The organism is Capnocytophaga sp. oral taxon 863 str. F0517, from assembly GCF_000466425.1.
In the GTDB taxonomy this organism is placed as follows: Bacteria; Bacteroidota; Bacteroidia; order Flavobacteriales; family Flavobacteriaceae; genus Capnocytophaga.
This window is the reverse complement of the sequence record NZ_KE992092.1, coordinates 1-57,671: the sequence shown is the minus strand read 5'-3', so window position 1 is coordinate 57,671 and position 57,671 is coordinate 1. Positions and strand designations below refer to the sequence as shown.

General features: G+C 41.0%; 51 protein-coding genes and 1 pseudogene (1 of these 52 running past the window's edge). 21 read left to right on the top strand and 31 right to left on the bottom strand.

Annotated elements, in window-relative coordinates:
* From HMPREF1551_RS02340 to HMPREF1551_RS02320, 5 genes are all read right to left on the bottom strand, one after another.
* Nucleotides 1–65: the start of a toxin-antitoxin system, antitoxin component gene (locus tag HMPREF1551_RS02340; RefSeq protein ID WP_231374947.1), read on the bottom strand. 127 nt of this gene lie to the left of the window's left edge; only the first 65 of its 192 coding nucleotides appear in the window; it begins with the start codon at nucleotides 63–65; its stop codon lies beyond the left edge, outside the window.
* A gap of 140 nt (nucleotides 66–205) precedes the next feature.
* Nucleotides 206–415 (bottom strand): hypothetical protein, encoded by a 210-nt coding sequence (locus HMPREF1551_RS13300; RefSeq protein WP_081695732.1) that lies wholly within the window; start codon nucleotides 413–415, stop codon nucleotides 206–208.
* 21 nt (nucleotides 416–436) lie between these two features.
* The gene (locus tag HMPREF1551_RS02330; RefSeq protein WP_021627415.1) at nucleotides 437–868 is read right to left on the bottom strand and encodes a type II toxin-antitoxin system VapC family toxin; all 432 of its coding nucleotides are present in this window, start codon (nucleotides 866–868) and stop codon (nucleotides 437–439) included.
* Nucleotides 865–1,107: a hypothetical protein gene (locus HMPREF1551_RS02325; RefSeq protein WP_021627414.1), complete on the bottom strand. Its 243-nt coding sequence runs from the start codon at nucleotides 1,105–1,107 to the stop codon at nucleotides 865–867. The genes HMPREF1551_RS02330 and HMPREF1551_RS02325 overlap by 4 nt, the downstream gene beginning before the upstream one ends.
* Nucleotides 1,108–1,182: 75 nt before the next feature.
* Nucleotides 1,183–1,365 carry a hypothetical protein gene (locus HMPREF1551_RS02320; RefSeq protein WP_034544162.1) on the bottom strand — a complete coding sequence of 61 codons (183 nt, stop codon included), beginning with the start codon at nucleotides 1,363–1,365 and terminating at the stop codon, nucleotides 1,183–1,185.
* Nucleotides 1,366–1,614: 249 nt separating this feature from the next.
* Here HMPREF1551_RS02320 and HMPREF1551_RS02315 point away from each other — a divergent pair, with 249 nt between their 5' ends.
* From HMPREF1551_RS02315 to HMPREF1551_RS02300, 4 genes are all read left to right on the top strand, one after another.
* Complete coding sequence (locus tag HMPREF1551_RS02315; protein ID WP_021627412.1) at nucleotides 1,615–2,682, top strand: hypothetical protein; 1,068 nt, start codon at nucleotides 1,615–1,617, stop codon at nucleotides 2,680–2,682.
* Between the two features lie 73 nt (nucleotides 2,683–2,755).
* Entirely contained in the window at nucleotides 2,756–3,577 is an 822-nt protein-coding gene (locus tag HMPREF1551_RS02310) for a carboxypeptidase-like regulatory domain-containing protein (RefSeq protein WP_021627411.1), read from the top strand.
* Nucleotides 3,578–3,816: 239 nt separating this feature from the next.
* Nucleotides 3,817–6,234, top strand: coding sequence for a bifunctional aspartate kinase/homoserine dehydrogenase I (gene thrA, locus HMPREF1551_RS02305; protein ID WP_021627410.1), 2,418 nt, complete (start codon nucleotides 3,817–3,819; stop codon nucleotides 6,232–6,234).
* Between the two features lie 19 nt (nucleotides 6,235–6,253).
* Complete coding sequence (locus HMPREF1551_RS02300; RefSeq protein WP_021627409.1) at nucleotides 6,254–6,592, top strand: hypothetical protein; 339 nt, start codon at nucleotides 6,254–6,256, stop codon at nucleotides 6,590–6,592.
* Between the two features lie 29 nt (nucleotides 6,593–6,621).
* Here the strand turns inward: HMPREF1551_RS02300 and hemN are convergent, their stop codons facing one another.
* Nucleotides 6,622–7,983, bottom strand: a complete 1,362-nt coding sequence (gene hemN / locus HMPREF1551_RS02295; protein WP_034544149.1) for an oxygen-independent coproporphyrinogen III oxidase — start codon at nucleotides 7,981–7,983, stop codon at nucleotides 6,622–6,624.
* Nucleotides 7,984–8,166: 183 nt separating this feature from the next.
* Here hemN and trxA point away from each other — a divergent pair, with 183 nt between their 5' ends.
* Both trxA and deoC read left to right on the top strand, forming a co-directional pair.
* Entirely contained in the window at nucleotides 8,167–8,484 is a 318-nt protein-coding gene (gene trxA, locus HMPREF1551_RS02290; RefSeq protein WP_021627406.1) for a thioredoxin, read from the top strand.
* A 68-nt stretch (nucleotides 8,485–8,552) separates the two neighbouring features.
* Complete coding sequence (deoC, locus tag HMPREF1551_RS02285; protein WP_021627405.1) at nucleotides 8,553–9,182, top strand: deoxyribose-phosphate aldolase; 630 nt, start codon at nucleotides 8,553–8,555, stop codon at nucleotides 9,180–9,182.
* A gap of 191 nt (nucleotides 9,183–9,373) precedes the next feature.
* On the opposite strand, the gene HMPREF1551_RS02280 is transcribed toward deoC, so the two are convergent.
* On the bottom strand, nucleotides 9,374–10,309 hold the full coding sequence (locus HMPREF1551_RS02280) for an ABC transporter ATP-binding protein (RefSeq protein WP_021627404.1): 936 nt from the start codon (nucleotides 10,307–10,309) through the stop codon (nucleotides 9,374–9,376).
* The gene (locus tag HMPREF1551_RS02275) at nucleotides 10,309–11,208 is read right to left on the bottom strand and encodes an ATP-binding cassette domain-containing protein (RefSeq protein ID WP_021627403.1); all 900 of its coding nucleotides are present in this window, start codon (nucleotides 11,206–11,208) and stop codon (nucleotides 10,309–10,311) included. The genes HMPREF1551_RS02280 and HMPREF1551_RS02275 overlap by 1 nt, the downstream gene beginning before the upstream one ends.
* A gap of 279 nt (nucleotides 11,209–11,487) precedes the next feature.
* Between HMPREF1551_RS02275 and HMPREF1551_RS02270 the strand changes: the two genes are divergently transcribed.
* The 5 genes from HMPREF1551_RS02270 to HMPREF1551_RS02250 all read left to right on the top strand — a co-directional run bounded on the left by HMPREF1551_RS02270 (nucleotide 11,488) and on the right by HMPREF1551_RS02250 (nucleotide 17,480).
* The gene (locus HMPREF1551_RS02270; protein ID WP_021627402.1) at nucleotides 11,488–12,174 is read left to right on the top strand and encodes a TIGR00730 family Rossman fold protein; all 687 of its coding nucleotides are present in this window, start codon (nucleotides 11,488–11,490) and stop codon (nucleotides 12,172–12,174) included.
* A 645-nt stretch (nucleotides 12,175–12,819) separates the two neighbouring features.
* Nucleotides 12,820–13,041: a DUF6140 family protein gene (locus HMPREF1551_RS02265; protein ID WP_021627401.1), complete on the top strand. Its 222-nt coding sequence runs from the start codon at nucleotides 12,820–12,822 to the stop codon at nucleotides 13,039–13,041.
* A gap of 17 nt (nucleotides 13,042–13,058) precedes the next feature.
* Nucleotides 13,059–13,271 carry a hypothetical protein gene (locus tag HMPREF1551_RS02260; RefSeq protein ID WP_021627400.1) on the top strand — a complete coding sequence of 71 codons (213 nt, stop codon included), beginning with the start codon at nucleotides 13,059–13,061 and terminating at the stop codon, nucleotides 13,269–13,271.
* Nucleotides 13,272–13,363: 92 nt separating this feature from the next.
* Nucleotides 13,364–15,811: a hypothetical protein gene (locus HMPREF1551_RS02255; protein ID WP_196800701.1), complete on the top strand. Its 2,448-nt coding sequence runs from the start codon at nucleotides 13,364–13,366 to the stop codon at nucleotides 15,809–15,811.
* Entirely contained in the window at nucleotides 15,789–17,480 is a 1,692-nt protein-coding gene (locus HMPREF1551_RS02250) for a LeoA/HP0731 family dynamin-like GTPase (protein ID WP_021627398.1), read from the top strand. The genes HMPREF1551_RS02255 and HMPREF1551_RS02250 overlap by 23 nt, the downstream gene beginning before the upstream one ends.
* A 95-nt stretch (nucleotides 17,481–17,575) precedes the next feature.
* Here HMPREF1551_RS02250 and HMPREF1551_RS02245 read toward each other — a convergent pair whose 3' ends face one another.
* A complete protein-coding gene (locus HMPREF1551_RS02245) occupies nucleotides 17,576–18,706 on the bottom strand; it encodes a hypothetical protein (RefSeq protein ID WP_021627397.1) in 1,131 nt (376 codons plus the stop codon).
* Nucleotides 18,707–19,199: 493 nt separating this feature from the next.
* Between HMPREF1551_RS02245 and HMPREF1551_RS02235 the strand changes: the two genes are divergently transcribed.
* The 3 genes from HMPREF1551_RS02235 to HMPREF1551_RS02225 are packed head-to-tail and all read left to right on the top strand — an operon-like array spanning nucleotide 19,200 to nucleotide 20,964.
* Complete coding sequence (locus tag HMPREF1551_RS02235) at nucleotides 19,200–20,072, top strand: ATP-binding protein (RefSeq protein ID WP_021627395.1); 873 nt, start codon at nucleotides 19,200–19,202, stop codon at nucleotides 20,070–20,072.
* 2 nt (nucleotides 20,073–20,074) lie between these two features.
* Nucleotides 20,075–20,422 carry an STAS-like domain-containing protein gene (locus HMPREF1551_RS02230; RefSeq protein ID WP_021627394.1) on the top strand — a complete coding sequence of 116 codons (348 nt, stop codon included), beginning with the start codon at nucleotides 20,075–20,077 and terminating at the stop codon, nucleotides 20,420–20,422.
* A gap of 2 nt (nucleotides 20,423–20,424) precedes the next feature.
* Nucleotides 20,425–20,964: a PIN domain-containing protein gene (locus tag HMPREF1551_RS02225; RefSeq protein WP_021627393.1), complete on the top strand. Its 540-nt coding sequence runs from the start codon at nucleotides 20,425–20,427 to the stop codon at nucleotides 20,962–20,964.
* Between the two features lie 28 nt (nucleotides 20,965–20,992).
* On the opposite strand, the gene HMPREF1551_RS02220 is transcribed toward HMPREF1551_RS02225, so the two are convergent.
* From HMPREF1551_RS02220 to HMPREF1551_RS02205, 4 genes are all read right to left on the bottom strand, one after another.
* The gene (locus HMPREF1551_RS02220) at nucleotides 20,993–23,239 is read right to left on the bottom strand and encodes an FUSC family protein (RefSeq protein ID WP_021627392.1); all 2,247 of its coding nucleotides are present in this window, start codon (nucleotides 23,237–23,239) and stop codon (nucleotides 20,993–20,995) included.
* A gap of 441 nt (nucleotides 23,240–23,680) precedes the next feature.
* Complete coding sequence (locus HMPREF1551_RS02215; RefSeq protein WP_021627391.1) at nucleotides 23,681–24,553, bottom strand: nucleoside phosphorylase; 873 nt, start codon at nucleotides 24,551–24,553, stop codon at nucleotides 23,681–23,683.
* Between the two features lie 39 nt (nucleotides 24,554–24,592).
* A complete protein-coding gene (locus HMPREF1551_RS02210) occupies nucleotides 24,593–25,222 on the bottom strand; it encodes a hypothetical protein (RefSeq protein ID WP_021627390.1) in 630 nt (209 codons plus the stop codon).
* A gap of 50 nt (nucleotides 25,223–25,272) precedes the next feature.
* Nucleotides 25,273–26,298, bottom strand: a complete 1,026-nt coding sequence (locus tag HMPREF1551_RS02205; RefSeq protein ID WP_021627389.1) for an N-acetylmuramoyl-L-alanine amidase — start codon at nucleotides 26,296–26,298, stop codon at nucleotides 25,273–25,275.
* A 217-nt stretch (nucleotides 26,299–26,515) separates the two neighbouring features.
* On the opposite strand from HMPREF1551_RS02205, the gene HMPREF1551_RS02200 reads away from it, so the two are divergent.
* Nucleotides 26,516–29,164: a putative LPS assembly protein LptD gene (locus HMPREF1551_RS02200; RefSeq protein ID WP_021627388.1), complete on the top strand. Its 2,649-nt coding sequence runs from the start codon at nucleotides 26,516–26,518 to the stop codon at nucleotides 29,162–29,164.
* Nucleotides 29,165–30,299: 1,135 nt separating this feature from the next.
* Here HMPREF1551_RS02200 and HMPREF1551_RS02190 read toward each other — a convergent pair.
* Nucleotides 30,300–30,503: pseudogene (locus HMPREF1551_RS02190) on the bottom strand (DNA ligase LigA-related protein); the annotation flags it as partial.
* A 189-nt stretch (nucleotides 30,504–30,692) separates the two neighbouring features.
* Between HMPREF1551_RS02190 and HMPREF1551_RS02185 the strand changes: the two are divergent.
* The 3 genes from HMPREF1551_RS02185 to HMPREF1551_RS02175 all read left to right on the top strand — a co-directional run bounded on the left by HMPREF1551_RS02185 (nucleotide 30,693) and on the right by HMPREF1551_RS02175 (nucleotide 33,560).
* Nucleotides 30,693–30,899, top strand: coding sequence for a hypothetical protein (locus HMPREF1551_RS02185; RefSeq protein ID WP_021627385.1), 207 nt, complete (start codon nucleotides 30,693–30,695; stop codon nucleotides 30,897–30,899).
* Nucleotides 30,900–30,976: 77 nt separating this feature from the next.
* Nucleotides 30,977–31,297 carry a DUF6660 family protein gene (locus HMPREF1551_RS02180; RefSeq protein ID WP_144267029.1) on the top strand — a complete coding sequence of 107 codons (321 nt, stop codon included), beginning with the start codon at nucleotides 30,977–30,979 and terminating at the stop codon, nucleotides 31,295–31,297.
* 103 nt (nucleotides 31,298–31,400) lie between these two features.
* Nucleotides 31,401–33,560, top strand: a complete 2,160-nt coding sequence (locus HMPREF1551_RS02175; protein WP_021627383.1) for a TonB-dependent receptor — start codon at nucleotides 31,401–31,403, stop codon at nucleotides 33,558–33,560.
* 59 nt (nucleotides 33,561–33,619) lie between these two features.
* Here HMPREF1551_RS02175 and gdhA read toward each other — a convergent pair whose 3' ends face one another.
* The 3 genes from gdhA to HMPREF1551_RS02160 all read right to left on the bottom strand — a co-directional run bounded on the left by gdhA (nucleotide 33,620) and on the right by HMPREF1551_RS02160 (nucleotide 36,654).
* Nucleotides 33,620–34,960 (bottom strand): NADP-specific glutamate dehydrogenase, encoded by a 1,341-nt coding sequence (gene gdhA, locus HMPREF1551_RS02170; RefSeq protein ID WP_021627382.1) that lies wholly within the window; start codon nucleotides 34,958–34,960, stop codon nucleotides 33,620–33,622.
* Between the two features lie 195 nt (nucleotides 34,961–35,155).
* Nucleotides 35,156–36,046: a phosphatidate cytidylyltransferase gene (locus tag HMPREF1551_RS02165; protein ID WP_021627380.1), complete on the bottom strand. Its 891-nt coding sequence runs from the start codon at nucleotides 36,044–36,046 to the stop codon at nucleotides 35,156–35,158.
* Complete coding sequence (locus tag HMPREF1551_RS02160; RefSeq protein ID WP_021627379.1) at nucleotides 36,043–36,654, bottom strand: LUD domain-containing protein; 612 nt, start codon at nucleotides 36,652–36,654, stop codon at nucleotides 36,043–36,045. The genes HMPREF1551_RS02165 and HMPREF1551_RS02160 overlap by 4 nt, the downstream gene beginning before the upstream one ends.
* A gap of 287 nt (nucleotides 36,655–36,941) precedes the next feature.
* Between HMPREF1551_RS02160 and HMPREF1551_RS02155 the strand changes: the two genes are divergently transcribed.
* The gene (locus HMPREF1551_RS02155; RefSeq protein ID WP_021627377.1) at nucleotides 36,942–38,162 is read left to right on the top strand and encodes a 3-phosphoshikimate 1-carboxyvinyltransferase; all 1,221 of its coding nucleotides are present in this window, start codon (nucleotides 36,942–36,944) and stop codon (nucleotides 38,160–38,162) included.
* 13 nt (nucleotides 38,163–38,175) lie between these two features.
* On the opposite strand, the gene HMPREF1551_RS02150 is transcribed toward HMPREF1551_RS02155, so the two are convergent.
* Nucleotides 38,176–39,219, bottom strand: a complete 1,044-nt coding sequence (locus tag HMPREF1551_RS02150) for a hypothetical protein (RefSeq protein WP_021627376.1) — start codon at nucleotides 39,217–39,219, stop codon at nucleotides 38,176–38,178.
* A 221-nt stretch (nucleotides 39,220–39,440) separates the two neighbouring features.
* Here HMPREF1551_RS02150 and HMPREF1551_RS02145 point away from each other — a divergent pair, with 221 nt between their 5' ends.
* Entirely contained in the window at nucleotides 39,441–39,914 is a 474-nt protein-coding gene (locus HMPREF1551_RS02145) for a restriction endonuclease subunit S (RefSeq protein ID WP_021627375.1), read from the top strand.
* 47 nt (nucleotides 39,915–39,961) lie between these two features.
* Here the strand turns inward: HMPREF1551_RS02145 and HMPREF1551_RS02140 are convergent, their stop codons facing one another.
* From HMPREF1551_RS02140 to HMPREF1551_RS02095, 10 genes are all read right to left on the bottom strand, one after another.
* Nucleotides 39,962–40,765 carry a tyrosine-type recombinase/integrase gene (locus tag HMPREF1551_RS02140; protein ID WP_021627374.1) on the bottom strand — a complete coding sequence of 268 codons (804 nt, stop codon included), beginning with the start codon at nucleotides 40,763–40,765 and terminating at the stop codon, nucleotides 39,962–39,964.
* A 36-nt stretch (nucleotides 40,766–40,801) separates the two neighbouring features.
* On the bottom strand, nucleotides 40,802–42,121 hold the full coding sequence (locus HMPREF1551_RS02135) for a restriction endonuclease subunit S (RefSeq protein WP_021627373.1): 1,320 nt from the start codon (nucleotides 42,119–42,121) through the stop codon (nucleotides 40,802–40,804).
* Complete coding sequence (locus HMPREF1551_RS02130; protein ID WP_021627372.1) at nucleotides 42,118–43,131, bottom strand: virulence RhuM family protein; 1,014 nt, start codon at nucleotides 43,129–43,131, stop codon at nucleotides 42,118–42,120. The genes HMPREF1551_RS02135 and HMPREF1551_RS02130 overlap by 4 nt, the downstream gene beginning before the upstream one ends.
* Nucleotides 43,124–44,542 carry an N-6 DNA methylase gene (locus tag HMPREF1551_RS02125; protein ID WP_021627371.1) on the bottom strand — a complete coding sequence of 473 codons (1,419 nt, stop codon included), beginning with the start codon at nucleotides 44,540–44,542 and terminating at the stop codon, nucleotides 43,124–43,126. Before HMPREF1551_RS02125 ends, HMPREF1551_RS02130 begins: the two co-directional genes overlap by 8 nt.
* Nucleotides 44,539–46,506, bottom strand: a complete 1,968-nt coding sequence (locus tag HMPREF1551_RS02120) for a hypothetical protein (protein WP_021627370.1) — start codon at nucleotides 46,504–46,506, stop codon at nucleotides 44,539–44,541. The genes HMPREF1551_RS02125 and HMPREF1551_RS02120 overlap by 4 nt, the downstream gene beginning before the upstream one ends.
* Before the next feature lie 12 nt (nucleotides 46,507–46,518).
* Nucleotides 46,519–49,785, bottom strand: coding sequence for a type I restriction-modification system endonuclease (gene hsdR / locus HMPREF1551_RS02115; protein WP_021627369.1), 3,267 nt, complete (start codon nucleotides 49,783–49,785; stop codon nucleotides 46,519–46,521).
* Nucleotides 49,786–49,893: 108 nt separating this feature from the next.
* A complete protein-coding gene (locus HMPREF1551_RS02110; RefSeq protein WP_021627368.1) occupies nucleotides 49,894–51,012 on the bottom strand; it encodes an ABC transporter permease in 1,119 nt (372 codons plus the stop codon).
* An 81-nt stretch (nucleotides 51,013–51,093) separates the two neighbouring features.
* Nucleotides 51,094–52,200, bottom strand: a complete 1,107-nt coding sequence (locus HMPREF1551_RS02105) for an ABC transporter permease (RefSeq protein ID WP_021627367.1) — start codon at nucleotides 52,198–52,200, stop codon at nucleotides 51,094–51,096.
* A gap of 61 nt (nucleotides 52,201–52,261) precedes the next feature.
* Nucleotides 52,262–52,996: an ABC transporter ATP-binding protein gene (locus HMPREF1551_RS02100; RefSeq protein ID WP_021627366.1), complete on the bottom strand. Its 735-nt coding sequence runs from the start codon at nucleotides 52,994–52,996 to the stop codon at nucleotides 52,262–52,264.
* A gap of 106 nt (nucleotides 52,997–53,102) precedes the next feature.
* Nucleotides 53,103–54,005, bottom strand: coding sequence for an ABC transporter ATP-binding protein (locus HMPREF1551_RS02095; protein ID WP_021627365.1), 903 nt, complete (start codon nucleotides 54,003–54,005; stop codon nucleotides 53,103–53,105).
* A 139-nt stretch (nucleotides 54,006–54,144) separates the two neighbouring features.
* Between HMPREF1551_RS02095 and HMPREF1551_RS02090 the strand changes: the two genes are divergently transcribed.
* The gene (locus tag HMPREF1551_RS02090; protein ID WP_034544136.1) at nucleotides 54,145–54,474 is read left to right on the top strand and encodes a DMT family transporter; all 330 of its coding nucleotides are present in this window, start codon (nucleotides 54,145–54,147) and stop codon (nucleotides 54,472–54,474) included.
* A 54-nt stretch (nucleotides 54,475–54,528) separates the two neighbouring features.
* Here the strand turns inward: HMPREF1551_RS02090 and HMPREF1551_RS02085 are convergent, their stop codons facing one another.
* The 3 genes from HMPREF1551_RS02085 to HMPREF1551_RS02075 all read right to left on the bottom strand — a co-directional run bounded on the left by HMPREF1551_RS02085 (nucleotide 54,529) and on the right by HMPREF1551_RS02075 (nucleotide 57,513).
* Entirely contained in the window at nucleotides 54,529–55,455 is a 927-nt protein-coding gene (locus tag HMPREF1551_RS02085; protein WP_021627363.1) for an HlyD family secretion protein, read from the bottom strand.
* A gap of 77 nt (nucleotides 55,456–55,532) precedes the next feature.
* Complete coding sequence (locus tag HMPREF1551_RS02080; RefSeq protein WP_021627362.1) at nucleotides 55,533–56,795, bottom strand: TolC family protein; 1,263 nt, start codon at nucleotides 56,793–56,795, stop codon at nucleotides 55,533–55,535.
* Between the two features lie 91 nt (nucleotides 56,796–56,886).
* The gene (locus tag HMPREF1551_RS02075; protein ID WP_021627361.1) at nucleotides 56,887–57,513 is read right to left on the bottom strand and encodes a TetR/AcrR family transcriptional regulator; all 627 of its coding nucleotides are present in this window, start codon (nucleotides 57,511–57,513) and stop codon (nucleotides 56,887–56,889) included.
* Nucleotides 57,514–57,671: the final 158 nt, after the last annotated feature.

The window sequence follows — 57,671 nt, the reverse complement described above, 5'->3', positions numbered from 1 at the left end:
TCATAATAGAAATCATATCCTTGAGGTTCTGCTACCTCAATCTTCATATGTGTCAGAAATTTCATAAGCATTTGATACTGATGAAAGTCCAAATTGTTTTTAAATGTCAGTGTATTCATATTTATTATCCTTATATTTAATGTTTAGTATGATGCAAATATACAAAAAAATCAATATCCAACGGATAATGAGTAATGACCATTCGTTAGTCTCTATTTCGTTCTTTCTTTCTCACATCGTAGAGAGAGTAGAAGGCCGAGCTGAGATTGAGCAGGGCTACAGAGATCAGCAGAATACTGTTAAGCACAGAAGGTCTCTCGTCGCTAATGAGGCGATAGATGACAATAGCGCCGAGGAAGAGCACGCAGAATAGAAAGTAAAAACTCCTACCATCTTTTCTTAAAAAAGGTTTCATCGTTTTTGAGATTAGAGTGTATTATCTAGGGTTATGTATTACAATGGCCCCTTGTTCCTGATAAGCAGGGAACTTATCATCACAAGAAATAATAGGCATATTTTCAGCAATGGCATGAGCTATAATAGCTAAGTCATTAGGATCATTATGATTAGGAACGAACCCTAAACGACCTACTATAAATGTATGCTTTTGTTCAAATGAGAGAATTTTTACCAATGATACGACATCAAGGATGTGTGCAATTAGCTTGTCTCCCCTATCAAAAAGATTATAATCAATGTTTTTGAAACGCTTTTTTCTATATAATTGTGCTATTTCTAATAAAGAAATAGTACTTGCATAAAAAGAATTTTCCTCATTCATTAAAATTTCTCTCACATTATTCCGAATTTCATCTTTTCTTCCTTCAAATAGAATGATGATGATATTAGTATCTAAGAAGTAGTTCATAGTTCTTCCTCTTGTAATAATTTTGTCATCATATTAGAACCATATATAAGGTCTCTATCCTTTTCATCAATAGTGAAAAGGGGGTTTTTAGCTAACTCCTCCGCTATATCCCAAAGTGTCTTTTTCTTTGCAGGATCCTTTTGGGTAGGTTCTTGTGCTTTTGTTTCCTTAGAAGATATAACAAGGGATGTAGTTTTCTTTGTAGTTTTTTTCTTTGGTTTCTCTAATAAAATGGACATAATGAAAGGTTTTTAATAAAGTGAAAAATAACTTTGCAAAGATACGATTTCTAAAAGCAAAAGTCAAATAAAATTCTAAGAGTTTTTTATGTTTTCTTCTTTATGCTTTACTCTTTTATAGATTTCTGTGATACAAGAAAGGGCAAAAAGGGCAAAGAAAATAGGAGCTAATACACGAGCTGACACTTCCTCATTAGGGAGCTTGAGGAAGATAAAGGGAAATAGGGCTACCAAGGAAAGAGGTAATACTTTTTTCATAGATTTAGGGTTATTCATTGTTACCTTTAAACAGTGTATAGTCCCAGACTTAAAATTTTCCATGTTTTTTTGTTTGCAAAAATACAAAAAAAAAGAAAATAAACAATACTCTTATTTTCCTTTTTGAGCTACAAAGAAAACAATCTTCATGTTGCGATCAACAAAAAATCCTTCAAAAAAATAGGAAAATTAATAAAAAAATCGTAGCTTTGTGTCTTATTAATCATTGACAATTAACCATTGACAATTATGAAAAGGATTTTTATAGGATATTTCCTCTTAGTGGGGGGTACCCTTTGGGCGCAGCAGCCTTTGGAGAAGCAAATTAAAGAGAGCAAATACGCCATCGATTCCATTGTAGCGGCGCGGAAATCGATGTTGCTCAAGCAGTTGGCCTCGGTGGAAGACCTCTTGGAACAAGGGAAAATCACCCAAGAGGAAGCCGAGCAACTGAAAAAAGGGTTTAAGACACGCTCCGAGCGACAAACCAAGCAGCTGATATATCAGCAAGCGCAGTGTCTCCAAGGCCAGCTGGACGAGGCGCTAAAAGCGATTCCTGCCGATAGCCTTTTCGCTACAAAAGATACCTTAGCCCCAGCACAGGCTTATGAAAAGGTGGTGGCACAGGTCGATTCCCTATCACGCCGGAAGGAATCCGATACCTATCTGCGCCGTTATGTCAATAGATGGGATATTTACTACCCTTATTTGGCATTGGGAGTACTGAACCTTAGCTCGGCCGAACACTTTGGAGACAAGCGCCTCAGCCCGCTTGGCTCTAAGTCCTTCGAACTGGGGCTCTATACCAATTTCCGACTAAAGAAAAATGATAACCTCCTACATCTGAACTTTGGGGTTTCTTGGCTCTACCAGAATTTTAAGATAAGGAATAATCTTTTCTATGATCGAGAGGGAGACCATACGCGTTTGGTAGCTTATCACAACGAATTGACCAAATCCAAACTCCGCCTGCACTACCTGATGATTCCGGTGGATTTGGAATGGGACTTCTCCAAAGATAAGGTCTATAGAAACGCCTCCTATTTCCAAAACCATGAAGGACTCTACCTTGGCGTGGGTGCCTTTGTTGGAGTTCTCCTTGATGCCAATCAGAAAATTAATTACCAACAGCAGGGTGATACCTATAAGACAATTATCCGCAAGGATCTCACCACCAACCTATGGACTTATGGTCTCTCTGCTCATATTGGAGTCAAGGGCTGGAGCCTCTATGCGCGCTATAGCTTGGCGCCCCTTTTTACGGGCAATAGCAAAGGGGAATATCCCTTTATGATAGGTATACGAGCAGGACGATAATAATGATTAATGCCAATAATGATTAATCATTGCTGGCATTAATCATTAATCATTAACCTTTAACCATTAGTTTATGCGTTTTCTCTTTTTCCTCTTAGCGTTGCCTTGCTTGGCACAGCAGCAGGTGGTCTCTCCCAAGGGTACCCCTGTAGAATATGTAAATATAGGGGTGGTAGGCACCTCCAAGGGACTGATTACCGACGAATATGGACAGTTTTCCCTGGAGCGGCTCTCGGCTGCCCCCACCGATAGTATCTATTTCTCACACTTGAGCTATAAGCGTAAGGTGCTACTCTCCAGGGAGATACAAAATAAAATTGTACTACAGGAGGCAGACATACAGCTTCCCGAGGCTTCTTTCACACTTCAAAAACCAAAATACTATACCATCAGGGGCAAGGGGATTCCTGCGGTCATGAGGCTCTATGGTGAGATGAAGGACGGTTTTGAGCCAACAAGCGAAAGAAAGTATCTCAATGCCGAGATTGGGGATTTCCTTTCCTTCAAGCATGATGCCCGCCTTACCGAACTAACCATAGATGTGCACCGAAGTGATTTCTATATGGCAGTGCTGCGGGTGGTGGTCTATCAGACCGATAAGCAGCATAAGACTTTTACCCCTCTGCTCAAAGAACCGATTTACATAGAAGTCTTCCCCAGTAGAGAGCCTCAAACCTTCTCCCGCAAGCTCTCTGTCTTCGTCCCCAAGGGGGAGGCCTGGGTAGGGATACAATTTGTAGAGATGCGAGGCAAGGACTATGATAAGTTTGTCTTCCCCTCTACCATCAATACCTGCTATATCCGCTTTGCTGACGGAAGTATACGCCCACTGAACAAGCGCTTAGGAATTCCATTTTCGGTTAAAGGATACGACTATATAATGACCAATGAATAATGACTAGTGACTAGTGACTAATGAATAGTGAAAAGCGGCTAACTAAAAACTCAAAATTTCCTTGACAAGGCGCTGTTAAATGTTGTATCTTTGCACTCCTATTCAGTTCTGACTTAATTGGCTTATAAGTAAATTAGAAAATTGGAAAATCAGCTTATTGATAAAAAAATTTTCTCTATTTACAACTGAATAAAAGAAAATTTGTATATTTGCACTTTATTTGTCATTAATCATTGATTATGAAGGTTCTCAAATTCGGAGGGAAGTCCCTCGCCAACGGAAAGGGCTTAGAAACAGTACTTTCCATTATTACAAACAAGGTCGCTCAAGGACAAGAGATTGCCGTGGTGGTTTCGGCTCGTGATAAGGCTACCGATCAGTTGGAGTCTATGCTGGAGCGGGCTGCCCATGGAGCGGATATCTCGGCAGACTTCCAGGCCTTTAAGCAATACCAAATGGCAGGGGAGGATATTGACTTTTCCGAAGAATTTTCGGTGCTCCAGCGTATTTTTGATGGAGTTTCCCTCTTAGGGGACTATAATGATAAGATCAAGGATAACGCCATGGCACAGGGGGAGGTGCTCTCGGCCAAATATATTACCCATCTACTGGGCAAGCGCGGTATCCGAGCTACCTTTGCCGATAGCCGTCGCTTCTATGTTACCGATAGCCATTTTGGGAATGCCCAATTGGTAGAGGAGGCCTCACAAGAGAAAACCCGAGCTTATTTCGCTCAAATCCCTAAAGGGGTGACCCCCATTGTGACCGGCTTTATCGCTGCCAATGCCCAGGGGCAAACCACTACTCTGGGGCGTAACGGAAGCAATTACTCGGCCTCTATCTTAGCCTCTATCTTAGAAGCAGAAGAACTTCAGAACTACACCCATGTGGATGGGATCTTTACTGCCAATCCCGAATTGGTTTCCGATGCTCGAATTATCCGCCAGCTCTCCTTTGAGGAGGCTAACGAGCTGGCCAATTTCGGTACCTCTATCCTTCATGCCAAAACCATTATCCCACTGCTGGAGAAGCAAATCCCTTTGCGTATCCTCAATACCTTCAAGCCGGATGAATCCGGCACGCTGATTTGTCAGGCGGAAAGCAACAAGGGGGGAATTCGTGCCATCTCCGTTTTGGAGAACTATGCCTTGGTAATCCTCGAAGGGCGTGGTCTTTTGGGGAAAGTCGGGGTGGATGCGCGTATCTTCCGTGCCTTGGCGCAGGCGGAGATCAGTGTGAGTATCATCTCCCAAGGTTCTTCTGAGCGTGGTATCGGCTTTTTGGTGGCCAACAAGGATGCCCAAAAGGCCAAACAGGCCTTGGAGCGAGAGTTTGAATTGGATGTGTATAGTCATGATGTGAGTGGGGTGAGCTTAGTGGAGCAGGTAGGGGTGGTTTCCATCGTTGGACAGAACTTGGCAGACTTTGACAAACCCTATAATGCGCTGATTCGCAACCAAGTAATTCCACTACTAATCAATAACTCCGCTACTGGGCGCAACGTCAGTGTGGTAGTGCATAAGAAAAACCTTCCCAAGGCGGTCAATGTGATTCATGGGGAAATATTCGAAATCTCCAAGCGCATCAATTTGGCGATCTTTGGACGTGGCACCGTAGGAGGAACCCTTATAGAACAAATCTTCGAGGCACGTGCCGATATCCTCAAGCGTAGAAATATCAACTTGCAGCTCATCGCTATCGCCAATTCTAAAGAGTTGCTTTTCAATCATAAAGGAATTTCCACTGAGCAATACGCAGCCTTTGATGCCCAGAAGAAACCTTGCCAAATAGGTGCTTTTATAGAACAAGTGCAACAGCACCACTTGGAAAACCTCATAGCCATCGATGTTACAGCCAGCAAGGACTTTGTAGAGAACTATCTGCCACTGGTGGAAAATGGTTTTGACTTGGTTTCAGCCAACAAGATTGCCAATACCATCGGTTATCCTTTCTATAAAAAACTTAGGGAGACGCTCGCCCAATACAAAAAACAATACCTCTATGAGACCAATGTAGGGGCAGGTCTGCCACTGATTGATACCATCAAGCTCCTCCACCACTCTGGAGAGAACATCACCCGCATTAAGGGGATCTTCTCCGGAACTTTGAGCTTTCTCTTCAATACCTATTCAGCCAGTGACGCTCCCTTTAGCGAAATTCTTCAAAAGGCTATCGATAGCGGCTATACCGAACCCGACCCACGAGAAGACCTCTGTGGTAACGATGTAGGGCGCAAGCTATTGATTTTAGCCAGAGAATTGGATTTGGAAAACGAGTTCGAGGAAGTAGCCATTGAGAACCTTATTCCTGAGGACTTGCGCCAAGGCAGCCGAGAGGAGTTCCTCACTCGCCTGAGGGAATTTGATCCTATTTATCAGCAGATCAAGGATAAGGCACCAGCCGGAACAGTCTTGCGCTATGTAGGGGATCTCCATGGAGACCTCTCCCATACCAGCACCGCCCGCCTGGAGGTGAAGCTCGTTTCTGTACCTATAACCAGTGCCTTAGGCCAAGTGAAGGGAGCCGATTCCATCTTTGAGATATACACCGAGTCCTATGGGGAGAACCCGATCGTGATCCAAGGTGCCGGTGCCGGTGCTGCGGTAACTGCTCGTGGTGTATTTGGAGACATCTTGCGTATCATTGGTAACAAATAACCTTTTCTAAACATATAGTATGCACATTCACAAAAAAGACCTTATCGCCACCATTAAGCTCAATGCAGAGGAAATCAATCTGGATACTGTCAATCAGCTACTGAAGGATCCTACCCTGAAGCCCAATCATATCATTATCCACTTGGAGGGAGTAACCGAATTGGACGAAGAGCAGCTCGATGCCCTCTTCTACTTCTCCGAAATGGTGCGTGCCGAGGGCGAACACTCCTTCGTGGTGGTCTATGAGCATTATAATCCCGATGACTTCCCCGAAGAGCTTGTCGCCTGCCCCACCCTACAAGAGGCCTTGGATATCATCGAAATGGAAGAAATAGAAAGAGACCTCTTTGATGACTAAGAGGTCTCTACTTATACAAGAATAAATTTTTAGATCGTCATACTAAAAATCCGTGTAGTGGGCACATTGCGCTGCAATCTTAGGTCGAAGGCCATACAAATATTGCGTACAAAAGGTTTGCCCGCATCGGTCACCTCAATAGCTTGTGGCTTGATATGTATCAGGCCATCTTTTTCCATTTCCACAAGGCGTGACTTGACCGCTTCTGCTTCAGGGAATTGTAGCTGTGGTGCCGCCCAAGAGGTGTAGAACTGACACATGAGGTTGAGGATATGGCGGCGCAAGATAAGGTCTTCTTCCGAGAGGATATGCCCGCGATATACGGGGATCCTATCGGTGGCCAAGACTTCTTCGTATTCCTTGACTGTCTTCACATTCTGAGCAAAACCATACCAACTATCACTAATGGCCGAGATGCCCAAGCCGACCATCAGCTGGGTTTTGGAGGCAGTATAGCCCATAAAATTGCGGTGGAGGGTGCCCCTGACGAAGGATTCGTACATCTCATCCGTAGGTAGGGCAAAGTGATCCATCCCAATTTCTATATAGCCATTGTCTAACAGTTGCTGCTTACCTATCTCATAGAGATGTCTTTTTTGATCAGCGGTAGGTAAGTCGTTTTCATCAAACCCACGTTGGCCAGTGCCCTTAACCCAAGGCACATGGGCATAACTATAAAAGGAAATACGGTCAGGACGTAGGCGGTTGGTGCATTCTATAGTGTGGCGTACGTCTTCTTCCTTTTGGAAAGGAAGTCCAAAGATAAGGTCATGACTGATAGAGGTATAACCTATTTCCCGTGCCTCGAGCGTTACACGCTCCACATTGGCAAAAGGCTGGATGCGGTGAATAGCCTTCTGTACCACAGGCGAATAATCTTGTACCCCATAGCTCACACGGGTAAAACCCAAAGCGTAGAGCCTTTCTAAGTGCTCAAGGGTGGTATTATTGGGGTGTCCCTCAAAGCTGAACTGGAAACCTTCGGCACGATCCGCTCCGTCAAAGATACGCTCAATAAGGTATTGCAGGTTGTCCGGAGAGAAGAAAGTAGGGGTACCCCCTCCTAAGTGAATTTCCTTGATACGTGGCCGTGAGGGCAGTACTGCCAAGTAGAGTTGCCATTCCTTGAGAACATTTTTGATATAAGGATCTTCCATCTCATGCCGCTTGGTGATATGCTTATGGCAGCCGCAAAAGGTACAAAGGCTCTCACAAAAAGGCAGGTGTATATAGAGGCTAATACCCTGAGTGCTATTACTTTCCGTAAAAGAAGTCCGTACCGAAGCGAGCCATTTTTCATAAGAATAGGAACTATCTTCCCAATAAGGCACCGTAGGATAGCTGGTATAGCGAGGGCCTGGTACATTGTATTTTTGAAATAAAGAAGACATTTTTTAATTGTTAATTGTCAATGGTGTTGTTGTTTTGTTTGGACTGCAAAGATACAAAAAAGTTTTGAGTTACTAACCAATAGGCCTACTAATCACTAACATAGAAAAAATCTATAAAAAAGGCTTTCTTTTTCTCCTGAAAAAGTTGTATCTTTGCATTCATAATTTTTAAAGTTAAAAGACATGGCATTACAAGTAACTGATGCTTCATTTGATGAAGTAGTACTCAAGAGTGATAAACCTGTATTAGTAGATTTTTGGGCAACATGGTGTGGTCCTTGCCGTATGCTTGGCCCAGTGATTGAAGAACTTGCTACTGAATACGAGGGTAGAGTAGTGGTAGGCAAAGTGGATGTGGATAACAACCAAGAGTTTGCCGCCAAATATGGGGTGAGAAATATCCCTACCGTATTGGTATTCAAAGATGGAGAAGTTGTAGGCCGCCAAGTAGGGGTTGCAGCTAAGAAAATCTATACCGATGCCTTAGATTCACTTCTATAATTTATTAAAATTCATAAGGTTATGGGGCTATCTGTATATCAGGTAGCCTTTTTTCTAATATTTCAACCATGAACTTAGCAAAATATATTGATTATACGCTTCTTAAAGCAACAGCAACACCTGCTCAAATAGAAAAACTTTGCCAAGAGGCACGCCAATATGGCTTCTTCTCGGTTTGTGTCAATAGTAGTTATGTTCCTTTGGTAGCCCTCGAGCTTAAAGGCTCCAATGTAAAAGTATGTACCGTGGTAGGCTTTCCCTTAGGGGCGATGAGTACTCAGGGCAAGCTACACGAGACCTCTACTGCCTTGGCCGAGGGAGCCGATGAGATCGATATGGTGATCAACTTGGGGCTCCTGCTCTCTGGACAAATTACTAAAGTACGGGACGAAATTGCGCTACTCAAGCAGGAAACCGCTGATAAGGTGCTGAAAGTCATCATAGAAACTTGCTATCTCACCGATGACCAAAAACGCTTAGCCGCTCAACTCTGTGTGGATGCTGGGGTAGACTTTGTCAAGACCTCCACCGGCTTCGGTACAGGCGGTGCTACTCTTGCTGATGTACAGCTAATCAAAGAAGTGGTAGGCGACAATGCCCTAATCAAAGCCTCAGGCGGTATCCGAGATCGAGAAACCGCCCTACAATACATCGCCTTGGGTGCAAGCCGTATCGGGGCTTCGGCAATCCTGATATAGTTCTAAGTTGTCAGAGGTCAGGAATCAGTCTCAGCCTGTATGTACTAATTATTCTTATACTAATTTTGGGATTTTTCAGACATGTCTGAAAAATCCCAAAATATTTATAGTCAATAAGCTGTGTGTTTTATTCTAAGAAAATCTAACTACTAATAACTAATCACTAACTACTAATAACTAATCACTAACCACTAATCACTTTTCACTGATTGAATAGTCTGTATAAAGATATCACTAACACTGGGTATTTGCTGGTTGAAGTGGGTGATTTTACCCCTTTCAGCTAAGTAGAACAGTACCTGGTGAGGGTCTTGTTCCTCACTAAGATGTACCAACCATTTCTCTTCGTTGTGGATGGCAGGAAATTGGGCAGGAGCCGTTTGGTAACGATTTTTGAACTCCTCAAAGGACGCCCCTTCGTTGGGGATGATCCCAACCTCGTAGGTGTTCTTTTGGAATTGTCGCTTGATGGCCTTTAGCTCCCCACTAAGTAGCAGCTGGGAGCGGTTCAGTAGGGCAATACGATCACACAAACTCTCTACTGACTCCATCCGATGGGTAGAAAAGAGAATGGTAGCCCCTTGCTCGCGCAAGTAAAGCACTTGCTCCTTGATGAGCTCTGCATTGATAGGGTCTAAACCGCTAAAGACTTCATCAAATATCAGTAGCTTAGGCTCGTGGAGTATCGTGGCGACAAACTGTACCTTCTGTGCCATCCCCTTGGAAAGCTCCTGTAGCTTCTTTCCTTTCCAGTGAGCTATCTCCAAGCGATTAAGCCAAAAATCCAACTGCTCCTCAGCACGCTGACGACTTAATCCCTTGAGTTGTCCCAAATATAACAGCTGCTCACGGACGGTCATATTCTTATAGAGCCCCCTTTCTTCGGGCATATAACCTATCTGAGTGATGTGCATGGGGCTTAGGGGAACGCCCTCCAAGCGTACTTCTCCCGCATCGGGGGAGATAATCTGGTTGAGGATACGGATCAGAGTCGTTTTTCCTGCTCCATTAGGGCCTAATAACCCAAAAATACTCCCATGTGGAATCTCCAAGGACACCCCCGAGAGGGCAGCCTGCTTGCCATACTGCTTGCTTAGGTCGGTGATCTGTAATAGCGGTGTACTCATTACGAATTGGCTTTAGTAAGTTCTGTGAATAGTTGTTCCAGGTCGGTATGGCGGTGGTTCATCTGTAGGATTTTTAGGCCATTTTCTGTAGCAAAATCAAAGAGCCTGGGGCGCATATCCTCCTGGGTATCAAAGGTAAGGGTGAAGAAAAATTCTTCATTGTTGCGAATGGTCTTGATGTGCGGTATACGGCGCAATAGCTGTTCCTCCACTCGGAAGTCAAAGAGCACCTCTATGGTCTGCTCCTTGTCCTGAAGCTGAGCCATCGGCTGGTTGAGGATAATCTTCCCCTTGTGTAGGATCAGCACCCGCTGGCACACGGCCTGTATCTCCTGCATGATATGGGAGGAGAGCAAGACCACCTTTTCCGCTCCTAAGTCCCGCACTATCTGGCGTATCTCCAGGATTTGCTGCGGGTCAAGTCCATTGGTAGGCTCGTCCAAGATCAGCACATCGGGGTCATGCAGTAGGGTTGCGGCCAGTCCTACTCGCTGGCGATACCCCTTCGAGAGGGTGTGTATCTTCTTATGAGCGTGGCTTTCCAAGCGTGTCAGGGCGATACTCTCGGCGATGTTCTTTCGAGGGGCATGGTAGATATCAGCCACATAGCCCAAGTACTCCTTCACATACATATCAGGATACAAAGGATTATGCTCAGGCAGATAGCCCAAATGCCGCTGCGCCTCTTCGCGTTCCGAGAGGATAGAGTGGCCTAAGATACGCACTTCCCCCTCATCGGGTAAGAGGGCACCGCTGATCATCTTCATCGTGGTGGTCTTTCCGGCGCCATTCAGCCCCAAAAAGCCCGTGATCTCCCCCTTACGGAGTTCAAAATCAAGCTGATCCACCACCCTTTGCCCTGCATATTGTTTGCTTAAGTGTTCTACGATAACCGCCATAACATGTATTGGAATAAATAGAAAATTAAGGGCAAATTTACGTAAAAAATACTTTAGTGAAAATATATTTAACTCAAAAAAAAGTGGTATATTTGCTTTCTCGTTTCGCTATGTTGGGGAGAACTTTTACCACATGCATTGGCGAAGTAGCAAAGTCATATGCTGGCGCGAGCTTGTAGCTCGTGCCTGACTATATTTAGAGCCTTTGGCTCCTCATGATAGCGCTTGTATATGAGAGTTGTATAACAATTGACAATTAATAATTAACAATTATAAAAGATGACAAAAAAACGACAATTCGAAGAATTTCAATTACAGCAGCATGACTCTTGGGGTATTTTCAAGATCATGAGCGAGTTTGTTACCGGCTACGAACGTCTTAGTGCCATAGGTCCTTGTGTCTCTGTCTTTGGCTCTGCTCGTATCCAGCCCGATAGCAAGTATTATAATTTGGCTACAGAGATCGCTGAACGCATCGTCAGCATGGGCTTTGGGGTGATCACCGGCGGAGGCCCAGGGATCATGGAAGCCGCCAACAAAGGCGCTACCCAAGGTGAGGGGGCTTCGGTAGGAATCAATATAGAACTTCCCTTTGAACAACACGACAATCCTTATGTGGATAGAGATAAGAACCTACACTTCAACTACTTTTTTGCCCGCAAGGTGATGTTTGTCCGTTACTCCCAAGCCTTTGTTGTTTTCCCGGGAGGCTTTGGTACTATGGACGAACTTTTCGAAGCCATTACGCTGATACAGACCACCAAGATAGAGCCTTTCCCTATTATCTTGGTGGGTTCCGAGTTCTGGAGTGGCTTGGTAGCCTGGATCAAGGAAGTCCTCTTGGACAAGTTTGGCAACATCTCCGCCAAAGACATGGACATCTTCCGCATTGTAGATACTGCCGACGAAGTGGAAGACATCATTGAGAAATTCTACCTCAAGTATAGCCTCAGACCGAAGTTTTAATAATGTAGGGGTGAATGGCAATTCACCCTTATTGCATAAAACAAAAATGTTCACTAATTTTGCATGTTCATTTTTAGTGAACATTAATTTTTTAATGAACAGTCAATAGAAATGCAAATTCATTAGTAAATTAACAAATTAACAAAATGGACACGGTTTGTCCGCTTAAAAAATATAAATTTTTTCTTTCTGCTTAAAAAAATTTTCGTTATCTTTGCCCCTAACTAATTATAATTAGAAAAATATAGAAATAACAACTCATCATAACGATTATTAATCGTTAACAATTGATCATTAATCATTAAAATAGCGTTTCGCTTTATATTTTCCCCTGCACGGAAATACGACCAATTTTTTCAACACCAAGGGAAAGTAAAGTGGAGATGCCTACGTTTCAGGCGTGGGCATTCCTTTTGCTTTTGGTGTAGGCCTTTGGTCGGGCTTCCGTGTACAAGCAACAAGGAATGCCGCGCTTTTTTATGTCCTATCAACAACGAAATGTTAAAGTTTGAAATTTGTTTTATGTCGGTCACAGTTTGGCTGGGTAGGGTTGTAATTTTGCCCCAAGAAACAATGTTAGTGACAAGTGACTAACGACTAATGACGAATAGCAGAATTAACAATTGACCATTAACCATTAAATTTATGCCTCTGTATCAAGTAACCGTAAGTAGGACGGTAGCCTCCAATGGTATCCGTTTAGAACCAGGGATGCAAGTTGTGATCCCAACTCAGACCACCACCAACCCCGTTTCAGTAAACGGCGGAAAAGACGTAATCGCTGCCTTCCAGCGTGTATATGGAATCAATATCAGCAGTATCTACCATACTTTGGGAGCGGTACTGAAAGTAGTGAAAATAGCATAATTATAAAACTTAAAAATATGAATTTAGATCAACTTTTTAAAGCAGCAAAAGTTGCAGCAAAAGCTTATGAGGCTTATAATGCAAGTAAAACAACCTCTAGTACACAGAGTACATCTACGAGTAGTAATAAAGTATTCTTGCAGTCTGGTACTAAGCAAGCAAATAAGGATGAACAAATTTCTGATATTATTTCTCCTATATTTGGATTATTAGGAAAGCTAATGAAGTAGAAAATTAAGAATATACATCAATGGTAATTTATCTACCATTGGTGTATATTCAAAAAAATAATATCTTGTTTAGATTTAGAAAAGCTCTTTTTATGAAGGATATATTGAAATATATAGGAACTATTCTTGGAATAATTTTCTTGCTAATTATAGTAATTGATTTTGCTACTTATACCTGGCCTAATGAGCCTGATAGTATTACTCTCTTATTCTATAAAAATAGATATTGGGTATTTTTGTTTTCAGTGATATGTGCAATCATCATAAAAGCAGAAGCCGTTATATCTTACTTTTTAGTGATTCTTACCATTGTTTCTTTCGTTCTTACAGCAATATATGATGGAATTTTTACTCATACGCTACCTTTCAAAAAAGACACCTATACTTACAAGTGGTGGTGCATGGTATGGGAATATAAGATCTATATAGCCATAGGCTTAGTAGGGATGATTGTTTTAGAGTTACTTATAAAAAAACTTATAGATTATATAAAATATAGACGATCTATTCCGAAGGCTCCGAAGAAAGAAGTTGTATATAAAGATAACACAAAATCATTAAGCTCTATTCCTAATAACGCGAGTGGGTATAAACAAATATATAATAACTTATCTTCAAATATTGGAAAAGAATTAAATGATAGAATTAGACAACTTAGTGATAGTTTAGCTAAATCTAATTTCAAGCATAAAGATATTATTAAGCGGATTAATAAGTCAAGAGAAGATATTAATAATCTTAATAATGAACTGAAAAATAAAATATTAGGCTTAAGAAATATTCATGAATGGAGTAAATATACAATCTCTTTCTTTGGAGAGACCAATGCGGGGAAGAGTACTATTATTGAAAGTCTAAGAATTCTATTAAAGGATAAAGATAAAACAAAAGAATATGAGAAATTTGAAAAAATATTAGTAGGTAAAAAACAAATAGAAGATAGAATAAAAGAAGTAGAATTAAAAATAAAATCATATAAGGATAAAAATAAATTCTTACACTTTATACCTCTGTTTTTTATAAATAGAAAGTATAAGTCACTGAATAATAAAATCTCTAAAGTATTCAAAAAACTATCGGAGTTTAAGGATGGAGAAATTATAGGAACAGGTCGTCAAGATTTTACAAAATCCAGTAAAGCCTATAATTTCTTTTATAAAAATAGAGATTTTGTTCTGATAGATGTACCAGGGATAGAAGGTGATGAAGGCAAATATAAGGATATGATTATAAATGCAGTTTCACCTTCTCATACTGTTTTTTATGTTGTTTTTGGAAAAGTTCCTGAAAGTGGGACTATTGAGAAAATAAAGATGTATTTAAAACAACAAGCGGAAGTATATTGTATTATCAATAAAAGGGGTTTTAAATACTCTCCAGAGGATATTAATAAAACTTCTGATCAATTAAATTATGAGCCAGAACTTGCAAGGGAGGTAGATTATAAAATGACAGAAGTATTAGGAGATTTTTATAAAGGGAGTATAACTATTCAAGCCCTACTTGCTTTTTATGGAGCTTCAAAAACTATTCCTTATAGTCTGAATGAAAAGCATATCAAAAATAGGAATAAATTTTTAGAAGTGTTTAAGAGGCAGGAGACACTTATTGAAAAATCAAATATTTCAAGGATATCTCATCTGATTTTAAGTAGCTTAGGCAATATAGATAGAAAAATATACAATATAAATATTGATAAAATAATTGCTTGTTTAGATTTTTTTATAGGAGAAATCAGGAAAATTCGGGATGAACATTATTCAGATAATCTTATAGAGCAAATCAATCAACAAGTTATTTCTACTAATAGAAGAATTTCAAATATTGAAGATTTATCTAATGGACTAAAACATAAGGAGGCTCAAATTGTAAGGGAAGTCTTTAATGATTGCAAAGAGGAAATCAATAGATATATTGATAAATTTAAAATAGATAGAGAGCGAATTAAATCATTTTGTGAAAGTACAATTAAGCGCAGAATAAAAGAGATTATAAACTTATATGAGGAAGAAGTTAGACAACAGAGAGAATATAAGAAAAATAATATTAATAAAGAAATAGAATTTTTGAGTGATAGAATAAATGATTTACAAAGATCTAATGCTAATGGAAGTGTTAATATATCTTATATGCCAAAGATTGAAATTCCTGAAATAGAAATTAAGGGCAAGTTTGTTGGTATAGGAATGAGTGTAGGAGCTTTTTTTGGACCATGGGGACCAGCTATAGGAGCGGCCATAGGAGCAGTAATAGAGTACTTAGTAAACATATTTGGTGGAGAGGAAAGTAGAAAAGCTAAAATTAAAAATAATATCAGTGTGGAACTTGATAAAATAAGAGGACATATATTAAATGAAATTGGTAATTCAAGAGGTGAAATTATTGCACAAATCAAAAAAGATATCATACAGCCTGTTATAGAAGAAAATAAGCAGGTTGTGGTGCGTTATAGAAACCTACAAAATATGTTCAATGAAAATATTAAATTTTTAAATGATCAAAAAAATAACTTAGAAAATGAAAAACATAGACGCTATTAAGAATTTTGAAATTCTGAAGGAGCAATCTAAGCAAGGATTGCTTAAAGTTTTAGAATGGGCAAAAAAGGGAAATAATTTTGGGCTTGATTTTTCAGATGACATTCAAAAAATACAGAATGCTCTCAGAAATATTGAGGAACAAAAGATAAAAGTGGTACTCGTAGGAGGGTTTTCAGAAGGGAAAACGACAGTTGCTGCAGCTTGGTTAGAAAGAGTTATGGATAATATGAAGATAGACCAATCGGAATCCTCGGATGCAATAGAGATATATCGTCCCAAAGGATTAGAGGATAAATGTGAGATTGTAGATACTCCAGGGCTTTTTGGTTTCAAGTCTAAAGAAAATGGACTTAAATACGAGGATATTACGAAGAAATATATCTCTGAGGCTCATTTAGTACTTTGTGTTCTTAATTCTGTAAATCCACTAAAGAATAGTCATTCGGAAGTTTTTAAATGGCTTTTTAGGGATCTTAACAAACTCAGTAGCACAATATTTGTATTAAACAAGTTTGATGATGTATGTGATATAGAAGACGATGATGATTATAAAGAGCTACTTGAAATTAAAAAGGAATCATTGGTAAATCAATTAGATAATTTTATAAGACTTACTACTCAAGAAAAAGCAGACTTGAAAGTAGTAGCTATTTCTGCAAATCCTTATGGAAGAGGCTTAGATACTTGGTTAAAAGATAAGAATTATGAAGAAATATCTAAAATAAATACACTTAAAGAGGCTACCAATAAGATTATTTCAGGGAATAGAACAGCTCTTATTACAGGTCAGCAACAAAGTATTATAACGGATGTACTTACTAATAAGCTCAATAGTATTAACTCTGTTTTTAATCAAATAGACAAAGAACTTGTTAATAATCAGAATTCTATAAGAGAATTAGATTATAAACTTACACAGACAACCCAAGAAATAAGGAAAAATCTGAAAAACTTAAAAACGGAATTGCTAAACTATATAAAAGATATTAGAATAGATATCATGGGGGCTGATGCGAGCACTTTTGGGGAAATCTTTATGAATAAAATAGGTAATGAAGGAAATCTTTTTAATGATGGTATTGAGAATATCTATACTGAATATACTTCTTTTAATAGTGTAAAGATAACCAATTTAGAAAAAACTATTTCAGATCAATTAGCCTTTAGAGAAAATTTGTCTAATAAAATGATTAATGGTTTGGTTAAAGATGGAATAAATGGACTTAGGTTAGTTCCTGTTTCACAAATGCGTGATTTTATTTTAAGTGGTAGGAATACTATCAGTTCTCTTACTGGAATCTCTATGAAATTTAAACCTTGGGGTGCCGTTAAACTGGCTAAGAATCTTGGATCAGCATTAGCCTTTGTTGGGGTAGGTATTGAAGTTATTGAGCTTTTCAAACAACATGAGAATGCTAAGAAGTTAGATAAGGCGAGGGAAGATATTATAGCGTATTTGAATGATTATGAAAAGAATATAGTAGAGCAATTCAGGGGAAGCGACGAAGAATTAATTAAAGAGTTTGCTCCAGCTTTACAAAAAATGAAAAATATGTATAATGATATGCTTTCTCAAGATAAGAATATCTCTAATATGAAAGTACAGATAGAAGAATGGTATAGAAACCCTAAAAACATTCAAGATATTGGCTTTGAAGAAATTAACTAATTTTAATAATAACAATAAGAGACTATATTAAGGTTGTATAGTCTCTTATTGTTAGATACTGTCTAATTTTTTTAATAAGTTTTATTGTGTATTTCTTAGTTGTTTTTTTTAATTATTTCAATAAATATACTATCAACATCCTCTGTTACATATATAGGGTAACTCTTGTGTGATAATATTTCACTAATTACTTTTGTAGAAGGATGTCCATATGAATTGTTCTTTCCTACAGAAATAGGACAAAAAAAATAACTACTCTCCAATACATTTTCAACAAAAGAGTATAGGCTTCCATGATGAGGAATTTGTATAGTTTTTATTAGCTTCCAATACTTTTTGTATATATCCTTTACTTTAGTTTTGTTTAAATCACCATCACCAGTGTATAAACAAGCAACTCTATTTTGCTCTAAAAAAGGTATATCACAGGACTCTAGAAAAGAAAAGCCACAAAAAAGTTTGTTTGTCCAATATAGGTAGGGATGATTAGATTTTTCCTTAGGGGTTGGGCCTGAATATAAAAACAAGGTGTTTTCATTAATATTACCACTTACTTTCTTATATGTTTTTTTTATTTTATTTCTAAATTCTGAGTCGAGAATGTGCTTAGAGTGTCTTTTAAGTTTTTTGATGTCATCGCTTTCTAATTTATCAAGAAATTCTTTACTTCGGTCTTTGTATTTATAGTTAAAAGGGATAAATACCCAATCAGAATAATTTTCTATAGTTATAGGAGTTCCGCTTGGTATCTCTTTGTTTTGCTCTATACCTATTACATTAGATACATTAGAGAGTTCTATATTCGCAACCTTCTCTTCTTCAGAATTTATCTCTTCCTTTTCCTCATATACTTGGACGCTAATAATACGAGTTTCTGCTCCAAAGAATTTGTTAGGATTATCCACTAAGGAGGCTAAAGAGTATTCTCCTAAAGCCTTAAATACATTAGATAATAAAATCTTTTCATTGCGATGTAACAATGGTATTACAACATTTCTGATTTCTTTTACTGTTGTCTTTAAGTCTTCAATCAGAGATATATGATCATAATCAAAGTGCGAAATAAAAAGGATGTCAATTACATCTTCTTTGCTGAAACTTTGCGATACAACTTTTTTACCCTTACTAACATTCATACTCCCGCAATCATAGACAATGTTATGATTTTCATGTCTTTCAGAATAAAAAGCACCTTGGCCTACTGGATGAAAAGTTCTTTGAATCATATATAGTTTTTTTAGAGATTAAAATGATTTCACAAAATGAAAAAACAAAGAGTTCTTAAACGATACAAAATTAATAAAATATTCCCATATACACAAATAAAATTTGCATTTTATTCTTCAGAAAGTTGCCTTCTTTAGTTGAATGTCGAATAAAATCCCTTTGTCTGCTAAAAAAATAATTGTACCTTTGCACCGTGAAAATGCAATAGCATTTTCGTCTATAGTTGCCCTTTTACACAAGCAGTAAAACAGGCACTTAAAAAGCGAACTATAAGCCTCTTCCTTTTTGCGAAGAGGCTTTTTGGTATTTGAGGGCTTAACATTTTCTTTTATCGTATAAATTCTTACTTCTCGCCTTTCATTTTCTTGACTTTGCTTTTCCAATATTGTAATTTTGCAGTCGGGTAGTGATGGGGGCATTACTCAGAATTCAAAACTTTTCCTTGTGGAGTACTGAAAAAAATAGTATTTTTGCAGTTTAAATCAGAGGCTTGTGGAAAGGGTGTTCTTATCTGAAAGACAAATAAAAAGCGACTTTCAAGGATATAATTATTTGTGTGATTTGTATAACCAATCCCTACGATATCACAATCAAACTATTATATTTGATTTCAGCCAAATTGATTTCATGGAGGCGAACCTATGTGCGCTTATAGGGGCACTCTTTGAAAAATTGGAAAGTAATGGGAATACTATTGGCTTAGAAAATATACCTCATAAGCTCTCTAATATCTTGAGAAAAAATAGTTTTCTAGTGAATTATGGTTATTCTGAATTGGTTGATAGGTATGATACTTCTTTGAAGTATCAACGATTAAATCCTAAAGATGATGCCTTATTTTATGATTATATTAAGCAATTGTTTGCTAAACCGGAATTTCCCTCTCTTAGCAACCAATTAGGTAATGAGATTGCTAAAAATATTTTTGAACTATACGAGAATGCAAGGACACATGGAAGGTGTGATTACATACATGTCTGTGGACAATTTTTTCCAAGAAATCCTAAGAAACCGCTTCATTTCACAATTGTAGATAGAGGGATTACAATTAAGGAGAATGTTTCTTCTTTCTTAGAAAGAGAAATATCAGCAAGTGAAGCGATACAATGGGCTATGGTTTCGGGCAATACTACTAAAAGAGAGGTTGGAGGACTGGGATTGGGTATTATATCTGAGTTTATCAAGCTCAATAAAGGGAAAATACATATTGTCTCTTCTGATGGCTATTATGAATTTTCCAATGGACAGGTTGTTACTAAATGGTTAACCGCTCCTTTTGGAGGAACACTGATAAATCTGTCATTTAATCTAAATGATAAGCAGCATTATAGGCTAAAAGAAGAAAGCTTAGACAATATATTTTAAGTATGGAAACAAAAAAGCAACATTTGATAGTTAAAAACATCATAGATTCGGATTTGGCAGTTAGCTCCGATGATGGAAAGAAGGTCTATCAGGCTATAGTAGAAGCACTTCGCAGAGAGAATATAGTAGAATTGGACTTTCAAGGGATTACTATTGTCATTACTGCCTTCCTTAATATGGCTATAGGCAAGCTCTATCAGGATTTTAAGGGAGATTTTCTTAATCTTCATCTTAAGTTAGTAAATGTAGATGATAAGGATAAAGCCCTTTTTAAGATGGTAGCGACCTATGCTAAAGAATATTTTGCCAATCAAGAAGCCTTTGAACAAGCTGTTGAAGAAATTCTATAGAGATGCCTAATACTATTATCCCCTACTCACAACATGAGTTCAAAGCTAATAAAACATATTTCTTTGACAATAATATCTGGATCATGCTATTAGCTCCTATGATTAATAGTAATGAGAAAAAGCAAGAAAAAGCAACAAGTTTTTTCAGAAATATACGTACTTATAATTTACAAATTGCCTTAGTAAGCCTTGTGGTAAGTGAGTTTGCTAATACTTCTATGCGCTTTTTCTATAATATATGGAAGAAACATCCTCAAAATGTGTCAGGAGATTACAAAAAAGATTACAAACAAAGCCAAGATTATAGAAATAATCTTGAAGATGTGAAAGTAATGCTCGATAAAATCTATAACTTAGATTTTGTGCAAAAATATCCTGACAACTTCAATGCTATTAATAGCAATCATATCATTGAAAACTTCCATATAGACTACAATGATGCCTATTATCTTGAACTATGTGCTAAAAATGATTGGATATTGGTAACTTCCGATAATGATTTTGACAATATTGATAAAGGTATTACCATCGTCAAGATATAATTAGCTAATTGGCATATTGACTCATTACCTAATTACCCAACTGCCCAATGAGTCTTTCAATATTCTCGGTCAGTTCCCTTAGGTAGTTCAGCTGTTCGGTAAAAAAGAGCATCTCTTGGGGGCGAATGGCGGCTAAGGGGCTATCGACAGCATTGGTTTTGTCTTGCTCAGCAAATAGCTCAAGGGTTGTCTGGCGGATTTCGTAGAAGACTTGGGGGTCAAAGGGGCGTATTTCTTCATCCAGCTTGCCATCCAAGAGGGCTACACAGTGCTGTAGCTTGTGCTGTATCTCCTGTATGGCGCGAACAAAAAGGTCACGGACAATAGGGGAGGGGGGCTCAACAAGCTGGGTGCTAAGGGTCGCTACGCAGGAGAGGAAATCCTGCTGAAGCACCTGTATCTCGTTGCAGACGTTGTAGTTCTTCCGCTGAGACTTAGGCTCCTGGAGCATACGCTGCAAACCCGCATTCAGGTTGGCCAAAGCTAAGAAAGCCTTCTTACGGGCTACCTTGTACTCGGTGGTGATTTCAGGCTTGTCTGCCCGTTTGATTAGCTCATTGGTATAACCTAAATTGGCTCTAAGGCTTTTGATAATCAGTAGGTTGTAGTTCTTATGCTCCCATGAGGGGAAGAGCAGGTAGTTGGCACTCACCGAAAGGGCAAAGGCAATCAGGGTATCCACCACACGGTACTGAACCACGCTCATCGCATTGGGGACAAAGAGTGCATAAGCTAAGACAATGTAGAGGGTGAGGAAAATCGCACTTATACTGAAATTCTCCTGCAATAGCCCATAACCAAAGGGCATACTCATGAGAATGGTTAGCCCATAGATATATTTGTAAATCTCGTAGTCCAAGTGTAGGACAAACTGACAGATATAGACCAAGATAAAAGCAAATCCCGCCCCGATAAGCGTACCCAAAGCTCTGTCCTTGGAGCGACTTAGGGTAAGGCCATAGCCAGGACGCATGATCACATATACGGTAAAGAGAATCCAATGGGGGTTCTGTACCTCAAAGGCTTCCCCGATAAGGTATCCCACTACCGTTACAATGGCCAAGCGCAAGGCATGGCGGAAAAAAGACGACTGAAACGAAAAGTGGTCGGCCAAGCGCTTGATGGAGTAGTTGTCCACACTGACAAAGCGGCGGTAGCTCTTCTCATCGCGGAAACTCACCTCCTGGGTATAGTAATTGTTGAATATCTGTTGTACGTTATAGATATTTTGGGTCTGCTTGGCCAAATAGTGGTACATTTTCTCCAAAAGCATCTGTTCTTCGGAGAAAGAACCTTCCTGACTGATAGCGATATAAGCCTGCTTGAACTCCAATTGCTTTTCCAAAAGGCTTTTAAGGCTAATGGAGAAGGTACCTTTCTTTCTTTCCCCTATATACTCGGCCATTTTAAGGAGAATTTGGGAGATTTCCTCTAAGAAGTGGGTATATTTCTCAAAGAAAACAGCGTTCTTTTGGGTATATTTATCCACTTTTTCATAGGGGATAGGGTTGGCAATGGCCAATTCGAAGATATCCACCATCTCGATAAAGATAAGGAACTGGCGTTGTAAGTAGTTGGTCTTACCTGATTTGGAACGGGAATCCAAAAGCACCGCGCGTAGCTTCTCATATTCCTCATTCAGGGAGGATTGTAGGGAGAGGAGTACTTGCTTATTGGCCACACGGTGAGCAGTATTGCGAATGAGCAAGGCGCGGGTCTGCAAATATCTAGCCGTAAGGGTCATGCACTGGGCTAAGAGCTGCTCGCTATATTGGCGCGGACGAATCCACATCAGTACCCGAACTAAAAAGATATACCAAGCCCCTGCCATAAAGATATACAGCGCATTGTAGAGGATCTGGATCCCCTGCTGGGGGCGCACCAAGGCCAAGGTGAGGGTGAAGATCCCCGCAATAGAGACCATCGCTGCCCTCGCCCCATAGAGGGAGATATAAGCATAGCAAAAGGTCAGTATGGCCATGACGGTCAGCAGCTGCCACAGCGAACCATAGGCATGAACGAAATTCACCGATACGGAGCTAATAGCCACAAAAAGGGTAGCAATGGCAATCCCGCCTAAGTGGTGCTTGCGGTTACCAGGGATATCACTTGGGGCAATCATGATAATGGTCGTAGCCGCAGTAAGCCCTGCCGATATATATACACCGCCCAACAGCCACCCTGCTATAGCGCAGGTAAGAATAGCGAAGGACTTCATTACCCCAATAACGAAGGCGTAGCTCTTGAGAAAATCTAAAAAATCAAGTCGTTTCATCTGTGGTCGTTACTTCTAAGTGCAAAAGTACAATATCTTTGGGAAAAATAAAAAATATTTTTTATTCACATGCTCGGATACCAGCGAGCGTAACATACCTACTTGTAGGGGTTAAGTCGGTAGTGTTGAGTTGTAACTAATTGATAATCAATGAGTAAAAACTTTTATTTAAAATAATTAAAAATAACGCTTGTTTATTCAGAAAAAATTTATATCTTTGCACTGTTGTTGTTTGGATGTAAAAATCCGCCTGTAAAGGAATGTTTTTAGTATTTCATTTCCATTACGTTTTTCTAATGAGCAAGTTCTTTTTTAGTGTTTTTATATCAGTTGTTTTAACCTCATTAGAAATCAGTTAGTTTTAAGTAAAAAATCCTCACCACCCGTGAGGATTTTTTTATCATTAGTTATTAGTACTTGTCACTCATCATTAGTCACTTGTCATTGGTCATTGGTCACTATAGAAAGTGCATATTGTATCAGTTTCTCCACCGCTTTTCCAGGATCTGCGGAGAAGGTACCTGCGGGGCGGTTGGCGATGATAGCGTTCATGGACAGTGCCTGATGACCTAAGAGCTTGCTAAGACCATAGATAGCGGCAGTCTCCATCTCCATATTGGTAACACGATGGCTTTCAAAGCAATAGGAGGCTAATTTCTCATTGAGTTGGTCGTCTTGAGGTGTAAGGCGCAGTCTTCTGCCTTGAGGGGCATAGAAGCCTGGGGCAGTAGCGGTAATTCCCTTGAAAACGGCAGGAGAGTCGAACCGCTGCAAGAGTGCCTCACTTCCTTTTACAATATAGGGGTGTCCCTTGTCCATATACCATTGGGTATGAGCGATAAAGGCTTCTTCCATGGCTTGCTCACGTACCTTAGGGCTATCTTTGTAGGAGTGTAGAAGGTTGTCCATGCCCAAGCCAAAAGCCGAAAGGACAATGCTATCTACAGGAATATCGGCTTGCAAACTTCCAGAAGTACCTAAGCGAATGAAGGTTAAGGGCGTATGTACTTCCTTGGCAACTCTGCGCTCGAAGTCAATATTGAAGAGTGCATCTATTTCATTGAGCACGATATCTATATTATCGGGGCCTATCCCTGTGGAAACCACCGAGATACGTTTGCCATTCAGATAGCCTGTATGGGTGACAAATTCCCGTTTGTGAGCGGTGAATGTTACTTTGTCGAAATGAGCACTCACCATAGGTACTCGTTGTGGGTCACCTACCAAGAGAATGGTAGAGGCGATATCCTCGGCATGAATATTCAGGTGATAGATACGTCCCTCTCCAGAGACAATAAGTTCTGCGTTGTTCATTGCTTTTAGAATTATAGGGTTTATAGTTTGTAAGAGGTGCTAATCATTCCAAAAGTCACTCTCTAAATAGAAGACAGTATCAATAAAAAATAAGACTCCATCTTTAGTTAGAACATTTTCATCGTGTAGGTCTTCTAAAATAATGCCTAATTTTCTATTTCTATAATCATTGTTGCGAATAGTCTCAAAACCATTATTTTTTAAATAGGTTTTTACTTTTTCTAAAGAAGTAGGTTCATTCTCTTTCACAAAGGATTGTCTCACTACGGCATATAGGGTCTTATTTTCTCTGTAAAAGCCTAAAAGTTCATAGGCAGTATCAGGAAAAAGATAGTTATTAAGCAAAAGATTATACAAATAATCCAGCCATGAAGCATAATAGATGCTGTCATTAAGTTTTAAAACATCTTTTTCTCCATCTAAATAGACTTTTTGTTCGGCTCCAGCAGATACAAAGTTGGCAATATCAATAGAAGAATACCAAAAGTGGTGCTCCTCTATCCACTGACAGAGTCTCTCTGTTTCTTCTTCCTTGATTGACTTCGGTTCTTGACTCTTATAGCCTGAGATCTGGCCTCTTTTAAGGTAACAGGCGATTGCTTGGATAGGAGCTCCATAGCTAACTTGGCTCGCTCCGCAAAGGACATCTTTAAGTTCATTTTTATTCACAGTTTTAGTGGTGGTTAGTTGTTAGTTTTTCACTTTTCACTTTTCACTTTTTAGTTTGCTCTCCTCCCACTGATAAAGGTTACGATAAAGGCATCGGTGAAGCCCTTTTTCTTAGCGATTTGTAGTAGATTTTCCATTTTCTTCAGGTCGGTTTCCTTGCCATAATAGTAGCGGAAGGCGTTACCTATCTTTTCTTTGAGAATGGGGCTAAGTCCTTTGAAGTTGGAGGGTACCGCAGCCAAATCCTTGTTGCTGGTAGCGATTTGGATACGGTAGTACATATCACCACGAGCAGCCGCAGCGGCTTCCTTGCTAAGCTGGCTGTTGTTCTTTAGCCAATGGTAATAGTTTTTGATAGCCTTAGCAATACTGATGGCAATCTGTTGTTGTCCAGCGATGGAGTTGAGGTACTCGCGCTCCTCTTGATTGCTCAAAAAGCCAGTTTCTATCAGCAGGGCAGGCATATAGGTTTGGTGAAGTACGATAAAGCCGGCCTGCTTCACGCCACGGTCACGGCGCTGGGTGTTCTCGGCTAAGGAGGATTGTACCCGCTTGGCTGCCTGAATGCTCTGTTCGAGGTATTCCTCTTGCATGATAGAAAGCCCTATGAAGGATTCGGGCGAATTAATATCGTAGCCAGCATAGCGTTCTTTATAGTCTTTTTCCAAGAAAATCACCTGGTTTTCCTCCTTGGCAACCTCAAAGTTGATGTCATTGACATGTAAGCCCAATACATAGGATTCCGAACCATGGGCATCCTTGCTCGGAGAGGAGTTACAATGTACCGATACGAAAAGATCAGCCTTCGCCTTGTTGGCAATAGTCCCGCGCTCATATAGCTCTATGAAGTGGTCATCTCGCCGGGTATAGATTACCTTGAAGAGGGGATCTTTCTCTAATTCTTTGCCTAACAATAAGATGATTTTCAGTACGATATCCTTTTCATAGATTTTCTTATGCACCTTTCCGGGGTCTTTTCCTCCATGTCCCGCATCCAAAACAATCTTAAAAGGCTCCGTCTGTGCCTCGATAGAGAGAGAAAAAAGTAAAAAGATATAGAAAAAATATTTTTTCATTAATTATAAAATTTCTTTAAAAACATTCACAAACTTCCTTTATCGCTTTCGTGATACAAAAAATATCCGTAAGTTTGACCTCTGAAAATAAAGTCTTTACCTATTGCTTAAAACTTTGATTTTCAAAATGCAAAGGTAAATAAAAAATGTTGAATCCACACACTGGCTCGTTTATATTTTGCAAAGATACAAAAAATATATCTTATACCTTAGTACGATGGCTTGTTTTATAGGACTTTCAGCCCAGCAAGGGCTGAATAGGTCTTGGGCTATTCGTACCCCCTTAGTGGAGGTTTTTCCTCCTTTGGACTCGCTCACTAAGCCAGATTCTCTTGCTATTCCCCCCAAGGAAGGTGCCGATACGCTCAAGCGGGATTCTTTGCCCAAACGAAAATCGACCCTTACCGATGTGGTGCGCTATCACGCCAAGGACAGTGTGGTCATCAGCCGATCGCTCAACAAGGTATCGCTCTATAACCAATCTCAGATTACTTATGAGGATACTGACCTGAAGGCGGGGATTAGTGTCATCGATTATAAGAAGCGCGAGGCCTACGCAGGTCGTATCAAGGATAGTGTAGGGGAGCTGGTACAGGCGCCGGTATTCAAGCAGGCAGAGCAGGTGATCGAACCCGACTCGATCCGATTTAACTATGTGACCAAGAAAGCAATCATCCGCAACGCTTATACCACGCAGGATGAGAATAAGATACGTGCCCAAATCATCAAAAAGGAAAATGATTCTACCTACTTCTTCAAGGAAGGGATGATCACTACTGCCGAAGACCTCGATGACCCTGATTACTACATTCGCTTGCGCAAGGCTAAGTTTGTCCCTAAAAAGAAAATCGTTGCCGGCTTCAGCAATATGTATATCTCTCAGGTGCCTACCCCTATAGCGCTGCCTTTCGCCTACTACCCCATGGTGGATTCACGTACCTCTGGGCTCCTCTTTCCTACTTTTGGGGAGGTCAACGATAGGGGCTACTATATCCAAAATGGAGGTTACTACTTTGTCATCTCTGATTATCTGGACTTAGCCCTTACTGGGGATTATTATACCAACGGAAGCTATGGACTTCGGGGGGCTTCTACCTATCGCAAGCGCTATAAGTATTCCGGTAACCTAAGTGTGCGCTATGAGAACCTTATCTATAGCCAAAGGGGCTTTCCCGACTATAGCCGTAGCTCTATTTATAATATACAATGGTCTCACTCTCAGGATAGTAAGTCCAGCCCGCTCTCCACTTTCTCCTCTTCGGTGAACTTGGGTAGCTCTACCTATTATAAGAACTCATACAATCAGCAGAACTCGGCCAACTTTCTGAACAATACACTCTCCTCTTCCATCTCCTACTCGCGTACCTTCCCGGCTTATCCATCGGTGAATCTGTCCCTTACCGCTTCTCACTCTCAGAATACCAATACGCAGAGTATCCAGATGACCCTCCCTGCCCTGCGAGTGAGTATGGATCGTATCTATCCTTTTGTAAAACAGGGAATGAGTAAGAAGGGCTTGATACAGAATATCAACTTCAATTATAGCTTACAGGGAGACAATCGTTACAATACCACCGATAGGGACTTTTTCTCCAAGACGATGTTCGACAAGGGGCAAACGGGCTTCAGGCATAGTATCCCTGTATCGACCAATTTCAAGATACTCAAGTTTGTCAGTATGTCGCTGAACGCTTCAATCAACGAGACTTGGCAGTTCAAGACGGTCAAGTATAACGATTATAATGAGCTGACTAACAAGGTGAGTAAGGATACCCTCAATGGCTTCGATCGCTATATGACTTATAACTTCGGGACGGGACTGGGAACGACTATCTATGGGACTTTTGATTTTGGAAAAGATAAAAAAATCCAGGCAATCCGCCATGTGATGCGCCCTTCTGTGAATTATGGCTATACCCCTTCTTTTGACAAATATTACGACTACTACATAGCCGATGCCTTTGGTACCCATCGCGATTATAGCCGTTTCGAAGGAGGCCTCTATGGGGCACCTGGCCGTACCGAGTCCAGCTCTATGAGCTTCTCTTTGAGCAATACTTTTGAGGCAAAGGTACGGGAACGAAGCAAAGATTCTATAGAGGAGGCCAAGCCCAAAAAGGTGATGCTACTCAATAGCCTCAACTTCTCCTCGGGTTATGACCTAAGGAACAAACGTTTCTCTCCGCTGAATATGACTGGAGGTACCCAGCTCTTCAACAATACCTTGGGGGTCAACTTCGGGGCTACTTTCAACCCCTATGCGATCGATATCAATGGCCGACAGTTGGAGAAGTTCAATATCAATAACGGAGGAAGCCTTTTCCGCTTTACCAATGCCAATATGACCCTGAATTATACCTTCTCCAGCAAGAATTTCAAGAAGGGCGCCAATACCGATAATACTGCTTCTGGAGGCCGTGCCGATGACCTCTTTGGGGCAGCTATGAATACCGACCTGAGCAAGCCCATGAAAGGGGAAGAAGAAGGGAAAGATAAGGAAAAGGACGAGAAGCCTCGCCTATACAACGCTGCTATGCCATGGGACTTGACCCTCGCTTATTCGCTCTCCTATGCCAATTCGAATCGTAATCCTATGATATCCAATAACTCCCTAATGGTATCTGGGAATATAGATCTCACTCCTAAGTTCCGAGTGGGGATGTCCTCCGGTTACGATTTCAAGGACAAAGGTATCACCTATACCCAGTTCCGTTTTGAGCGCGACCTGAACAGTTTCCGAATGTCTTTCAGTTTCTCCCCTTTCGGAGACCGCAACTCCTGGCATTTCTTTATTGGGATAAAGGCCTCTATGCTCTCCGACCTCAAGTGGGAGAAGAACAAATCTCCTGATAGGATCCTTAATTAAGAGGTAAGGCTAAGATTACAAACGATAATCCTAAATAAAATCCGATTCTCCAAAAACGAGAAAAATTCTCCAAAAACAGAGAAATTACTTATGAAGTATGAGTATAGTTCGCACTTTATGATAAAGGGAGTTTATAGCTCCTTAAAATGAGCTGTAAGCTCTACTGGTAATGGTCACGAGCTGCAAGCTCACACCAGCAAGAGAAATTATCAAAAAATCAAGGACACTAAGGGATTTGTTAAGAGATAGGGTTAGTATCAGCTAATTCTAGAACATGACACCTTTGTGGCATACTAAATCACTCATTATAAATTTTATATCGTATACCATTCTTGTATATATTTGTAATAGTAATAGTTGTATCCTTATTGGTCTATATACTCCCTTTTTTTCTTATAAAGGAAGAAAAAGGAGAAGTATGGTTGTATAAATACATGTGTTTTATAATATCATCACATGTGATATTTTTTATTTTAGGAACTTGGATAATAGAGAATTTTTTTCTATTAAAAGAAAATCAAATAGGCTATGTTATCTTATTTTTTCTTTTCTCTTTTCTTCCTTGTCTTAATTGCTTGTATACAGGTAATATTTTTGGTCTATCTATATACAAAAAGGGAAAGATCTCTTTTTTATAAAGGTTTCTTAGTGTTATTAATAAATATCTTAGCTCTTTTTTTGTATATTACATACAATCACTAAGTGAGGTGAGAATAAAAAAACAAAAATACTGACTATGAATACTATAGAAATCATCACTCGGTTTCGTTCTCGATCACTGAATGCAGGGCAATATATTGCCTATTGCAAGAGTTTGCTTTCTCCAATCAAGAAATTATTTCCACAGTTACATCTTTATATTCTAGATGATAAGGATAAACTTCTCTTCTTTGAAGAAGATTTATCTAATTTTGATGAGACACATTTGTATGACATCATTATGTGGGATAAGAGAATTGCCTATCATAATCCTGATAAGAATAATCCACATCTTACAATAGATTCAACTTGTTGGGCTCCTTTCTCTTCTCTATTTTTTTTCAATAGACAACGGAATATCAACAAAAACTCAGTAGCCGATATCTCTATAAGTGTCTCACAGGGAGTGGAGATATTTGGTGCACCAGCTATTATATTGATTGATTTCTCCCCCTACCCTCACCGTTGGCGAATTAGGGTCTTTGTACTGGGGGTATTTAGCCTCCAATTCTTGTAATTCTTTGAGTTTTTGGTCAAACTCAAAATCGGAAATAGAGGGGGTATCGAGCACATAATAATTGTAGTTGTGCTCGTTAAGCTCCTTGCGAAGCGCTTCAATCTGCGATAAGATAGTGTCCATTTTTTAGTGACTAATGACGAGTGACTAATGACTAACCATTAGCAACTAATGACCAAGCATTAATCACTAACCACTAATCACTAACCACTTAGTTATGATAAAGCGCAAAAATACGAAAAATATCTTGTTTTCCTAGAGATAAATACGTAAATTTGTAGCTAAAGAATCATCTATAAAATCCTTTGTACTATGGGACATTCATTACCTAATGCAACTGTAAAGAAACAAGCTGTAACACAAGCGGTTATCTTTGGCGTAGGACTATTTGCTTTGCTCTTTTTAGCCCTTATGTTTGTCAATGGCTACTTAGCTATGGGTGCTCTCTTTATCTCTGGAGTAACCGCTGTATTGGCGGCTATCACTTGGGGAATAGTAAGCCACTATCTGAAGAAATAGTGGTTAGTGGTTTCAAGAGCAGAACTACAAATTCAATTCTTGATTGGCATTAGTAACTCAAAATAAAAACTCAGAACTTGAAAAGTATTGCATTCATATTAGGTCTTTATCTTGTGGCATTGTTGGTATTGCCATGTAGTGATATGCCTATATATGAGGGCAATGATACGGCTGAGATGAGTGCATCTCACTCTCATTCTTCTGGTGATATAGACCTATGCAACCCGCTATGTATCTGCAATTGCTGCCAAATGGTACTTTCTCTTCCTGTCTCTGAAGAGACGCCCTTGGAAACACTTTCTCCTATTATAGAAACCAAACACTTGATTTCCTACCCCTATATTATTATAGATTCCTCCTACTTGGGAAATATCTGGGTTCCTCCTAAAATAGCTTAATTCTTCAACATAAGGGTGAATTGCCATTCGCCCCTACTTTACTTTGACTGGTGCGTTTTTGTAATTTGTGCCAACATTATCTATTTATTACATATAAAATTCCATGAAAAATATCATTATACTGCTCTTTGTTCTCTTTGGCGGTAGTATCCTCTATGGGCAGGAGCAAAAAATAAGCGGACATATTACCTCCGCAACGGATAAAACACCTCTTTTTGGCGTTTCCATACGCATCAAAGATACTCCAAGAGGCACTACTACCAATGAACAAGGAGATTTCTCTATCAAAGCAGCCTCTGGAGAGGTACTGGTATTCTCCTTTATTGGATTTAGAAGCCTTGAATACACTATTACACAGACTAATATTCCCCTTATCCTTGAATTAGAGGAAGAAGAGACCGAGCTGGAGGGGCTGACTATCACCTCCACACGTAGTAGCCGTACCATAGAGAAAGTGCCTACTCGTATTGAGCTTATTACAGCTGAAGAGCTAGATGAAAAAGGCAACATGCGCCCCAGTGATTTGCGGATGCTACTGAGTGAAAGCACTGGTATACAAGTACAGACAACCTCTCCAATCAGTGCCAATGCAGGTATTCGTATCCAAGGATTGGATGGGCGCTATACCCAGATACTCAAGGACGGATTCCCTGCTTACTCTGGAGCTGCCAGTGGCTTGGGTTTGCTGCAAACGCCCCCCTTGGACCTCAAGCAGGTGGAAGTCATCAAGGGTACCAGCTCCACCCTCTATGGAGGAGGTGCCATAGCAGGATTGGTCAATTTGATCTCTAAGACCCCTACCCCAGCGAGAGAGCTACTTTTTCATATAGACGGCACATCGGCTAAGGGATTAAACTTGAATGCATTCTATGGACAAAAATTCAATCATGTAGGTACCACTCTTTTTGCTTCTCATAGCAGAAACCAAGCCTATGCACCAAGTGACACTCCCTTTTCTGCCATTCCTCGCTTTGAACGCTGGGTAGTGAATCCCAAGCTATTCCTCTATTTTGACGAAGACACCTCGCTGAACATAGGGATAAATGCCATGGTGGAGCAGCGGTTAGGAGGACATATAGAGTACTTAAGGGGCAATACCGACCCTGCCTATCACTATTTTGAGGAAAACAATACTCATCGCTATGGTGGCCAGCTAACATTTGACCACCATATAAGTGAGGATTCCCGATTCCAGCTAAAGAGTAGTATTAACTACTTCCAAAGAGAAATTGTCCTGCCTGATTATCGTTTTTCAGGAACACAGCTAAGCAGCTTTACAGAAGGGTTCTATGGTTTGGAAAGAGAAAAAACAGACTGGATTATAGGAGTAACCCTTTTAGATCATCGTTTTAAGGAACAGCCTCTTACTACCTTCCCTTTGAGAGATGAGCAGGAGATGATTGTAGGAGGATTTGCCCAAAATACTTGGAAAACCGCCCCATGGTTGGAGATAGAAAGTGGTTTGCGCACCGATTTTGTCAAAGACTATGGATGGGTAGTACTTCCTAGGCTAGCCAGCCTCTTTCACCTATCAGAGAAACTCACTTCCCGCATATCAGGCGGATTGGGGTATAAAACACCTACCTTATTCACAGAGGAAAGCGAACGATTTCATTATCAAAACATCTTGCCTGTGAGTAGCCAAAAGAATCGGTTGGAGAAGAGTTATGGCGCCAACTTTGATATTAATTACCAGACCCTTTTAGGAGAGGAATGGACTCTGAGTATCAATCAACTCTTTTTCTATACTTACTTAGACCATCCGCTATTGCTGGAAAACCTATCACCTAAGAAGTATCACCTAACCAATATAGAAGGGCATATCCTCACCAAAGGATTGGAAACCAATGTAAAAATAGGTTACAAGGACTTCAAACTTTTCTTGGGTTACACCCTAACCAACACTCAATTCCATGAGGGAGATGTCTTTACGGACAATCTGCTTACTGCTAAGCACCGTACCAACTCTATTTTGTTTTACGAAGTGGAAGATAAGTGGAAAATCGGGTTAGAAGCCTATTATTTCAGTTCACAACTGCTGAGTGATGGAGAGCGTGGGCATCCTTACTGGATGACAGGTTTTATAGTAGAGAAATTATGGAAACATTGTTCTGTTTATATCAATTTTGAAAACTTCTTGGATGTACGTCAGACCCGTTTTGGAAGTATCTATACAGGTAGTGAGCGTGCTCCCGTATTCAAAGATATCTATGCTCCCTTGGACGGTTTTGTGTTCAACGGAGGTATTAAGCTCAAGCTATAAGAAAAAGGCTGTCCCGCGAAAGCGGGACAGCCTTTTTTGAAGACAACTATATTCAATTATTAAATCACTCCTTGGTCAAGCATAGCATGTGCTACTTTCATGAAACCAGCGATGTTGGCTCCTTTTACATAGTTGATGTAGTTTCCTTCTTGTCCGTATTTGAGACAAGCATTATGGATAGACTCCATAATCTGGTGTAGCTTAGCATCTACCTCTTCGGAAGTCCAAGAAAGGTGAGCCGCATTCTGAGTCATTTCCAATCCGGAAGTAGCTACCCCACCTGCATTGACTGCCTTACCTGGAGCGAAAGGCAATTTAGCATCTTGGAAAGCCTTGATAGCCTCAGGAGTACAACCCATGTTGGATACTTCAGCTACGAGTTTTACGCCATTGTCGATAAGGGTTTTGGCATCATCACCGTTCAATTCGTTTTGGAAAGCACAAGGCAAGGCGATATCACAAGGGATCACCCATGCTTTTTTGCCAGCGGTGAATTTGCTTTCTTTAGGGAATTTTTCAGCGAAAGGTGCTACGATATTGCGGTTGGAAGCGCGGAGTTCGAGTAGGTAGTCGATCATTTCTTGAGTCATACCACCAGGTACTTCCACGCAGCCATCAGGGCCAGAAAGACCGATAACCTTTGCGCCGAGTTGGGTAGCCTTTTCAGAAGCTCCCCAAGCTACGTTACCAAAACCAGAAACAACCACACGTTGTCCCTTGATATCACGGCCGAGCTTCTTAAGCATATGGTCTACAAAATAAAGGGCACCATAACCAGTAGCTTCAGGGCGGATAAGTGAGCCACCCCAGTTGATGCCTTTACCGGTAAGTACCCCAGTGTTGTATTCGTGTGCTAATTTCTTGTACATACCGTACATATAACCGATTTCACGGCCACCTACCCCTACGTCTCCGGCGGGTACGTCGGTATCAGGACCTATGTATTTCCACAATTCAAGCATGAAAGCCTGGCAGAAACGCATGATCTCAGCATCGGACTTGCCGGTAGGGTCGAAGTCAGAACCTCCCTTAGCACCGCCCATAGGTAGGGTAGTGAGGGCATTCTTGAAGGTTTGTTCGAAACCTAAGAACTTGAGCATAGAAGGGTTCACTGCCTTGTGGAAACGAATCCCCCCTTTGTAAGGGCCAATAGCCGCATTGAACTGTACTCGGTAACCGAGGTTGGATTGTACCTCTCCTTTGTCATCTACCCAATCCACACGGAAGGTATGGATACGGTCTGGCTCCACAATACGTTCAATGATTTTAGCCTTTGCAAATTCAGGGTGTTGGTTATAGACCTCTTGTACGGATTCCAACACTTCATGTACTGCTTGCAAGTACTCTTTTTCTCCTGGGTGTTTTGCCTCCAAAGAGGCCATAATTTTTTGTACGTCCATTATTATTTGATTTGTTAGTGGTTAGTAGTTAGTGGTTGGCAGTCAGTGGTAACCAATAGCCAACAACCGGCAACTAACAACTAAATTTTCTACAAAGTTACGGAATATTATAGAAATAAACAAGGAAAAGAAAAACTATTTTCTTAATCCTGTAGTTCCTTATCCAATCAGGATATTTTTCTATAGGGCTTGAGTTTAGCAATACGAAAGTATCCATAGGGTTAGAAAGGCAAAGGGTGAGGCAAAGATAAGACTGTCGAGCCTATCGAGCAATCCGCCATGGCCGGGGAGTATGGTGCCGCTATCCTTTTTGCCAGCTACGCGCTTGAACTTGGATTCTACCAAATCGCCCAAGGTGCCTGTTATGACCAATACAGAGGCTATGATGAGCCATTTCCACAAGGCCTTCTCGCTATAGAGGGATAGCCAAGCGGCTACAAGTAGGGCGCCGAGTAGGCCTCCTACGAAGCCTTCCACCGTTTTCTTGGGAGAGACCGAAGGAAAGAGCTTGGTACGCCCCAAAAAGCGCCCCGATACATAGGCAAAGCTGTCACTCGCCCAAATAATCGCCAAAAGGGCAATCATAGTATGTTGTGCCTCCGAAAAGGCCTCCGAAAGGTGCCACTGTGAGAGTTCCCAAAAAGCAAAAGGACTGGAAAGTTCCTGTTCATTTCGGTAGATTTCTGCCTTGTAAAGCAGGGAAATAAATAAGCACCCCCCTCCTACATAGAGCAGGTCTAAGAGGTATTTCTGCCAGGTGGTATATTTTACTTCTTCTTTCCTATACAGGTAGAGGATTAGGTAGGTGTCTGTGGAGATTACCGCCAAAAGCAGTAGATAGACAAAAAGGTTTTCGCCCAATTCGTTGATAGGAATCAGATAGTTGAAGCACCACCAAAGGCCTAAGAATAGCAGGTAGATGGCACTTCCCCCCAAGCGTACCAAGCGCTTGAACTCGAACAAGCATACTAAGGCAAAGATAAGGAAAAGAAAGCCAAAGGCCTCGGCATTGGAGAGCATGATAGCCGTAAGGAGCAGGAACACATAGATAATACCTGTGATACAGCGTTTGAGTAATTCATTCATTCGTTTGTATTTAAGTCCTCTAAGAGGATGAGATAAGTGGTTCGGTAACAGTTTTCACAGAAGATGGAGTCCTTATCCTGAGGCATGAAAGCCCTTAGGGTACGGATATTGTTGGGACGTGCATGGAGGAATGTCTGGAGGTTCAGCCCGCCCATAGCATCCATGAGGGTGGCTACAATTTGGCTGATTTTGGCCACTACAATTAGCTTAGAGGGAAGCTCGTCCAATCGCTTCTGCCCCAGCTGACGTGACGAGAACATCACTGAACCCTCCTCGGCAACTAAGTATTCGCAGTCCGTTAAAAAATGAGTCGCCTGCTGGTCATCAGCAGTGAAATAATCAGGGAAATCACTTAGAAATAATTCTTCTAAGGAGATGTTGTGCCCAAAGACTAAGGTATCTTCGCCTTCTTGGGATACAATCGTTTGGAAAACATCGGGTAGGTCTCTTATTTTATCTACATATATGAAAATACCTCCCTTTGCTTTGAAGTTTTTTACAAAAGCTTCGTCTATAGGTAGGTCTTCCTTGGGGGTTTCTATATAGTCGTTGATAGTGATTACTTTCCGTTTGAAAATCCAGTTGACAAAATTCTTAAGCCAGTACATTAATTATCAATGATTAGTTATCAATGGTAAGGGTCTATCATGATCCTCTATTTTGGTATTGGTCGTTTCAAGGGGTAAAGATAATAAAAAATACCGATTCTAAGAAATATTTCTCTATATTTATTTTTAAGCACACTTCTGTCTTAAGTACATTTTTTAGGAAAGCGAAGCCTTATAGAAGTGTAAAATAACAAAATGTTAAAAAAGTTATTTTTTTCTTAGTGAATAAGGGTTTCTATCTTTATTTTTAGGAATATTCTGTAATTTTGTAGCTTCTAAAATAAGACATGAATATTCAACTGAAAAAAAGACACTTAAAGAGTGAACATAACCTTGTGCTAACCATAGGGGGCTCCAAGAGTGAGACCAATCGGCTGCTTCTGTTGCAGGCGCTCTACCCTTCTTTGCAGATAGAAAATGCCTCCCCATCCAGAGATTCAGAGGCTATGTACAAAGGCCTACACAATACAGATCGCCTTATCCATATAGGGGATGCAGGGACGGCTATGCGTTTCCTGACGGCTTATTATACCGCTTGTTGTAACCGAGATGTCTTGCTTACAGGTTCCGAGCGCATGCAGGAACGCCCTATCGGTATCTTGGTAGATGCCTTGCGAAAAATAGGGGGAACCATCCATTACGATAGAAATGAAGGCTTTCCGCCCCTATACATTCAGGGGAATAGACTCCAAGGGGGAACACTATCGATCAATGCCCATGTAAGTAGCCAATATATATCGGCCTTACTGCTGGTGGCTCCTTCCTTCCCCAAAGGACTTACCTTGCATCTCGAGGGTGAGATTACCTCCTTTCCTTATCTGAATATGACCCTCTCCTTGCTTAATGAATTGGGCATTGTAGCCTCCTTCGAGGATAATACGTTCTATGTGAACTATACCCCCGATATAGCTCCCAAGACGGTGGTGGTGGAGCCCGATTGGAGTTCGGCTTCCTATTTCTATAGTATCGTAGCCATCAGCCCTGTGGGGACTTCCCTCATCCTGAACCACTACAAGGAGAAGAGCTTGCAGGGCGACCGTATCGTAGCCGATATTTACCAAGCTTTTGGGATTAAGACAATCTTCCAAGAGGACAGGATACTGATTCTAAAGGAACGAGAGCCGCTCTCTACCATCTTTTCTTATAATCTTATGGATTGCCCTGATTTAGCCCAAACAATTGCGGTGACTTGTTTTGCCTTGAAGATGGAGTGTTTCCTAAGCGGACTACATACCCTTAATATCAAAGAAACCAACCGATTGGAAGCGCTGAAAAAGGAACTGACCAAGCTGGGAGGAGAAGTGCGTATCTCTGAAGAAGAAATATGGATAGGCAATAGTCGTAAAATTCGCTCCAATGTAGCTATTGATACTTATAATGACCACCGCATGGCTATGGCTTTTGCACCCTTATCACTTATGGTGCCTATTACCATCAACCAAGCGGAGGTGGTCGAGAAATCTTTCCCTGATTTCTGGCAACAATTCGAAACGATTACAGAGGAATAAGGTTCTCTGAAGACTAATCCTTAATCACTAATCTTATATAAAGTAGCTTAGCAGGATGTTCCTCGGGAAGCCCCAAGGGATAGATGGCCGCATAGAGGGCGTTGTCCTCGCCTAAAAAGATAGGAGTTTGCGGACTCATAGCGCATTTCCACCAAGCAAAGGAAGCCTTGACCAACGCCTTGAGGCGCAGGGGTGTCGTCCCTTCGATATGGTAGAGAGCGATATCACTCACCCCATGGATAGGGTCGGTATGGAGGGTGATGATATGCTTTTTGTCGGCCGAGAGCAAGGGGAACCCATCCATATAGAGCTCATTACCAGTAATTTTGTCCGTAAGTATATAAGGCACTACCTGGAAGCCTGTTACCTGAACGATATATTGTCCTATAGCCTCATGTTCCCCCACATAGGTATAGACGGCCTCCAAGCCTTCTAAGCTGTTATCTTCGTATTTTGCTACCTTTTTTTGGCAAGGTAGGGATAGGATTTTCCCTTTCTTCTCAATTTCTTCTCCCTTGTCAAAGGGCTTTGGGCTATGCTGGAGTGCCTGCTGGTAGTCGGCTTCACTGATAAGGCTTATAGAAAAGAATTCCGATAGATTATCCAAGTCCTTAGGGGTGTGAGTGGAGCCTTTGTACTCAATAAGGGAGCAGACCTGCTCTAATTCCTTATGGGTAAAGGCCTCATCCTGATAGCCTACCTCACTTTTGAGAATATAGCCCTCATGACTGTCCTTCTTTACCTTGTAATAAGGCCCTTCTTCTCCTAAGATTACCAATTTGCTACCTAAGGCGAAAGATTCTGTCGCTTGGGACTGGTTTTCAGCAAGTGCAGCGGCCTGCTTCTCCACTTTGGATAGAACATATACGACCGAACCAATGGGGAAGTCGGGGCGGGCGGTGGGAGTTGGTGTGGTATTTTCGAAGTTATCAGAGTTTTGCTTGGTCGTTGCCTGCTCGGACGAAGCAGAGGGAATAGTAGTAGGGGCTTGTTCCTCTTTTTTAGGGGACTGGCAAGCCATAAGGGTGATAAGGAAGCATAGAAGGAGTTTTTTCATAAGAGAATAACGGACAGTGAATAGTGGTTGATATTATCGGACAAGGCGCTATGGGCAGTTCTCCCTGAAATGCTGATTTAGGTCTTTTGCAAAGACCACAAAAATAGTGCCACAATTAAGTGAAGTATGTAAGGTCAATTTGCCAATGAAGGGATATTACCCCTTATGAGAAGTTGCCTAAGGGGTGGGCGTGGTGTCAAGGAAATCAAATTTTGAATACAATGAAATCTCAAAAGCCTTCAGGTGAAAAATTTAATTATATAGACATTGCTTCTATAGATAATAGACAAAACAAAATTACTGATGTAAAAACTATAGCTGTAACTGATGCCCCAAGTAGAGCCAGTAGGAAAGTGAAATTTGGTGACTCCTTATTTTCTATGGTTAGACCTTATCTGAAAAATATAGCTTTTGTAGATGAAGAATACTCAAACTGTATAGCTTCAACAGGCTTTTATGTGTGTAGTCCTAATGAAGCTCTGTTTCCTAAGTATTTATTTTATCTGATGGTATCTGATTATGTAGTTCAAGGACTGAATAAACATATGAAAGGAGATAATTCACCCTCAATTAACAATGAAGATATAACAAATTTTATTTTCCCTCTCCCTCCTCTTGCGGAGCAGCACCGTATCGTCCAAAAAATAGAAAGTTTTTTTGCTTCCTTTGACCAAATAGAAAAGATGTTAACATAAGGGCAAATAGCCTCACATACTTGCTAACGCAAATTTGCCCCTACAGCTTACCAATCGACAATGGTATCTACAATGGCTTGCTGCTCGCTGGCAGTACGCCTGAGATAGATACGAGTGGTCTCAATACTTTCATGCCCCATCAGGTCGGCAAGGAGCGTAAGGTCATTGAAACGCTCTAAGAAGTTTTTAGCAAACCGATGTCTAAAAGAGTGAGGATATACCACTTTAGGATTAAGCTGGTACTTATGAGCAAAGACCTTGAGTTGTTGGGCAATTCCTCGTGGGGTGATACGTTTGCCAAAGCGATTGAGAAAGATATAGCCTGAAGTAATTCCCTTTGCCTTAAGCCATTGGCTACTTTCCTCGCGCAAGAGCTTGGGAATGTATAGGCGGCGTACCTTTCCGCCCTTGCTATAAAGATCTAGATAGCCTTGAGTGAGGTGTTCTGCTTTTATCTGAATCAGCTCACTCACACGCGCCCCTGTAGCGGTGAGAAACCATACGAGAAAATACCAATCTTGATACCCATCTTTTTTGAGTTGTGCCTTTAGGAACAGGTAATCCGCATGACTAATCACATGCTCTAAAAAGTTCTTTTGCTGTACCTTTACAAAGGACATCTTCAGAGCGCCTTTCTTGACGAAGTCCAAGTACTTGTTAATCGCCTGCAAACGCAGATTAACGGTTTGTGCTTTGTACTTGTCCAGTAGGAAATTCTTGTAAGCCATCAGGTTGGGCTTGTTGATAATAGGGTATTTTTCTAAGAAATACCTCACTGTCCACACATACGAGTCTATCGTATTGGGCGCTAAATTGCTTTTCTGTAGAAAAGACTTGAATTGTTCTATCATTTCTTTAAAATTTAGAAATGATAATAAACGAAGTTTTTACAAACTATTTTCTATGGTATCTAAAAAAGAAAAATAAGTCTCTATTTTTTGGACAATACGGTGTTGTTCTTGTAAAGGAGGGAGAGGGAAAAATTCTTTCTGTAGAAGCTGAAAATGCCTACTATATCCTCTGTTTTCAATTTTGTAAGAAGCATTGAGAATGAGATAATAGAGATATTTTGATAGATTATTGTTAGGTAGAATAACTTTAACCCCATCTGCACCAACAATAAAATCAAAATCTATATATTTTACTACTCTCGTATGGTCTCCAAAGACAATGATAAAATCTTCTACCTTTAGAACCTTTGTTTCATCAGAAGAAAAACCTTCTATATAATTAGCACTTTGGCTTATTACAGGAAAATCCCCATTTTTTTCTATTTCAGACTGCAAAATCTGATATGGTTTTGTAGCTATGGTCTTCGTTATATCCCCCAGCCTACACCACGCCCACCCCTTAGGCAACTTCTCATAAGGGGTATCAGTGGCAGTTGTTTTGCCTATACGCTTAAGAAGTTCTTCTGCAGGTTCCTCGTTAGGGTCTTGATGAGTGAGCTTGCCCGCTATGGCATAGTTAAGCACCTGATTTCTAGCCTGCTTAACAAGGGCTTTGAGCTCCTCTTGAAGTTGTTCAATAGTATCTACAATGGTGAGCAGCCGTTCTACTTTTTGGGCAATACGATGCTGCTCTGCAAGAGGAGGGAGGGGAATAAAAGCATTTCTTATAATTTCGCCTGAAATAGATGAAAAAGTAGAACCCGTAGAGTTCTCATTAAAATAATCCTTCAATAATATTAGCCAAAAGAAGCAAAAATCTATACTTATATTGCCAAGAGGTTCTATAGCACATAACCCTCTTCCTATGCAAACTTCTCTATTGACCAAATTAACTTCTCCAACAGGAGCTCTTACACACAACAGGACACTATTAGATGTTATTTTTGTAGGTTCACTTGTAAAAAAAGGAGATTTGTCTATATATTTATCTGTAAAATATATCTTTCCTTGATGAAACTCAATTCCATTAGAATTTCTCATTACAGTTTCACCTTTGGGAGATTGTCCCATTGAGATATTAGCTATATCCCCCAACCTACACCACTCCCATCCCTCTGGAAGTTCAAAGGGGACTTCATCAATCGGTTCGTTGTCTTTTTTATCTCGTTTGAGCTTTTTATCTTTGATAAGCTGCTCTTTCTCTGTACGAATACGTTCCAGGAGCACGGAGGCAGGTTCATCGGTGGAGTCTTGGCGCACCAACTCCCCACGGATAGCTAAATCTAATATCTTTTGTCGTATTTGCTTAGTGTTCATGATTCAAGAAATTTATCAAAATCCGATTGGAAAAGGCGGTCTTGTACGATACGATACTTTTCAAACTCCGCTAAGGCATGGGTATGAGCAATCTCGGCGGTGATTTTACCAGCGTCTTGTAAGACCTCTCGGTCGGCAAATTCTAAAAAGCGGTTGAGGCGTACTTCCCAATCGCTCATGGTCATCGGGATATGCCTCAGTGCCATATCTTCTGCCATATCCAAGTAGGCAGAGACTAAGCGCTGTAGCTGTGCCATCTCATCTTCAGTAAGGTAGTTCTTAGCTACAACTACATCAAAGGGATAGATTTTCCCCTCGGGGGCATCCTTCCAAGAGGTCAGTCCCATGTGAGGTTTTTTGGCATTGGCACGCTCGTAAATTACCTCGGCAGCGGTATGCCCATGAATAGCCCAATGCAGTTTGTTCTGTACGGTGGCAAAAAAGCGTTGGGTAGCGGAGGATTTAGGGTCGTAATCAATGGAAGTTGCGTAAATGTCAGTGATTTTCTGATAGAACTTGCGTTCGGACAGGCGTATCTCTCTTATACGCTGTAGCTGTTCCTCGAAATACTTCTTTCCCAGCAGGGTTCCATCGTTTTTCAGGCGCTCATCATCCATGGCAAAGCCCTTGATGGTAAATTCTTCTATGACCTGCGTAGCCCATTTGCGGAACTGCACCGCCCTTTCCGAATTGACCTTATAGCCTACCGCGATTATCGCTGATAGATTATAGTGCTTCGTATTATAGGTCTTCCCATCATCCGCAGATACTCGAAAAATTCGAGTAACTGAACTTTCTTCCAACTCATTGTCAGTGAATATATTCTGTAAATGATAGGTAATGGTATGAGATTCCACCCCATAGAGTAGTCCCATCATTTTTTGGGAAAGCCAAACATTCTCGTCGGCATAGAGGCTTTGGATATTGCTTTCTCCTGTAGCGGTGACAAAGGTCAGATACTCCGCTACAGAAGCCCTTAGCATGTCTTTAGGTTTCTTTGGACTACTCATTTCCCATAATGGCTTTTAGTTGTGCAATAGCCTCAGTGATTTTGGCTGCTTTTTCCTCCATAGTGGCTATGAGTTCGCTCAAGGGGATGTCTTCGGTTTCTTCTCCCTGACGTATCCAGCTTAGGTCAAGGCTTGTTTTGTCACGGGCACAGATTTCTTCATAGGTGTATCGATGCCATCTGCCCTGTGGATTTTCCTCACTATAGGTTTCTTGGCGCTTACGGCGGTCGTCACGCTGATAGCACTGTACAAACTCGTCAAAATGTTCCCGCTTGAGGGGATTGGTTTTCCCGAAGTTAGGCATATTACTACGGAGATCATAGAACCAAACCTCTTGGGTATTGCCTTTGTCCGAAAGGCCTCGTTCGAAGAAGAGCACATTGGTCTTGACCCCTTGGGCATAGAAAATCCCTGTAGGTAGGCGCAAGATGGTATGTAGGTTGCACTTTTCCATGAGGTCTTTGCGGATACGCTCGCCATCGCCATCTACAAAGAGCACATTGTCGGGGAGTACTACGGCAGCACGTCCGCCTCTTTTAAGACTGCGGTAGATATGTTGTAAAAAATTCAGCTGTTTGTTGGAAGTGGGGAAGGTAAAATCATCTCGAGAAGGTTGTTCTCCCCCTTTCTTGGAACCAAAGGGCGGATTGGTCAGTACCACATCATAACCAGTCATTTGCTTGCCTAAGGAGGAAAGCGTATCACCAAGCTGTATAGGTCCTTTGATGTCGTGTAGCATGGCGTTCATCAGTGCCAAGCGGTGGGTTTCATGTACCAGTTCGCCCCCTGAGAAAGCCTCATTGATCTGGAACTCTTGCACCTCTTGCGAAAGGGAGAAAAGGTCATCAGTCTGGTCTTTGATATACCGGTCAGCAGCAATCATAAAGCCAAAAGTACCACAAGCAGGGTCATTACAGCGTTCACCCGCTTGGGGGTTCGTAAGTTCCGTCATCACATCAATAAGCACACGAGGGGTAAAGTACTGCCCTGCTCCTGATTTCTTTTCATTGGCGTTCTTCTCCAGCAAACCTTCATAGAGGTTTCCCAAGCCTTCTTCTTTGGCAGAATACCAATCAAGGGCATCAATGGTCTTGATGATTTTTTCCAAGTTTTTAGGCTCTTCTATATTGGATTTAGCCCCTGCATAGATTTCCTGAATTCTACCAGTGCACTGATCACCTAAGTGTTCTAATAGTTCCTTATAGAATTTCTTTAGTTCTATACCGTCTTTGCTCACAAGAGTGTCCCAACGATAAGCCTCAGGTATTTCTCCTTCGGAATTCGTTTCCTTAGCCATTTTTAGGAAAAGGATGTAGGTAAGTTCTGTTACATATTGGTGATAGGTGATACCATCATCACGGAGCACATTACACAGTGCCCATAGTTTGGCTACAATTTCTTGGTTGTTCATCTTTTTGTACTATTTTTTATTTTCCAAACATTCTTCCAAACATCACCATCTACTGAATCATACAATTTCATTCCTTCTTTTACAAAATTAGAATCTTTACTATCTATAAAATATTCTGCTGATTCTAACCGATATATAAAATATTTTTTCCATATATGATTTATAAATTTCATTTTGTTCAGAACTATATATTTAATAAATTCTAACAATATAAATATTGAAGTGATAATCGTAAAATTAGTTATTATTTTTCTAAGTAAAATTGATATAAAAGGAATAAAAATAACCATAATAGCTATATCTAATATTATAATTGTAGTCTTTGTACTATTAAAAATTTTAGGTAATCTATTATATGCACTTTCTCTTATTGCATCTAGATTATCTTGAGCTATTTTACCATCTTGTATTTTTTTGTCTGTAATTTTTTCTGTTATTTCTTTTATTGAAAAAATTCTATTCTCATTCTTATCCGTTTTTAAATTATCAAATCTCTGATCTGCATAAACTTTCAATATAGTAGAAATATTTTCTTCAGAATTAGTTATAGTTCTTATCTCTTTAATATAATTCAAAACTTGGCTACCTCTTAGATTGTATTCAGTAGTTCTTCTTTTTATAAATTTCAAAAATAATGTATAATCTATCTCTCCATCTTCATTAGACATATACGGGAAATGAAGAAGAAATAATTGTGATGGTAGAATAGTTTCTGATATTGTATTACTTTCGTTTTTTGATAAGATTTTATTCAATGATCTGTCTGTTGTGAGATAGAAAGAAATAACATCTTTATAATTATAGTTATTGTTTCCTCTTAATTTTCTTACATAAATGATATTATATGCATCAACCTTAGATGCTTTTTCTGTATATTTTAATTCATAAGGTAACTTCTTTTTATTATTGAGTAGTTCTTGTGATAATATATCAACTTTTTTAGAATCCTTTGAAATACTTTTTGCTAATGAGATTTTTAAACTATCAAAAATAGTAGATAATTCTGAACGAATTAGTAGTTCATATTGTTCTGGTGTACTTACTTTTTTTAATACTTTTAGTCTTGAATAATGTGAAACAAAATCTTGTTTAATTAAATTAGGTTCTTTTTCGATAACATAACCAAGAGTGTCTATGTCATACTTGGAATCGGCTGTCTTTAAAAATTTGATTGTTCCAGAAAGTGTTTTGAAAAACTCCTGATAGGTTTCTCCTGTATATTCAAATGTTATTCCTTGTAATATACATATCTTTATTAGGTCATATATGCTCTGCTTCCTTTCCTCTCCACCTACTCCTAAAAGTCTAAATAAAATATTTGTATCAAGTAAATATTTTTTCCCTTTAAAAATATCCTTAGAAAACTCTTTTATTCCTCTATTTGAAGTGATAATAGCATATTCAATTGCTTTAAGAAAAACATTGTAGATAGCAGTATTTTTAGAACTATCTTGATATTCAAGAAATTTATTAAATATTTCTATCTCATTTTGATTAAAATCTTCTTTTATATCATCCGATATTAAAGATAATAAATTTTCAGGAGAAAAGCTATTAATATTTTCATAAACAGCTTTGTATAATATTGATTTGATTACATCTATGTATTTGATATCATATTGATTATCTTTAATAAAGTGTCTTATGTAGATTTCTATTGAATGATTATTTAAATCATCATTTATTTTATTAAACCTTTCAACTTTTAGTGATAAAAATACATTATTATCTAATTTTTCTAATTTAAAATTACTACTTTTAGATATGATAGTATCAAACAAATCTTTATCTATGCTAATTTTATGAAAATCAATAATATGTCTGTAACAATCTTCAATATCAATACATTCATTATTTTTATCAAAAATATATTCTGATACCAATGAAACTATTATTAATTTAAAATCACTAGCTTTTACATCATTCAAAAAACAATTAAGCCTAAACAAGTCAAATTTTTTCATAAAAATATTATATTACGCAATCTCAAACAAATATTCCTTTAATTCATCTACAATTTCTCCCAGATGGTTTTTAAAGACCTTATTAATCTTCTCATAGCCGCCAGCATTTTGGAAGGCGCCTGTATCAAAGTCTGCCTTTTCGATATATTGTTCCTTCTCTAGGAAGGTCTTGATACGGTCGAGCCATTTGGTTTCCATAGCATTGAAACTGTGTGTTTGTTTGAGTTTTTCAAAAGCATTGTCTAAGCGTACTTTATAATCCACTAAGGCATTGCCTAGGGCTAAGGTACGTATCATACCAATGAGGTCGGCGGTGATCTCTACATTCTTGGCATTGTTCCATGCCTTATTCAGCTCTTTCAGGGTATAGCCCTCTTGCGCCATTTCTAAGTAAAGGCGCTTGAGGTCGCTACGGGTAAGCTCCGAAGGGCACGTACAAAGCAGGTTCAGGGCGGTGAGCTTATTGCGATTCTCGGCTATATAGGCAGAAAATTGTTCTATATAGTCCCCTGGGCGTTTTTCGGTCTTGCCATAGCCTACATAGTGTTCGCGTACTTCATCTGGCTTGTCGCTGATATATTTGTACTTTACCGTCTTAGGGTGGGAATAGAACAAACAAGCAATAGCTTTTACATTCTCTTTGATAAAAGTCTTTACCTGTTCGGTGGGTGTATTTTTAAGGGTGGCTAAAAAATCCTTAGGGGATACCCCCTGACTTAGGCTACAGAAATAATCAAAATCCTGTTGGCTAATATTCTTCGCGCGTCGTTGCAATCGGCCTAAGAGCTGTTGGGTATATTTGGCAATCAGCTTAGGGTTCTCAGTATGTTCAAAGCCATTGATGATATCTTCCAGTGTAGTGGTAGGATTCACTACAATAGGTGCCATTTCAGAGACTTCTGCAAAGAAATCAAAGACACCTACGGGATCATATACCTCAAAACTCTCCTTGTTTATCTTAGGACAAAGTCGGGTAGCGCGCCCTATCATCTGCTCAAAGAGAATACGTGATCTTACAAAACGCATGAATACCAAGGCGGTAATTTCAGGGACATCTACCCCTGTGGTAAGTAGGTCTACCGTTACCACTATGTTGGGATAAGTGTCGTTTTTGAACTTATTAACTGCTTCTTCTACCCGCTTTTTATCTCCTATGCTACCTGTTATCTTTTGGATAGCATCGTTATCTACCCCTTGCTCAGCATAGATTTCTTTGAGGAGCTTCACCACAAGATCGGCATGGGCATCATCTACCGCAAAAATAAGGGTCTTTCCTTCGCCAGTAGGGTCTAAATAGAGGCTCACTTCCTCCAAAACGGCACGGTTGAACCCTTCTGTGATAACATTTCGGTTGAACTGCTCTACCTCGAAGTTCAGCTCATCAGGTATTTCTGACAAATCTATCACTTCATTTTTCTCAAGGTCATATGCTTGTATAGTATCGCCCTTAGCATAGTGAATCCCTTCTATACGCTGTTGGGTGAAAATATGGTGAGGTAGGTTATAATCTACTAAAAAACCATCCAAAACGGCTTCACGATAAGAGTACTCAAAGACAGGTTTGCCAAAGAGCTGGGTAGTTTGTAGGGCAGGGGTAGCAGTAACCGCTATTTTCACCGCATCGAAATAGTCTATAACCATGGTATATTTGCTGGTGAAATCGTCTTGATCGCGAAAAGCAAATTCATCTTCACTCATCTCTTTATCAAGTATATAACCACGGTGTGCCTCATCTATGATTACCAAGTCATAATCCGATACTGAGGGCATATCCTGCGCTTCATTATAGAGGATACGCCTTACCATAGCCTGTACAGTGCTCAATTGTATTTTGGTTTCTTTCGCTATTGTTTTTTCACCAAGTTCATTGATAGGATAGATATTATAAAGCGTTTGTAGGTCTTCCAGTTTTACATCTTTGAACACATCGAGCGCCTGCTTTCCTAAGACATTACGGTCTACCAAAAATAAGATACGCTTAAAGCGTTTGGCAGCCAAAAAGCGGTAGATCATCGCAAGCAAGGTACGTGTCTTTCCTGTCCCTGTTGCCATAGAGAGGAGAGCCGAACGATGACCGTTGGCTAAGGCTTTTTCGGTAGCCTCTACAGCGCGGATTTGGTAAGGACGTAGGTTGAGTCCGTTGGGGTCTCTTAGTAGGTCATAAGGGGTTTGAGCAAGGTTTTGAGTGGCTTTGGCTATATCCTGTGCTAAATCCTCCAAGAGGCCTTGGGGACTTTTCCAGCCTTGGAGTGCTTTGGAGATATTGCCACTATCTCGTACATCTAAGAACCAAATGCCCGCCTTGGTATCCAATTGCTTGAGGTATTTTCGGCCATTGGTAGCAAAGAGGAAAGGTACTTGATAATCCCCCCATTGACCAATGAGATAGCAGGCATGTTCTTTTTTGATATGGGTGGCGTAGTCTTTACATTGGTTGGAGAGGATGCTTGAAATGTCTTTGTGCTTGGCTTTGGCCTCTACGATACCTACCAGTTGTAGGCCTGCAAATAGAGCATAATCGGCCACTCCCTTGTCGGTTGGCCACTCGGCTATGGCGAGGTTTTTCCCTTTTTCGGGGCGGGTACCCTTGCTATAGCGTAGGCATTCGGTATCGGCTTGCCAGCCTGCTTCACACAGCTGTGCATCAATGAGCTGACGTGTTTCGGCCTCGGAGAGTTGAAGGCTTTTTACATATTGCTGGGTGCGGCGGGCGCGCTCTTTTTGGGCGTTGATAAACTCTTTAGTTTGAGCGGCCTGCCAATAGCTTTGCTGTTTTTGGAGTTCAAGGAGTTGCTCGGTAAGGGCTTTGATTTGCTGCTCTTGGGCTTCTTTTTCGGCTTGTAGCTCGGCAATATTGGGGTTATCCCCCTCTTGAGGCATCACAAAGGTATGGCCTCCAGTTCCTTCCCCATAACTCAAGGCATACCATTGGGCGAGCTTGTAGGCCATTTGCAAGTTTGTCTTGGCGGAGCTAACCGAGTCGAAGCCCCCATGAGCGCCTTCATTCCCTCGCTGCCGTAATTGGTTAAGAATACTACCTAATTGGTGTTCTATAATTCCTTCCCGCTTAAGGACACTGATTCTATTGGCCTGATTGTTATCATGAGGTAAGGCAATATGTTCTATTTGGAAGACCTCATTGACCATCACTTCGGCAAATTGGCGTAGCTTCATCAAGCAACCATTGGGGTCAGTATATAAGTAGGTCTCTGCCAAATAAGCGATTCGATAGAGTATAGCAGGTTCAATAGCTTTTAGAAACTCAAAATTACTTCTCATAATGCAGCCTTATAGGAAGTTACAAAAGTAAGCTATTCTTTTTAAGATTTTAATATTATTAACAAATAATTAATTTACAAACTAAGGATTACTTTTTCACTTTTCCTGTTAACTTGTTTTCCTATAATTCCACACAGCCCAGCTGTTCAGTACTATTGCAAAGCCTAATAGATACAGAAATTCATGGCTTAGTTGTACCAAGCTACTACCCTTGAGAACTATTTGACGCATGGCACTGACAAAGTGGGTTACAGGGATAAAACGACTTACCACTTGGCTCCAGGCGGGCATGCTATCTACACTGGTTAAGAAACCGCTCATCAGAAGGAAAATCATGATAAAGAAGTAGGCAATGAACATGGCTTGCAATTGCGAATCGGCATAGGTGGAGACCAAAAGACCAAAGCCTAAAATTGCAATGAGATACATGGTGGCAAAGGTGTATAGGGTAAGCAAACTGCCTGCCGGGAAGATACCATAGACGACATACATCACCGTAAGCCCCAAGGTAAAGAGGATTAAACCTACGACCAAAAAGGGAATGAGCTTACCAAGTATAAATTGCCACTTTCGAATAGGGGTGACGTTAATCTGCTCAATGGTGCCTATCTCTTTCTCTTTCACTACATTGAGTGCTGAGAGGAAGCCTCCGATAATGGTAAGCAGGATGGCCAAGATACCAGGGACGATATAGCGTGTATATTGCAGATGCGAATTGTACCAATGGGTCGTGGCCACATTGAGCTTGGCTACCGCTCCTATGCGTTGGGGAGCCTTTACATTTACGTCCAGCTCAGCGTTGAACTCACGTATGACCGAGAGCAAATAGGCGCCCCCTAAGGAGGATTTGCTGCCGTTAATCGCATCTATGGAGAGCCCGAGGGCTTGCCCTCCTTCACGTATAAGGCTACGTTCAAAGCCTTCAGGGATCTCCAAGACCGCATCGGCCTGACCGTCTTCTATCAAAGCAAGCCCTTCTTTGTAAGAGAAAGGAGCATCGACAAGGCGAAAGTATCCTGAGGAGCTGATCTTCTGAATCAACTGCTGCGAATAGGGGCTTTGGTCGTGATCTACATAGACGAGGTTGATGTTCTTCACATCAAAATTGGCCACCAAAGGCAGTATAATCAGCTGCATCATAGGGGCAACAAACATCATGGCCAAGATGGTCTTATCTCGGAATATCTGTTTGAATTCTTTTTGGAGTATGAATGATAAGGTTTTCATCAGTTGTCAGTTGTTAGTTGTCAGTTGTTAGTTGTTAGTGATTAATGGGTTAATTCTAACCACTAATCACTAACCACTCTTCTATTCTAATCGTATTTTAAACTTCTTCATAGCAAGGCCTAAAAATACCACTGCCATGGTGATAAGAATAAAGGTTTCTTTCCATATATAACTGAAATCCAGTCCTTTGAGCATTATTTTCTTTACAATACTATAGTAATAGCTTGAGGGGAAGATTTTGGAGATACCTTGAAAGACAAGAGGCATGTTCTCTATAGGAAACATAAAGCCGGTGAAAAAGGCCGTAGGCAACATCATTCCCATCATGGAGATAAGCATGGCCGTTTGCTGGGAGGAGGTACTGGTGGAAATCAGTAGCCCCAAGGACAAACAGATTATGATAAATAAGGTGCTTTCCGCATAAAGTAACAGCAGATTACCACGTATGGGTACCTCAAGCATATAGACCGAGAGTAGGAGAATCACGGTAAAGTTGATCAGCGAGAGAATCAGGTAGGGAACGGCCTTGGCTACGAGTATTTTCAAGGGATTGAAAGGCGATACCAAAAGGATCTCCATGGTGCCTAACTCCTTTTCGCGTACCACTGCCACGGAGGTCAGGGCGGTGCTGACAATCATAAAGACGAGCGCAATCACCCCGGGGACAAAGTTCATAGAGCCATTCTGTTCCTCGTTGTACAACATGCGGTTTTCTACCGTTATCTGGTAGGGCAGTCGCAGGGTAGGGTTCAGCGTTTGCTGGTAGCGGGCTACTATAGCGGAGAGGTAGTTCTCTACCGTTTTGGCAGTATTAGGGTCACTTCCATCGGTGATGAGTTGTAGGGTGCTACCCTTGGGGGTATAGAGGTCATTGCCAAAATCAGAGGGAAAGACAAGGGCGGCTTTTATTGTCCCACGCCTGAAAGGGTCTTCTATCTCTTTGTAACTGAGTAGGGGCGCTTTCATCTTGAAATAATCACTGGCCGCCAGCTGTGAGCTAAGCTGCTGGGAATAGGTGTTGTGTGCCTCATCTAGCACAGCAATACCGATATGCTTCACCTCGCTGCTGAGGGCTTGGCCGAAAAGGATAATCTGCGCGATAGGAATCCCGAAGAGGATCAAAAGCGTACGACGGTCACGGAATACATGATAGAATTCCTTGCGGATAAAGGCTATTAACTGTTTCATATTCTAAAAGGGCAAATGGCCATTCTATGAAGGGCGAATTGCCATTCGCCCCTACAAGGGGTTATTCATTACGTTGGGCTTGGCGGGCAAGGGCATAGAAGACCTCGTCCATGGAATCGGTGTTGAATTGTTTCTTGAGTTGGCTTGGGCTGTCCATGGCTTCCAACTTGCCATCGACCATGATGCTGATGCGGTTACAGTATTCGGCTTCGTCCATATAGTGGGTGGTTACAAAAACGGTGATGCCCTGAGCGGCAGCCTCATAGATCATATCCCAAAACTGACGGCGCGTTATGGGGTCAACCCCACCGGTAGGCTCGTCCAAGAAGACAATCTCAGGGCGGTGAAAGATTGCTACCGAGAAAGCCAATTTCTGTTTCCAGCCCAGCGGCAAAGAGCCTACCAGCTTGTTGGCTTCCTGCTCAAGGCCGAGTGTCTCAATGAGCTGCTGGCGGCGGGGTTTAATCTGCTGGCGGCTTAGCCCATATACCCCTCCGTAGAAGGTAATGTTTTCCGTAACGGTAAGGCTATCATAGAGGGAAAACTTCTGGCTCATATAGCCGATATGCTTTTTGATCTGCTCTTGCTCGCGGTAGACATCAAAGCCAGCCACTCGTGCCTCTCCCGAAGTAGGGTAAGAAAGCCCACAGAAGATGCGTATAGCGGTGGTCTTCCCCGCGCCATTGGCACCGAGAAAGCCAAAGATTTCGCCTTTCTTGACGGATAGAGAGATACCATTCACGGCTTTGAAATCACCGAATTGCTTGGTAAGGTTGTTACATTCTATGGCATTCATTTTCTAATTCTTTAATTTACTAATTTGCAATTAGTCAATTAGTCAATTTGCCATTAATCAATTATCTCATTGACTAATTAGCTAATTGTCTAATTATCTAATTATCTCATTGTCTCATTAATCGTATAAAACTATCCTCAATGGTAGGGGTAATCGTTTTCCACTCAAGGTGAGGGAAGGTGGTTTTCAGTTGTTGCTCTAATTGGAGCGGATCTGTCGCTTGCTTTAAGGTGATATGTAAGTATTCGCCAAAGGGATAACAACTATCTATTTCGGGGCAAGTACGCAGATGCTGGAACAATGGGTAAATATTGGGCGTACTTGCTGCATAAAGTGTTTGACCAAAATCACTGACAATCTGCCGAGGGGTACTGGTAGAAAGGATTTTGCCCTCCTGCATAAGAGCAATGCGGTCGCATAGGCTGGCCTCGTCCATATAAGGGGTGGAAACCAGTATGCTGATACCCTGCGCTTTCAGCTTGGCGAGCATCTGCCAAAACTCCTTACGGGAGACTACATCTACCCCTGTGGTAGGCTCGTCCAGCAAAAGGACTTTAGGCTTGTGAATGAGCGCACAACAGAGCGCTAACTTCTGCTTCATACCCCCCGAGAGTTTGCCTGCACGACGCGCACTAAAAGGCTTTATCTGCTCATAAATATCCTTGATAAGGTCGTAATTCTCGGTAATAGTGGTGCCAAAGACAGTTGCGAAGAAAGAGAGGTTTTCCTCCACAGTGAGGTCTTGGTAAAGGGAGAACCGCCCCGGCATATAGCCTACGATCTTACGGATTTGCTTATAATCCTTTACAATATCAAGTCCCTCCACTGTAGCGCTTCCTTCATCAGGCAACAGTAGGGTGGTGAGCATACGGAAGACGGTGGTTTTGCCTGCGCCATCTGGGCCAATCAGCCCAAAAAGCTCGCCTTTCTTGACCTCTAAGGAAAGGTGCTGCACGGCCTTCGTATCGCCGTAGGACTTGCTGAGATTATGTATGGTGATGCTTGTCATTTTTCTAATTTGTTAATTTGCCAATAAGTCAATTTGGTTATGAGCTACAAACACACACGGAGGTGAGCCACATAAGCTATTTTTGTTTTCTATTGTTAAAAAAGATTGTACTTTTGCCACGGATTTAGATATGATACTTATGCACTACTTATACCTCACTTTAGCTATTGTTTTAGAGGTCTTCGCTACCACTCTTTTAGGAAAGTCAGAAGGATTTACCAAGGGCTTGTTTGCAGTGGGGTCGCTCTTGACCTATGGGGTTTCCTTTTATTTTTTATCCTTAGCCCTCAAGAATATTCCGCTGGGGGTAGCCTATGCTATCTGGTCAGGGGTAGGGATTGTACTGACCGCTATCGTGAGTGTTCTTGTTTTCAAAAGTAAAATAGACCTCCCTTTTGTACTGGGCGCCCTACTGATTATCGTAGGGGTAGTGGTGATTAACCTCTTTTCAAAGACAAGTGGGCACTGATTTCTTCACTTTTCACTCTTCACCCACATACCCTGCTCCAGGTATTCGCAGGCTTCACTTAAACACCGCTTCCCCATACATCCCTATCTTCAGGTAGCCATCGTTTTTGACTTTTACTTTGATCGCATAGACCAAGTTGGCGCGCTCGGATTGGGTTTGTATGGTCTTGGGGGTAAACTCGGCCTTGTCGGCTATATAGGTAAGGGTACCCTCATAGGCGCGTTGCTTGTCCGCTCCTGCATCGGTATGAACGGTTACGAGCTGACCCAATTTGAGTTGGGGCAATTGCTCACCAGTGATATAGGCTTTGAGGGTGAGCGTGTCTATATTGGCAATCTTGTATAGCGGCTTGCCGAAGGTCTGCATCTCTCCCTTGAGTGCATAATTCACCAAGACGGTACCCGTGATAGGGTTGATGATCTCACCTTGGTTGATTTGTGCTTGGACAGCGGCAGCACTCTTCTGTAAGGGTGCTTCTTGGCTGAGTACATTGCGGTTTTGGCTGTCGATGTTGGTAAGGCTCAGCTTGAGTTGGTTTTCAGTTACGGCAAGCTGTTTGTGCAGTTGGTCGGTCAGGGCGGTGAGGTCGTCCAACTGTTTTTGGGTAGCGGCTCCGCCTGCCACAAGCTGTTGCACACGAGAATGCTCGCGTTCTTGCTGGGCAAGCTGCGCTTTCTGTACCTCGTATTGGCTACGAATAAGAGCTACTTGATCGGCAGAAGACAGCGTTTTCTCCTTGAGGGAGGAGATGGAGGCTTCCACCTGCTCCTTTTGGAGCTTTAGGACTTCCACATTGATTTGCCCTACTTTTTCCCCTTCTTGGAGGGTCTTACCTTCTTCCACGGAGTAAGACAAGAGACGGCCATTTTGTTCAGCCGATACAATTACCTCATCGGCAACAAAGTTACCAGAGGCATCAAAGGTATTTTTGGAAGTGCAAGCACTTAGAATAAGGAGGCTTGCGAGGTATATTTTCTTCATTTGAGTTTTGAATTTTGAGTTCTAAGTTTTGAGTTAAGCACGAGCTACATCATTAGTCATTGGTCACTAGTCACTAGTCATTGGTCATTGGTCACTAAGTGTTGGTTTTCTTGTGCTTGGAGGAGCTGTATCTCGTGTAAGAGGAGCGTCTGCTGGGCGAGGTGTTCGGCATTAACCTTTTGGAGGTATTCGTGGGTGGTGATGACCCCATTGTCCAATTGTACTTGAGCGGCTTGAGCCACTTGGTGGCGTAGGGCAACGCTCTCTTTGTCCTGCTCCATCAGGCGCTGGAGCTTGCTGATTTGTGTTTGTTGCTGGGTAAGATCCAGCTCGGTGCTCATCATAAAGGCTTGTCGGTCAGCCGAGAGGGATTCTCCTTGAAAGCGAAGGAGTTGCTTCCTGTTGGACAAGCTATATAGTGGGCTTAGATGCCACTGTAGGCGCACCCCTGCTATATAATAGAAGTCAAACTCATTCTTGATGATATTGAGTGTAGGGCGACCATAAGCTCCTTGGGCAAACAAACCTATCTTAGGTAGATACTCCGAGGAGAGTTGTCGCTCTTGCGCTTCCAATACCGCCTGCTGTAGGTCAAAGCCCTTGAGTTCAGGACGTTGGTTGCCCTTGCCTATCCTACGGCTTTGGGGGCGCTCTAAGATGGTATTGGTAGAGAGTGGTTGGCCAATAAAAGTACTAAGTATCTGAAGGTATAGGGTCTTGGTAGCTTCATATTCGGTATGTTGCATCGAAAGGCGTACAATCTCCGCTTTGAGTTCGGCTACCTGACTTGCCAGGGTTGTGCCGTACTTGAGGGCTACTGTGGCTTTCTCCAATTGGGATTGGAGAGTTTCTATATTTAGCTGGTTTTGAGTTAGTTGTGCCTCTATGAGCAATACCCCAAAATAGAGGTTACTCACGCGCTGTTTTAGGGCATAGAGTTGGGTCTCCACCGCTTGGGTCTGCACAGCACTTTGGGCTTTGATGAGCTGCTTTTGAGTGCGAGTAGCGCCCCCATTATAGAGGAGTTGGCTCACTTCACCCACTACTTTGTATTGGTCTTTGCTTACCTTAGGTAAAGTGATAGGCAGTGGCAACCGCCCGATAGACTGCGAAAAATCAATGGTTTCCGACTGGTAAGTAGCCTGTCCTGTGATACTAATTTGAGGTAGATAAGCCTTATTAGCATTGGCTAAGGTATAGTCCTCACTCTTGGCAATCAAGTCCAACTTCTGTATGGTTGGATAGTGCTCGCGAGCAAGTGCATAACAGCTTTCCAAGCTAATCCTCTCTTGGGCAAAGACTGCTATAGGAAGGAATAAAAGTAAAAATAAGAGTCGCATCTTTTTAATTGTTAATTGTTAATCAATATGTTTAACCAATTGGTTAATATATAGGTAAAAAAATAGGGTTGTTTTTAAAGGGCGAAAGGGCTCATATACTCCGCTTATTTTTGGATTTTTCCTCTACAAACAACATAGCCTTGATCCACTGGGGAATCAATTTTTTTCGCTCAAGCATGAGGGTTTTGTACGCCTCTTTGTCGGTTCTGCTTAGGGCGGTAAAGATAGGCTGAGCGATGAAGGGAAATATCACCAAACTGATCACGTTAAGCACAGTGTGTATAAGGTTGGGTTCAGTGATTCGCCCTTGTGCTACAGCTTCGGCGTATTGGCGGGCTAAGACGGAGTGCTCTAGTGCCTGAAGGATACGAGTATTGGCAACAAAAGGCTCAGGATTAGTGCGTACCTCGTTGAACATAAAGGTCGGTAATTCAGGTTCTTCCAAGAGCAAGTCTATATAATTAGCCACTACTTGTTCTATTTTTTCCTCCAAGGAGGTGTTTTCATTATTGAGTATAGTCGATACACCTTTGAAAAAGAGAGTCATGGTCTCCATCATCACGATCTGGAAGAGCTTCTCCTTGCTGCGGAAATAATAATTGACCATAGCATGGTTGATCCCCGCTTCCTCGGCTATGTCGCGGGTGCGGGTACCTGCATAGCCTTTCTGGTGAAAGACCTTACGGGCAGCAGCTTTGATACGTTCTTCGGTGGTCACTGTTCACTATTCACTTATTCGGGAGCAAAGGTACATTAAATATTTGAATTAACCAAATGGTTAATACGTTTTTTATTAGCTAATTATTTAATTGAGGCATCAAAATAATTTCATATATTTGCTCTCTGAAAATTAATGTATGATGGAATTATTTAAGG

Excerpts from the sequence above, each read along its gene's own strand:
- HMPREF1551_RS02205 (WP_021627389.1), bottom strand. The coding sequence starts at position 26,298 with ATGAAAAAATATTTTTTCTATATCTTTTTACTTTTTTCTCTCTCTATC.
- HMPREF1551_RS02225 (WP_021627393.1), top strand. The coding sequence starts at position 20,425 with ATGCCTAATACTATTATCCCCTACTCACAACATGAGTTCAAAGCTAAT.
- deoC (WP_021627405.1), top strand. The coding sequence starts at position 8,553 with ATGAACTTAGCAAAATATATTGATTATACGCTTCTTAAAGCAACAGCA.
- HMPREF1551_RS02270 (WP_021627402.1), top strand. The coding sequence starts at position 11,488 with ATGACAAAAAAACGACAATTCGAAGAATTTCAATTACAGCAGCATGAC.
- HMPREF1551_RS02325 (WP_021627414.1), bottom strand. The coding sequence starts at position 1,107 with ATGTCCATTTTATTAGAGAAACCAAAGAAAAAAACTACAAAGAAAACT.
- HMPREF1551_RS02155 (WP_021627377.1), top strand. The coding sequence starts at position 36,942 with ATGAATATTCAACTGAAAAAAAGACACTTAAAGAGTGAACATAACCTT.
- HMPREF1551_RS02275 (WP_021627403.1), bottom strand. The coding sequence starts at position 11,208 with ATGGCGGTTATCGTAGAACACTTAAGCAAACAATATGCAGGGCAAAGG.
- HMPREF1551_RS02280 (WP_021627404.1), bottom strand. The coding sequence starts at position 10,309 with ATGAGTACACCGCTATTACAGATCACCGACCTAAGCAAGCAGTATGGC.
- HMPREF1551_RS02175 (WP_021627383.1), top strand. The coding sequence starts at position 31,401 with ATGAAAAATATCATTATACTGCTCTTTGTTCTCTTTGGCGGTAGTATC.
- HMPREF1551_RS02135 (WP_021627373.1), bottom strand. The coding sequence starts at position 42,121 with ATGAACACTAAGCAAATACGACAAAAGATATTAGATTTAGCTATCCGT.
- HMPREF1551_RS02310 (WP_021627411.1), top strand. The coding sequence starts at position 2,756 with ATGCGTTTTCTCTTTTTCCTCTTAGCGTTGCCTTGCTTGGCACAGCAG.
- HMPREF1551_RS02090 (WP_034544136.1), top strand. The coding sequence starts at position 54,145 with ATGCACTACTTATACCTCACTTTAGCTATTGTTTTAGAGGTCTTCGCT.
- HMPREF1551_RS02245 (WP_021627397.1), bottom strand. The coding sequence starts at position 18,706 with ATGATTCAAAGAACTTTTCATCCAGTAGGCCAAGGTGCTTTTTATTCT.
- HMPREF1551_RS02260 (WP_021627400.1), top strand. The coding sequence starts at position 13,059 with ATGAATTTAGATCAACTTTTTAAAGCAGCAAAAGTTGCAGCAAAAGCT.
- HMPREF1551_RS02330 (WP_021627415.1), bottom strand. The coding sequence starts at position 868 with ATGAACTACTTCTTAGATACTAATATCATCATCATTCTATTTGAAGGA.
- HMPREF1551_RS02185 (WP_021627385.1), top strand. The coding sequence starts at position 30,693 with ATGGGACATTCATTACCTAATGCAACTGTAAAGAAACAAGCTGTAACA.
- HMPREF1551_RS02150 (WP_021627376.1), bottom strand. The coding sequence starts at position 39,219 with ATGAAAAAACTCCTTCTATGCTTCCTTATCACCCTTATGGCTTGCCAG.
- HMPREF1551_RS02095 (WP_021627365.1), bottom strand. The coding sequence starts at position 54,005 with ATGACAAGCATCACCATACATAATCTCAGCAAGTCCTACGGCGATACG.
- HMPREF1551_RS02160 (WP_021627379.1), bottom strand. The coding sequence starts at position 36,654 with ATGTACTGGCTTAAGAATTTTGTCAACTGGATTTTCAAACGGAAAGTA.
- hsdR (WP_021627369.1), bottom strand. The coding sequence starts at position 49,785 with ATGAGAAGTAATTTTGAGTTTCTAAAAGCTATTGAACCTGCTATACTC.
- HMPREF1551_RS02255 (WP_196800701.1), top strand. The coding sequence starts at position 13,364 with ATGAAGGATATATTGAAATATATAGGAACTATTCTTGGAATAATTTTC.
- HMPREF1551_RS02230 (WP_021627394.1), top strand. The coding sequence starts at position 20,075 with ATGGAAACAAAAAAGCAACATTTGATAGTTAAAAACATCATAGATTCG.
- HMPREF1551_RS02265 (WP_021627401.1), top strand. The coding sequence starts at position 12,820 with ATGCCTCTGTATCAAGTAACCGTAAGTAGGACGGTAGCCTCCAATGGT.
- HMPREF1551_RS02105 (WP_021627367.1), bottom strand. The coding sequence starts at position 52,200 with ATGAAACAGTTAATAGCCTTTATCCGCAAGGAATTCTATCATGTATTC.
- HMPREF1551_RS02315 (WP_021627412.1), top strand. The coding sequence starts at position 1,615 with ATGAAAAGGATTTTTATAGGATATTTCCTCTTAGTGGGGGGTACCCTT.
- trxA (WP_021627406.1), top strand. The coding sequence starts at position 8,167 with ATGGCATTACAAGTAACTGATGCTTCATTTGATGAAGTAGTACTCAAG.
- HMPREF1551_RS02130 (WP_021627372.1), bottom strand. The coding sequence starts at position 43,131 with ATGAGTAGTCCAAAGAAACCTAAAGACATGCTAAGGGCTTCTGTAGCG.
- HMPREF1551_RS02320 (WP_034544162.1), bottom strand. The coding sequence starts at position 1,365 with ATGAAAAAAGTATTACCTCTTTCCTTGGTAGCCCTATTTCCCTTTATC.
- HMPREF1551_RS02250 (WP_021627398.1), top strand. The coding sequence starts at position 15,789 with ATGAAAAACATAGACGCTATTAAGAATTTTGAAATTCTGAAGGAGCAA.
- HMPREF1551_RS02100 (WP_021627366.1), bottom strand. The coding sequence starts at position 52,996 with ATGAATGCCATAGAATGTAACAACCTTACCAAGCAATTCGGTGATTTC.
- HMPREF1551_RS02120 (WP_021627370.1), bottom strand. The coding sequence starts at position 46,506 with ATGAAAAAATTTGACTTGTTTAGGCTTAATTGTTTTTTGAATGATGTA.
- HMPREF1551_RS02145 (WP_021627375.1), top strand. The coding sequence starts at position 39,441 with ATGAAATCTCAAAAGCCTTCAGGTGAAAAATTTAATTATATAGACATT.
- HMPREF1551_RS02110 (WP_021627368.1), bottom strand. The coding sequence starts at position 51,012 with ATGAAAACCTTATCATTCATACTCCAAAAAGAATTCAAACAGATATTC.
- HMPREF1551_RS02220 (WP_021627392.1), bottom strand. The coding sequence starts at position 23,239 with ATGAAACGACTTGATTTTTTAGATTTTCTCAAGAGCTACGCCTTCGTT.
- HMPREF1551_RS13300 (WP_081695732.1), bottom strand. The coding sequence starts at position 415 with ATGAAACCTTTTTTAAGAAAAGATGGTAGGAGTTTTTACTTTCTATTC.
- HMPREF1551_RS02125 (WP_021627371.1), bottom strand. The coding sequence starts at position 44,542 with ATGAACAACCAAGAAATTGTAGCCAAACTATGGGCACTGTGTAATGTG.
- HMPREF1551_RS02085 (WP_021627363.1), bottom strand. The coding sequence starts at position 55,455 with ATGAAGAAAATATACCTCGCAAGCCTCCTTATTCTAAGTGCTTGCACT.
- HMPREF1551_RS02165 (WP_021627380.1), bottom strand. The coding sequence starts at position 36,046 with ATGAATGAATTACTCAAACGCTGTATCACAGGTATTATCTATGTGTTC.
- HMPREF1551_RS02300 (WP_021627409.1), top strand. The coding sequence starts at position 6,254 with ATGCACATTCACAAAAAAGACCTTATCGCCACCATTAAGCTCAATGCA.
- HMPREF1551_RS02200 (WP_021627388.1), top strand. The coding sequence starts at position 26,516 with ATGGCTTGTTTTATAGGACTTTCAGCCCAGCAAGGGCTGAATAGGTCT.
- hemN (WP_034544149.1), bottom strand. The coding sequence starts at position 7,983 with ATGTCTTCTTTATTTCAAAAATACAATGTACCAGGCCCTCGCTATACC.
- gdhA (WP_021627382.1), bottom strand. The coding sequence starts at position 34,960 with ATGGACGTACAAAAAATTATGGCCTCTTTGGAGGCAAAACACCCAGGA.
- HMPREF1551_RS02140 (WP_021627374.1), bottom strand. The coding sequence starts at position 40,765 with ATGATAGAACAATTCAAGTCTTTTCTACAGAAAAGCAATTTAGCGCCC.
- HMPREF1551_RS02215 (WP_021627391.1), bottom strand. The coding sequence starts at position 24,553 with ATGAACAACGCAGAACTTATTGTCTCTGGAGAGGGACGTATCTATCAC.
- HMPREF1551_RS02080 (WP_021627362.1), bottom strand. The coding sequence starts at position 56,795 with ATGCGACTCTTATTTTTACTTTTATTCCTTCCTATAGCAGTCTTTGCC.
- thrA (WP_021627410.1), top strand. The coding sequence starts at position 3,817 with ATGAAGGTTCTCAAATTCGGAGGGAAGTCCCTCGCCAACGGAAAGGGC.